The organism is Sporosarcina contaminans, from assembly GCF_042679045.1.
GTDB classification, from domain to species: domain Bacteria; phylum Bacillota; class Bacilli; order Bacillales_A; family Planococcaceae; genus Sporosarcina; species Sporosarcina contaminans.
The window spans coordinates 1-50,498 of the sequence record NZ_JBHTLT010000038.1 but is presented as its reverse complement, the minus strand read 5'-3'; the positions used below and the strand labels follow the sequence as shown (position 1 = coordinate 50,498).

The following is a 50,498-nucleotide window of genomic DNA, read 5'->3' as shown; positions in this document are numbered from 1 at the left end:
GAACGGAAAGCGACGGTTGTCAGGGGTTCCCCATTTATTCTCCAACCAGAAAGGGACTATCACAGAAAATCAGTTTTCACTGACTTTCTGGACAGCCCCTTTTTAGGCATCAGTAAAAATGTTCACAACCTTCTATTGCATAATAACTAATAAACATGTATTATTATGCGATAATATGAATCTATATTGGAAGGGATGAGTTTATGGAACATATGGGCTTCTTGTCGTTAATTCCCCCGCTTATTGCGGTTATTTTAGCGATTGTTACAAAGAACGTCATTATATCGTTATTTTCGGGAGTTTTCGTTGGTGTAATTATTCTAGTCGGTGGTAATCCGCTAACCGCTACGACAGATGTAATAGGGGATTATTTATTTCCGCAGCTGACAGATGATTATAATGCGGCCGTGCTCGTTCTCTTATTTTTCATCGGTGGATTTGTCGCACTCATGGAGAAGTCGGGCGGTGGGGCGGCGCTTGCGGCTGCTTCGATTAAATACATAAAAACAAGAGCAAGTGCTCAAGTATCAGCGTGGTTTGGGGGTATTCTCATTTTCTTCTCCGACCTTGGGACCCCGCTTATTGTTGGACCCGTTTTTGAAAAGATTTTTGATAAGGTAAAAGTATCCCGTGAAAAGCTCGCCTGGATTATTGACTCTACCGCTTCACCGGTAGCTGTTCTTGTTCCGTTTATCGGGTGGGGCGTTTATATTATGGGGCTCATACGTGCAGAGTTCGATAAGTTGGGGATTACGGACTCCGAATTTAGTACGTTAATTCAAGTCATTCCTTTTCAGTTTTACGCGATTCTCACAGTGTTGCTCGTGCCGTTGATTGCTTTTGCAAAAGTTGATTTTGGTCCGATGGCAAAAGCAGAAAATCGTGTTCGCAAAACAGGTCAGCTTTACTGGCCTGAGTCGAAACCGTTGCGCAAGGCGGAGGAGATGAAGGAATATACGACGGGCAGTCGCACGATTCTCATTTGGCTACCGCTTCTTGTTTTATTTGTTACGTTATTCGGTCTGCTTTTCTCTAAAGGATTTCCTGTCACTCCAGTTGCAGGCGGCGATTTTCGTGTAGCGCTTAGCACGGCGTATTTGTTTGCAGCCATTACGATTATCATCTTGATGATTATTTATAAAGTAAAGAAATTTAATGAGATTTTCGATATTTATACAACCGGTATGCAAAAGATGGTTTACGTGGCGGTGACACTTGTCCTTGCGTGGTCGCTTGGAAAAGTGATAGGGGAAATGGGAACAGCGGCATTTATTGTGGAAGTGACAAAAGGAAACGTACCAGCCTTCATCATTCCTGCCATTCTTTTTGTCGTTGGTGCAGTCATGGCCCTCGCTTCAGGTACTTCTTGGGGGACGTTCGCCATCATGTTGCCGATTGCGATTCCAATGGCCGTTTCACTTGACGCCCATGTACTCGTATGCATCGGGGCAGTATTGTCCGGCGGCATTTTTGGAGATCATTGTTCGCCGATTTCGGACACGACGATTCTTTCATCGACGGGTGCGGGTGCAGATCATCTTGATCACGTTAAAACGCAATTTCCATATGCAGCATTGAACGCATCTATTGCACTCATCGGTTTTGTCGTTGCAGGATTGACAGGAAGTGTATATACACTTATTTTCGTCATCGCTCTTCTGATCGCCGCAACTGTCGTATTATCTAAACGAAAAAAAGAAAAAGAGGGTGCAGTGAGTGCATCATAATTGCTCCCTTTCAGTGTGCCTTACGTATCGGCACAATTGAAAACGAAAAAATCGGAAGAGGGATAAGCTCTTTCTCCCGATTTTTCGATTCTTTTACTCTACAATCTGCGCAACCCAATGCCCTTCCGATACTTCTACCAATTGTGCACCATTCAAATTGTAACGTTCCTTTCCGCTGTCTTCATACGGGGTATGTCGCTGCTTGTTCGCCTCTACCCTTGGATCGGGGATCGGAATAGCTGAGAGCAAGGATTTTGTGTAAGGGTGCAATGGGTTATTGTATAACTCTTCGCTTTCGGCGAGTTCGACGATTTTGCCGGCGTACATGACGGCGACCCTGTCGCTTATATGTTTTACCATTGACAAGTCATGGGCGATAAATAAATAAGTAAGCCCTAGCCGGTGTTGGAGATCTTCCAAAAGGTCGACGATTTGGGTTTGAATGGAAACGTCGAGTGCTGATAAAGGTTCATCACAGACGATGAAGTCTGGTTCAACAGCTAATGCACGCGCGATACCGATTCGTTGGCGCTGGCCGCCTGAAAATTCATGGGGATATCGCATGGCGTGCTCCGGTTTCAGTCCGACCATTTCGAGCAGTTCTTCCACTCTTTTTTTCCGTTCTTCTTTCGATTTGCTCAGCTTATGAATATCGAGCGCCTGCCCGATAATGTCAAGCACTTTGAAACGCGGATTCAAAGACGAATACGGGTCTTGAAAGATCATTTGCATATGGCGGCGCATCGTTTTCATTTCATTTTTGGATAACCGATTGACCGCAATTCCTTGGTAAAGGATATCTCCATCAGTTGGTTCATTGAGCCGCAAGATGGCACGGCCTGTCGTTGATTTGCCGGATCCTGATTCGCCAACGAGTCCCAATGTTTCACCTGGGCGAATATAGAAGCTTATATCATCGACTGCTTTCATCACCTCTCCTTTTCCGCTATCAAAATGTTGTTTTAACGAATTAACTTGAAGAAGCGGAATGGACGTATCAACGCTTTTTTTAATATGCGGAGGACGTTTCGACTTCTTCTTTTGATCAAGCCGTGGCAAGGCATTCAATAGTCTTTTTGTATATGGGTGTTGCGGATTTTCGAATAGATCGATCGTTTTACCCGATTCAACTATTTCTCCTTCTTTCATGACAGCGACCCGGTCGCACATGCCCGCAACGACACCTAAGTCATGTGTAATTAAAATGATAGAAGTGCCAAAACGTTGTTGCATCTTCTTCATTAGGTCCAATATTTGAGCTTGAATTGTTACGTCAAGTGCGGTAGTCGGTTCATCCGCAATTAAGAGAGATGGCCTGCACGCCAAGGCGATGGCGATCATGACACGTTGGCGCATCCCGCCCGAAAATTCATGGGGGTACTGGTTATAGCGCTGTTCGCTATTTTTTATGCCAACAAGCTTCAGTAGCTCGACCGCTTCTTTTTTTGCCTCACTCTTCGATACACCTCGGTGCTTCAACAAACTTTCCGCTATTTGTTTTCCAATTCGAATTGTCGGGTTCAGAGAAGTCATCGGGTCTTGAAAAATCATGCCGATTTCTTTTCCGCGAATGGCTTCCATTTCTTTTTCCGTCTTTAGTGAAAGATCTTCTCCTTGAAACTCGATTTTGCCATCTTTCATATAGGAAGGAGGCGAGGGGAGGAGTCGCATGATGGATCGTGCTGTTACGCTTTTTCCGCTGCCTGATTCTCCTACAATGCCAAGTGTCTCTCCTTTTTTCACTTCAAAACTTACCCCACGCACTGCGTTAAAATCTTCTTCTCTTGTTGCAAATGATACATGTAAATCTGTTACACGCAATATAATGTCAGACATAGTAAGTCCTCCTTCCGTTTGAGCCCATAAGTTCTATTAAAAAATTGTAAATTGACAACAATATCATGTTTGAATATAGTATAGTATACCGATAGGGATTATACAATATAAAAAAAGGAGGGATAAAAGATGAAAGTTGGCGACAGTGCCAAGCTTCAAAGAACGTTTCAAGATACGCAAGGCCGCACAATGTATCGGTTGCTCATCTATTTGGCGGGACTGCCTCTACATCTATTACTCTACCTCTTTTATTTTATGCAGCGAAAAGACGATACATACAAAGCGATGAAGGCAGAAGTCAAGCGGGAAATTGCTCGTGAAGGACGCAAGGAAGTTTATGTTGCAGAGTATGAGGATCAATTGCTGAGAAAGGCAGCCTTTTTCAAAGAGGAGAAAAGCCGTGAAGAGATTCAGAGGCAGGCAGAACGATTGGCAGATGAAAAAGTGCAGCAAGAGATTGCGCGGCGAACGGATGAAAGATTCGTTCAGGAAGGGGTTCGCAAAAGAACGTATGCTGATTATTTTCAATCGCTTCTTGGCCGACCGGCATTTATCGTTGCATCGCTTGTACCGGGGTTCCTCATGTATATCTTGCTGTTTTTAATCAGCAATCCATTTTTGAAATATATTATGGAACGTCTCGTCCAAAGTGTGTTTGTCATTATCGGAGTGGGAGTTCTCGTTTTTTCCATCCTTTATATTTCACCTTTTGACCCTGCATCCAATATTCTTGGCGAGTCCGCGACAGAGGAGCAAATTGCTACTTTCAACCGAATACACGGATTGGATTTGCCATATTGGCAGCAATTGTGGAATGCAATGAAAGGTATTGCGACGTTTGACCTCGGTTCATCGTTCGCTGGAAATGAAGATGTTGCATCAAGCATTGCAAATAAATTTCCGATTACGTTTACAATAGCGATTTTCTCAGTATTAATGGCGATTGTAATCGCAATCCCAGTTGGCATTTTGTCAGCAACACGGCCGAATTCATTTTTGGATAACACGTTCATGTTCATCGCATTGATCGGTTTGTCGATTCCGAATTTTTGGCAAGGGCTCATTTTCATCTTGAATTTCTCGATTAAATACAATTGGCTTCCTGCCACCTATAGTCCTGGGGATGCCTTGTCGATGATCATGCCAGTTGTCGTTTTAGGAACTGGGCTTACGGCTTCGATCGCGAGAATGATGAGATCCTCTTTACTGGAAATTGTCCACGAAGACTATATGATTACAGCTCGTGCGAAGGGACTGACGAAAACCCAAATGCTATGGAAGCATGCGGTTGGAAATGCGATGATTCCTGTCATTACAGTTATCGGTCTGTTGTTTGGCGGAATGTTAGGCGGGGCAGCAGTGACAGAGAAGGTGTTCAATATTAAAGGAATCGGCAGTTACATCGTAGATAAGCAATTCATACCAGACATTCCTGCCATTATGGGAGGCGTTGTCTATATTGCGATTACGATTTCGCTCGTCAACTTGTTGATCGATATTTTATATGCTTTTTTAGATCCGCGTATCCGTTCGAAGATGAAACAATCGTAAAGCAGGTGTAAAGATGGAAGAGAAGCTGAATAATCGACATGCATTGGTTTTATCAAAAGAATACCCGCAAGCGAATTTCACATGGATCATTTCGTTGATCGTTACATTAATTTTCTTAGCGAACAGTTTCTCGTGGAAAACCGGTGAATTAAAAACATTTGTATTTGCCTTGTTTATCGTATATTTCGCAACGACGCTTTTCCAAATGTTCATAGTGTGGCGTATGAGAAAGGATTTGCTCGGATATGGAGAAATCCGAAAAGGAACTCGTCGTTTAGGATATGTGCAGTTCGTCAGTCTATCGGTTGGCAATATTTTTGCGGCTGCATTTGCATTTAATTTAATCAATAAACGAAAAACGCCTGAATATACTTTTGCTGTTTATATGTTTTTGACACAACTATTTGTAATTGCAATTTCGGCTATGAATATTTTTAAACCGTACGTGACCGACACGTTCGTCGTTGCAATGGCAATTTTGCTCGTGATTGCTATTTTCTATTTGGCAGTTTTAATCATCGTGGCGAAGTCGGTTTCGGAACAATCTGCTCCGAAATCGATCGGAATCATTGCGGCAATCGTCCTCATTTCAGCGCTATCAGGCAATGTTTTCGCTCTGTTATTAGGATGGAGCTTATTGTTGAAATCAAGAAGCAATGACCGCTCACGCATTATGAAATGGAATAGTATGTGGGAAAAAATCACACGTAATTCGATGGCGATTTTAGGGATGTTTTTCATCATCCTTATGCTGGCCATTTCTGTGATGAGCCGATTCACATTCGATTATGATTTTGCTGTTGAAAATGACTACGGCAATATTTTGCAGACGCCAAGCTTGGCTTATCCGTTCGGCACAGACAATTTCGGGCGTGATGTGTTTTCGCGAATCGTCTTTGGAGCGAGAATTTCATTGCTCGTTGGTTTTGCTTCGACAATCATTCCGGCGATTATCGGTGGATTTCTTGGTGGGATTGCAGGCTATTACAGCAATCGGACAGATAATTTGATCATGCGACTGTTAGATGTGCTCTATGCGATTCCAGGAATTTTGCTTGCAATTGCGATTATCGCTGCGTTCGGAGCAAATACAGTGAACTTAATTATTGCGCTTAGCGTTGGGTCGATTCCGACGTACGCGCGGACAATGCGGGCGAATGTGTTAATGGTATCGAATTATGATTTCGTTGATTCGGCACGAGCGTTGGGCACATCGGATTTATCAATTATTTTTAAGCAAGTAGTACCGAACTCGTTAGCTCCCATGATTGTCAAGTCGACATTGACGATTGGCGGTGCAGTCATCGCGACGAGCAGCCTTAGTTATTTAGGGCTTGGTGTGGAGCCACATATTCCTGAATGGGGGAATATACTGCGGGTAGGAAGTACGTATTTAGAATCGCATTCGTATTTGGCAATATTCCCGGGCCTCGCGATTATTTTGTTAGTCCTTTCCTTCAACTTCTTAGGAGATGGGCTGAGAGACGCGTTGGATCCACGACTTGATTAAGAGTACTTGCAGATTTCATCCATTGGAGGGTGAATCGAAAAATGCATCTTAGATGATGGAAAAGGAGAATGGAACATGGCAAAAAGATTATTGACAATTTTGCTTGCGCTATTTGTTGTATTGGCGGGTTGCGTAAAGACAAAATCGGATGTATCCGGTGAAGCGGATAGTGGAGATAAAAAGGGTGGCGGCAGCGGTAAAGTTGTAATTGAGCTATTGGGAATGAGCTCTGGTGAGGAAGATATGAATATCGTCCGTGATCAACTCATTAAAAACGGCTTTGATGTAAAATTAAATATTCAGCCTGATTATGGAAGCTTTAAATCTCAGCGGGATGCCGGCAATTTTGACATTGCTTTGTCCAGCTGGACGACTGTGACAGGGAACCCGGATTATGCGGTCCGTTCTTTATTCAAATCGGACGGTGACAACAGCGACATTAACGATCCGGAAGTAGATGCATTAATTGAGGAAGCAAGTACGGAAACACCTGATGAATATAAAGAAACGTATAAGCAGCTTGAACAGCGAATTGTAGGAGAGAAAGCGTATATTGCGCCGCTCTATATTTCATTTAAAGCGCAAGGGGTCAATAAAGACGTATTGAACCCGGATACGGTCCGCCTCGCAAAATCACGTGCGATTGCATGGGAAACGATTGATTTTCATGATGCATCGAAGCGCGATACAGATGCATTGATTACTCAACAGGCGATCGGCTCATTGACTTCACTTGACCCGATAAAAGGGAATGATGGCTCGATCAATACATTGAATACGAATATGTACGTGCGCCTCGTTAACCTGACGGATGACGATCAAGTCGTTTCGGACGGTTCACTTTCGTACAACTATGCAATTGGTGATGGAAATTCGGATTATTATTTCATTCTTCGTGATGATATTAACTTTGCGAAAGTGGAAGGTGGAAAAGCAGTTGATACTGGTGAACGTGTCGGGGCGGATGATGTTGTCTTTTCATTGAACCGCGCGAAAGATAAAGATTCTGTGCCGGATCACCGGACTTACAGTTTGCATGAAAGCATGAAGGACATTGAAATTGTTACGGATTTAGCAGAATTGGATACGAAGCAATCAGGCGGTGAAGGAACAATCCGAGAAGCTCTTGAGTTAGGGCTTGAAACTGAAATCACGGAATTGGTAGCAGATAAAACTGCCGCTGACAGCAATGCAGGGAAATACCAAGTCATTAAAGTAACGACAAATGAACCATTCCCGCAAGTGCTGAATTATTTGGCACACCAATCTGCGGGCATCGTATCGAAAAAGCAGGTTGAAAGCATTAACACATATGACGTGGCAAATTTCAATGTCGATCAAGACATTCCTTACGGAGACCAACGGACGGTGACGGAAGGTGCTACGTATGACAATCATCTCTATGCAAGCGGTCCGTACATTCTTGTGAAGAAAAATGATTATCAAGCAGACTTCGTGAAAAATCCGGCATATCGCGCAGGCAGCGAATTCGAGCCGAAAATTATGAGGGTAACTGTTCGTTTCATTGAAGATGCCGACAGCTCACTATCGGCTTTGCGCAACGGCGAAATTCATCTTTTCAACGGTGTTCCAGAAACAAAATATGATTTAGTGGAAAACGATGATAAGTTAGTCCTGCAAAAGAACGATAGCAATGCCGTCACATATTTGCTATTTAACGCATCTGACCGCGAAGTAGCGAAAAGTGAAAATCTGCGCAAAGCAGTGCTTTACTCCATCAATCAAGATGAGTTTTTGAACTTCTACCAAGGAAACAAAAAGAAAGCTTATTCTACGGTAAGCCCTTTGGTTGATACAGGAAACGAATTGATTGCGGATTCGGAAAAAGTGAAAGAGTTTTTAGCGGAATATCAAGCAGAATAAAATCAAGAACTGCATCCCGTTCGTTTGTGAAACGATGGGGTGCAGTTTTTTTAGGCACCAAACTTTCAAAAATACTTGATCTCCATTCGTGACCACTAAAAATACATATCTATTTGTTTCAAACTATTATGATAGAATTAGTTCAGCATAAAATCGAATAATCGAAAGGTTATCGTAGGGGAGTGTCAGTTGAGAAATAAGCATAAACAATACATATTCGCATGTATAGCGGCTTTATATATACTAACGGTCATGACGGGCTTACGGATCTCGGCAGAGAAGGTTGATGAGTTAGGGGGATTTGATTTCAGTGAGCAACTGCATTCGAAAGTCTTCTATACTGATTTAGACGGAGAGTGGTATTTCTTTGAAAAGGAATTGTTATCACCTGGTCAGGTAAAAAAGAAAATGAATGAAGGAAAGGGAAAGATTGTTTCGCTGCCGGATTCGTTCCAAGCCCAAACCGGGAATGTTAATTCGTTTGGAACGTATAGCGCAACGATCAAGATTCCTAAGGATTTAATCGGCAAAGCATTAGCGATTCATGTGCCATATCAATATAGTGCCTACACTCTATTTGTAGATCAGAGTGAGATCGCTAAGAATGGAAAGGTTGGCCAGAATTCTTTATCGCATGATGCTGAAATGTCGCCGGAAATCGGTACCTTTTTTCCACAATCAGATGAATTGCTGCTGACGATGCAATTGTCTAGTTTTGATCATATTCGGGGGGGATTTGAGAACTCGATTTATTTAGGCGAGTCGTCGGCAGTTTCGCGCAAGTTCAATAAGGATATCATCGTAACTCTCTTTATAAATGGGTGTATTTTTATCATTGGCCTATTTATGGTGCTTTTTGCTTTGTTTCGTCGGAGAGAGCATGTGTTTCTCGTTTTCGGGATATTTAGTATGCTCATCTCTGTACGGGCTCTTTTTACAGTTCCCTTTTACTATAAGCTGATTTTTTTAGAGATGTCTTGGCTTTGGGGGACGAGGCTGGAATATATTTTGACAGAAGCAAGTTCAATGTTTTATATCATCCTATTATGGTACTGGCATAAAGAGGAGTTTTCCAAGAAAGTAGTGTCTGTGCTAGTCGCTATCCATCTTTCGCTCATTGTCACTACATTGTTTACGCAACCAGTATTTTTCCAAGCACTATTTTTCAAAGTTTTTTATTTGGCGGTGCCGACATTCTTCTATTTAATTTTCGTCATTTACAAAAGCATTCGGAACCATAATCGAGATGCAAAAGTGAATTTGATTGGGATAGGGATCATATTTTTAGCTTTTTTTAATGACTTTGCTGTTGGGAAAAATTTTTACCAGTCAATAAATTTAATGTTGCCAGCTGTTGCTGTGTATGTTTTCATGCATGTCATCCTAATGAGCAAGGACTTTGCTGAGAGAACCCAAAAAACCGAGCAGCAAAACAAGCAATTACTATCTTTGAATGTCGCAAATGAAAAACTTGCTATTCAACTTCAAAAAGAGATGAAGCAAAAGGACGATTTTTTAGCGAATACATCCCATGAGCTTCGTAATCCATTACATGGCATTATCAATATTACGCAGTCCATCTTACAAAATCGTTCCGATCGGTTGGATGAAAAAACAAAGGATGATTTGGCTCTTCAACTGACAATTGGTAGACATATGTCCCAAACCTTGGGAGATTTATTAGATATTACTCGTTTGAAGGAACACCGTATACAACTCCGATTGGAAAGCGTGGATGTACAGGCTGTTTCTGGTGCAGTAGTCGATATGCTCAAAGTTTTAGTTGAAAATAAAAGTATTCGAATGGTAGTGAATATCCCGCCTAACATTCCACATGTTTCGGCGGATAAAAACAGACTCATCCAAATACTATTTAATCTCCTTCACAATGCTGTGAAATTTACCTATGAAGGCATCATTACAGTCTCCGCAGAAATGAAAAACGGAATGGTCTATATCCAAATTGCTGATACAGGCATTGGAATGGATGACACAACACTCCTTACTATATTCGAACCATATGAGCAAGGAGATTCCAGCATTACGGCAGTTGGAGGCGGCTTCGGTCTTGGGCTGAGCATTTGTAAGCAATTAGTAGAATTGCATGGTGGAACATTGCAAGCACGTTCAATCTTAGGAGAAGGTTCGGTATTTACATTTACATTGCCAATCGATGAAGGAGCATCTGAAAAACAAATAGCACCTGTAACAACGCAAACAATTGATAGGAGTGAGTTTCCTCTTCATATAAATAGCAGTACGGTCCATACATTGGTTGAATCAATTGATAGAAATACGCTGCCAAAAAAACGACCAAAAATTTTAGCAGTCGACGATGATCCTGTAAATTTAAGAGTGCTTAAAAATATTCTTTCTGATGCACAGTACGAGGTTGAAACGGTTACGAACGGAAAAGATGCATTGGAACAACTTAAAATGAAGAAATGGGATTTAATTATTTCAGATGTTATGATGCCCAACATGTCTGGGTATGAATTAACCCGTTCAATAAGGGATAAGTTTTCTATCTCTGATTTACCGATTTTGCTGTTAACAGCGCGCGGCCATACGGAAGATATTTATACAGGTTTTTTAGCTGGAGCAAATGATTACGTTGTAAAATCAGTTGATGCTTTGGAATTAAATGTGCGGGTACATGCATTAACGAATCTTCAAGCATCTATTAATGAACGATTAGGAATGGAAGCTGCGTGGCTTCAAGCACAAATTCGACCTCACTTTTTATTAAACACGTTGAATGCAATTGTATCATTAAGCGAAACCGATACACCAAGGATGGCTCGGCTGATTGAAAAGTTTGCGCATTATTTGCAGAGCAGTTTCTACCTAAAAAACTTGGATCAGCTTATTCCGATTACACATGAAATTGAGTTGCTTGAATCGTATTTGTATATTGAAAAAGAGCGATTCGGGGATAGATTGCATGTAAACTGGGAAGTAGATGATGACATCGATGGAATGATCCCACCACTATCCATACAAGTTTTAGTAGAAAATGCCGTTAATCATGGCGTGTTGAAGCGAATTGAAGGAGGAGTAATTACAATCCGAATTCGTAATAAGGAAGATTCTATTGAAGTGTCTGTACTAGACAATGGTGTCGGTATGGATGAGGAAAAGGTAAAACAATTGTTCACGATTCAACCGGATCGAACCCAAAGAATTGGTCTAATCAATACTGAACAGCGTTTACAGCGTTTGTATAGTAAGGGACTCAGTATTCACAGCACGGAAGGGGTGGGAACGTCAATTACTTTTACGGTACCAAATACTATTTCTTCTGTGTGAATCTGTTCGGTGCTTGCGCATAAAAAAACGAGGGAGCTGTTTACATCATGTGATCAGCTCCCGTTGCAGTTGTAAGGTATCAAAACGAATTGAAAATCTGCACTCCTTAATTTAATGCGATACGACAGACATTCGGAAAGCGGAACGCCTGCAAATAAACCTACTATTCATAATCCATCATGCCGCATGGGAAAATGCCAACAATACTTGCAATCTTGCCGTACAAAGTTGGCTAATTTCATCCATTGTATAATAGCGCAAAGATTGGATAATGACATGATTAGGCTCGTCCGGACTACACCATCTATCAAGCGTTCGATGGTTTTCTTTTCGTTAATGGTCATTCAAAATAAGAAATTTCAACGAAAATGACCGGCAATCCGATCTCATGTACTTTATATTTATTAAGCGCTTCTTGAAGCAAACGAACATAAGTGACAACTAATGTGCCGATTAGGACAGTATCATTTTGATCGCAAAGCTCTATATGATCGAATTCTTGGATATGGGTGTCTTCTTTATCTTCGTACACATAAATCGCCACAGGAGTATAGTGAAGGATGACTGGATATGTATCTTCTTCCTCATAATGAGTTTGTTGATGTACATTTTCATATGGATTTTTATTTTTATTGAAAAACATAATATGCCTTCCTTTCTCCGATTGTTTGAATATATGTACGAAAAATTAAGAGAAAAAGATTCAATTTAATGGGCTCTCGTTCTATTAATTGATTTGCGTGTAGGTTTTGTGTATAATCTCTGTTAATTGCATACGATGAATGTTTTCTAGGGTTCCGTAACATTGATGTTAGTCTGGTCCGAGAGAAAACTCACAGCTTTTGCTGTGCCACGGAAGGATAAAAGCCTGGGAGAAACTGTTTTATATACAGTTTACTCCCGGGCTTTTTTTATTTTGATAAAAATGAGGAGGTCGTTAAAATGAATGCAACATGGATTCAAGTAATTGTTGCCGCAGTATTTGAAGTGTTTTGGGTCATTGGCCTAAAGCATGCTGAAGGCTTTTGGGAGTGGAGTGGAACGGTTCTTGCGATCATCATTAGTTTCACCTTAATGATTATGGCAGGGAAAAAGCTGCCAGTAGGTACCGTCTATGCAGTGTTTGTCGGATTAGGCACCGTCGGGACTGTCTTTTCAGGTATTGCCTTTTTTAATGAGCCATTGCAAATGGCAAAAGTCATTTTGATCGTAATTTTATTGGCAGGCGTCATCGGATTGAAGCTGTCTCATCGGGAAAGCAATGAAAAGGGGGATGAATCGTAATGGCATGGGTTTCTCTCATGATAGCAGGGTTGTTCGAAATGTTTGGTGTGTTAATGATTAATAAGTTGCATAAAGATAAAAATTGGCAGTCCGTCGCGCTAATGATCATCGGGTTCGGAGCTAGCTTTCTATTTTTGTCTTACGCCATGAAACAATTACCGATGGGAACAGCATATGCAATTTGGACGGGTATTGGCGCGTCGGGAGGTGCGATTTTAGGCATCCTTTTTTATGATGAACCGAAGGATTGGAAGAGAATCTTTTTTATAGGCATGATATTGGGAGCAGCTGTTGGATTAAAGTTAATTTCTTAGAAACGATACTTGTGCACCACTCTATTCAGACAATAGAATTGCATACTCTATATAGAGAAGCTGATCAGGCCAATACTGATCAGCTTCTTGACGTATTAGGACTACTGGGTCAATGGAAGACCCTTACTAATAAAGATAGAGAAAGTTTTCAATCTAATGAGTCGTCTTTCTTTCAAGACAAGCCTTATTTTATTCATAAACAAAATATCTGTCGGATTGTTAAGAGATTTGTAAGAGGTTGTTAAGTGTTATGTAAGTGCATTTTACTATGATGGTGGATGTTCGGGGGGAGGGTAGATGAGAAAAATAATAGGAATTCTGTTGCTGTTGACAGGATTTTTGCTTCTTTTTTATCCGCAATTCGAAAGAAAGAAATTTGATGCGGATCAACAGGAGTTGATGAATGCCTTTGTACAATTAGGTGAGTGGGAAGAGCGGGAAATTGCAGAGTCAGAAAAACTGCAGGAAGAAGAGGATGTTATAGCCCCTCTCCAATTAGCGGATGGTGTAAAAGGTATTTTGGAAATCGATAAAATTGATTTGCAAATTGCTCTATTTGACCAGGCAACCGAAGAAAACCTCTTAAAAGGTGTTGGCATCATTGAACCAGAAAAGGAGATTGGTAAACAAAATATTGGCATAGCTGGACATCGCTCAACAACGAAGGGTAAGCAATTTAACCGTCTTGGCGAGTTAAAGGAGGGTGACCGTATCCAAATTAAGACATACGATGACACTTACACCTTTAATGTGACAAAAACTTATGTTGTACACCAATCCGAAATATCCGTCCTAAAAGACCAAACAGACCCCATGATTACACTTGTCACTTGTACCCCATTAGGCTCCCGCAATCCCCCAGACCGACTTATTGTGCAAGCGCAACTTATTGAGGGGGAAGAAGTAAAGTGACTTCCACCCTAATAGCTTCTAACCTTAATTTGAATTTTAGAAAGCGGGTATGGTATGAAAAAGATAACAGTTTTTGCGTTATTTCTGTTGCTCATCGGCCAAACGATATTAGGTCCACTTGCGACGGTTAGTGCAAGTGGAATAGGCAGTTCTCCAATAGTATTGAAGGAAAGTTTGGCAACGGATGAAAACGGCAGTTCATTTGGTGAAGAAAATCCATTGCAATTAGAATCTATCGTTATTCTTTCGTATGAATGGAACATTTCAGAAGAGGTTGAACAAGGCCAAACATATTCAATTCCTCTGCCAAATGGGTTAACCGGAATCGATACAATTGGTTTATTAGTTTCTGACAATAAAGCCATTGGTTCCTACAAGCTTGTTGGGAATAGAATTGTAGTTACAATCGATGAACAAATAGAAGTCTCGGTTTCAGGAACGCTTAAAGTCGAAGCAAAAGTGGCTGATGTAAATAGCTTCACTTTTGGGAATGTAACATACACCATAGCGGAAGAATCTTCAAACCAAGGTGAAGAAGAGACACCAACATCTGAACCGGCTCAAGAAAATGGAAATGAGATTGATCGTATAACAGACGAGTCAGAACAAGATGAGGAAATTGATAGCAAAATTCCTGAGGAAGATTTAGAAAGTAACTTTCCAGAAGATGGTTTGACCGATGAAGAGAAAGAAAATGAAGAAAACGGATTTTCGAAAGAAGTAGATCCGCTTGTTGATGATGGAATATCACAAGTGATCAAAGAAAACATTTTAACTGATTATGATGTAGAAGTTGATGATGATATGATCATTGGCATCACTTACGACTGGGCATTGCAAAATGGGCATGGCTATAAAGCAGGAGCGACCTATTCCTTTACTATCCCGCCTCAGTTAAAAGTATACAATACGGTTGATCGTGAGGAAATGCTGTTCAATGACAAAGTTATAGGCTACTTCTCCGTCTCCATAGATGGAACAGCAACGATTGAATTCACGGATGTCATTGAAAATTATTCAAACATAAGCGGCCATATCGAAGTATTAACTGAAATAAGAGAGGACGCAATCATTGTAGATGGCCGTATTACCATTACACCGATAGAAGGTAAGGAATCCTATACTATTCCAGTCAACTTCCAACCGGGGGGGCCAGCTATTGAGAAAAAAGGTATTCCAAATCGAACTTACAATGGGGATGTAATCACTTGGACCGTTGACTTCAACAAAACCATTGAGTCACTATCCAATGCAAAGTTAGAAGATGTCATACCTGAAGGTCAGCTTTTAAAAGAAGATTCCATGAAGCTCTACAAATTGAATGTGAAATGGAATGGGGATGTTGAGCTTGGAGAAGAAGTTGACTTCAATAAAGTTGGAGACTATGATTTCGCTTTGGAACTAGGTGATATCAACTCTGCCTACCGATTAGTGTATGAAACAGAAATTACTGATGCTGATAAAACAACATTTACCAACACTGCGATATTACAAGCGGATAATAAATCTGATGTGGACGCTACTGCTTCCGTTTCTATTCAACGCGGTAAACCATTAGAAAAGACAGCGAATCAATACAATAAGGCTGAGCAGTCAATTGAATGGGAAATTCGATATAACTACAATGAGAAGGCGATTAGTAAGGAGGATGCGATACTAAAAGATTTCTTTACAAACAGTCATGAGCTGATTGAGAATTCGGTGAAGGTTCATGAGATTACAATCAATTCTGAAACAGGCAAAGAATCCAGTTCAGAAGAATTTACTAATTTCATCCTTACAGAAGCGTCGAAAGAAGGAAAGAATGGATTCGTACTTTCGTTCAATCAAGATATCGAGAAAGCTTACAAGATCACGTACAAAACAAAAGCAAAAGAACGTGTTTACGAGAATACAGAAATCAAAAATGAAGTAGCGTCCGGCATTTATGAAACGGGTGAAGTCGGTCGGGAAATAGGCCCGCAAATTTTGTTTAAGAGCCACGGAACACCAAACTATAGGGATAAAGAAATCGAGTGGACGATTAGGGCGAACAGCGATCAGCATACAATGACGGATATCGTCATGGAAGATGTGTTTACAAACGCTGGACTGAGATTATTGCCAGATTCAATCCAAGTGACAGAAGGTCAAGTTCCGTTATCTTCAGGTACCCATTACATGATCACAGAAAACGCCGATGGGTTTACACTGACATTCAATAAAACGGTTGAATCGGAAGTTATCATTACTTACAAAACAAAGTTTGATTATGAGGCAAGAACGAATAAGGAGTTAAATTACTTAGAAAATAAAATAGGTATGACATGGAAAGATGCATCGGGCAATGAAAAAAATATAGAGGCCAAAGCGGCATTCACTCCGGATACTTATACACAGTCCAATGGTTTCAAAAATGGTTCTTATAATGCTGTTGATAAGGAAATCACTTGGAATGTAGGCATCAATTACAATTTACAAACGCTTGAGAATGCGTTTGTAGAGGATGTATTTGACGGCAACCAGAAACTAATAGAAGACTCCATTACGGTCTATAAAATGTCTTTAACTGGCGGGACAGATGGAGTTGAAATCGGAGAAGCGATTGAAGGGGAAGATTACAAAATTGACTACTTGGAAGAAAATAAATTCCGCGTAGTATTTATAAATAGAATTAGTGAACCGTATAAAATCGAATACAAGACATCGGTTGATGAAGTCTCTCTTGTAGCAAAACAATACAGTAATACCGCAACGCTAAATAGCAATGACATTGTGCATACTACCTTACATGCTACAGTTACGACACCGTTTGGCGGTAAATATATCGACAAATCAGGTAAGCAAAATGGTAAGGTCATTGATTGGCAGATCGACATTAATTTTGGAGAATCTAAAATTGAAAAAGCAAAAATCACTGATATTGTCGATGAACATCAATTGCTAATACCTGATTCTCTCAAATTGTATGAAGCAAGAGTAGTCTCCAACGGCAATGTGGAGCAAGGGGCACAATTAATTGAAGGGGAAGATTATACAGTAAGTTTTACAGATGAGTTAGACTCCTTTACCTTAAGTTTTACTGACACAATTAATAAGCCGTATATTTTACAATACCAAACGAGAATAATTGCAGCACCTGATACGGTTACTAAAAACAGTGCATTATTCCGTGGAGATGGAAGTCAAGAATTCCCTGCAACATCGGAAACTATTACGATTAAGAGAACAAGCGGGTCGGGAAGCGGCACTGGTGAGCTTGGCGGGTTGACTGTAATTAAAAAAGATGCAACGACTAACGAAGTCCTGAAAGGCGCTGCATTTGCACTTGTCGATCCTGAAAGTGGAGTAACCATTGCATCATCTATTACAGATGATAATGGCAAGATTGTTTTTGACAAGCTACTTTATGGAGTATATATATTAAAGGAAGTAGAAGCTCCTGAAGGATATATTGGAGTAGAGGATCGAGAAGTTACGATTGATACACCTTTTGAAAAAGAAAACGAAGAAAAGGCTGGAAATATAGAAACGGTATTGAATGAGAAGATCATCCATGCAGTGGAACTTACTAAGGTTGATGAAGAGAATAATGTTTTAAAAGATGCTGTATTCTCGTTGGAGAGAGAAACGGCAGATGGCTTTGAAACATTCACAACCAATTTGAGAACTGGCGAAGATGGATTAATCAAAGTAGACCAACTAAGTCCGGGAAAATACCGCTTTATTGAAACGAAAGCGCCAATCGGGTATCAGCTTGATACAACACCAATTGAATTTACAATTGGTGAAAAAGACACTAAAGTCAAGACCGTCCGCATGGTAAACTTGAAAACCGGTTCCGTCTTGCTCATCAAGCATGAAAAGGATAATCCAGATGTCCTTTTAAAAGAAGCAGAATTCAAGCTTCTTGACAGTGATGGAAAGGTGGTACAGTCGGATCTATCTACAGATTTGAATGGGGAACTTATCATCAACAACTTACAACCGGGAATGTATCAAATTGTTGAAACAAAAGCTCCATTTGGATACGAATTAGATCCGACACCGAGGGAATTCACACTGGAGGCCGGTAAATCAGATACCATCCGTATTTTAATTCCGAATGAGCTGAAGTTAGGCGGAGTCCAGTTAACAAAATATGATTTCTTAGACATGACTAAAGTGCTTGAAAACGTAAAATTTTCACTTCGCGATTCGAACGGAAATGAGTTAAGGCAACTTACTACAGACGAAAATGGGCAAATCAAAGTTGACGGTTTACGACCAGGTAAATACGAATTCATAGAAATCGAAGCCTTAGCGGGCTATGAATTAGACGAGACACCTATCGAATTTACGATTGAAACAGGTCAAACTGAAATATTGAATCTGTCTATGAAAAACAAGGCGTTAGGTCATGTTGTTGTTACAAAAGTGGACGATAAAACGAATCGAACGCTATCTGGGGCCGAGTTTACACTTATCAATGCAAATGGCGATCTCCTTCTCGAAAAACTCGTATCGGATAATGATGGGAAATTTGAAATTGATAGCCTATCTGCTGGCGATTATAAGCTTATTGAAACGAAAGCACCAATTGGCTATAAGAGACTGAGCAAGCCTTTTGAATTTACCGTTGAAGTTGGGCAAGAAGAAGGTTTAAATATTGTAATTAAAAATACCAAAAATCCAAGTGGCGGAGGAGGTGGTACTCCACCACCTGTAGACCCTCCTACGGATCCGAAAGAGCCAGGCGAACCGGGAGAACCAGGCAAACCAGGTGAACCAGGCGAACCAGGCGAACCAGGAAAACCGGGTGAACCGGGCAAACCGGGAGAACCAGGCGAACCGGGCAAACCAGGTGAACCAGGCAAACCAGGTGAACCAGGCGAACCAGGTAAACCGGGAGAACCAGGCGAACCAGGTGAACCAGGCAAACCAGGTGAACCAGGCAAACCAGGTGAACCAGGCGAACCAGGCAAACCAGGCGAACCGGGTAAACCAGGCGAACCAGGTGAACCAAGCAAACCAGGTGAACCAAGCGAACCAGGTGAATCAGGTGAGTCAGGCAGTACAGATAAGCCGGGAGCTTTAGGTGAATCTAACAATTCAAATAATCAAAGCAAACTGACAAAGCCTAACAAGCCAATAGGCAAGACGAATACTTCACCTTCATCTATCGTTAAGGAAGGAAAACTTCCGCAAACTGGAGAAGCATATCCAATTGGCACCATTACATCGGGAGTGGCTCTCATTCTATTAGGTGGTTGGATGTTATTGCGTAGAAGAAAAGTAGAACATAAAAGTTAAAAAACAGTATCTTATTCGTAAAAAGTCCCGATTTCAATTCAATAAGGCAGTTGGAATGTTACAATTCCAGCTGCCTTATTATTAATTTCTCGAATTAATGATACAATTAGTAATATACTTAACTATCCATCGGATAAAAATATCTCTAAAATTTCTCACTGATTGAAGAAGAATCGGCAACATCTCTTTGTGAGTATCCCCTATAGCAGCTAAACCACTAGTGAGGTGAGCATAATGTCAGATAGTTTGATAGATGAAAAAACCAATCTCGAAGCTCTTTTCAAAGTGTTAGATAAAACTTTTATGACTGTCCGCTTATCATGTGATGGAAAAATAATCGATGCAAATTTAAGTTTTTTAGATTTGTTTCAGTACAAATTAGATGAATTGTATAAAGAAAGCTACTGGCGATTGGTAAATAGTTCCTACGCTGACATACAAGAAATTTGGACGACCGTTATAGGTGGAGAACAATGGATAGGTGAAAGCTGTCTCATTACAAAAAACGGAGATATGAAATGGCTGGAATCAACGTTCATTCCCGTCTTACAGAAAGACGGAGAAATCTTACACATACTATCCCTTCATCTTGATAAAACTGACCAAAAATATGCGGAAAAATGGAAACGGCTTGCATGTCGCAACGAATTGACAAAGTTGCCGAACCGAAGAGCATTGATTTCCTCGATCGATACATTAATTTGTCAAACGGATCAAAATGATATGGAGTTTGCAGTTCTTTTTATGGATATTAATCAGTTTAAGTCGGTGAATGATAACTATGGTCATCATATTGGGGACTTGCTTTTAATCGAAGTGGGAAAACGAATGTTGCAGTTGCTGTTTTTAGACGGAAGGCTGTTTCATATAGGTGGGGATGAATTTATTATATTACTCGACCATAATAGTAATTTGGAAAATGCACTAAAATCCATTTTCGCTTTATTTGACGATGGCTTCAAATTGGATACACATTTTCTTCAAGTAAGTGTCAGCATAGGGATAAGTCAATATCCGAATCATAGTACGAATGCACAGCAATTGGTCAATTTAGCGGATCAAGCAATGTACGAAGCGAAGGCAACATCGAGGAACGAGTATCGTCTTTATGGGACAACTACTGTATTGGAAAATTGATAGATCCTTGCAGCGCATCTGCACAATCTGAGCGCAAGATAGATGCTTTCTTCACGCAGTTTATCAAGTGTTACACACCTTTCAATTTGCTGCTACCAAAACGCATCCTGTCTACAACCCATTTTTGAAGTTCTTATTTTCGGCTTTTGGTTGAATTAAAGGGCATTATTATTGAGATGGACAAGACTCCAACTAATTGATTTAACCCATAATTTACAACGTGCCCAATATGCGCGAACGTGAAGTGAACATGAAAATCCGGGGAGGTTCGCGCAAATTTCTCTTGAAATTATGAACTTTATATTCCTAATATGGGAAATAATGAATAAAAAATAGTCGCTTTTTGTATAAATACCTATTTTATGGTAAAAGAAAGAGGGAAAACCCTACTTTTTCGCTGTCGCACTCTATATGAGTGCGTGGATTGAAATCCAAGTTAGAATTTGAATGTTATCTGATGTGTATCGTCGCACTCTATATGAGTGCGTGGATTGAAATGATAGATTTGTAGATCGTTGGTGGAAAAATCATGGTCGCACTCTATATGAGTGCGTGGATTGAAATTTTTATTTGTCCACTATCATCTAAGTAACCCAATGGTCGCACTCTATATGAGTGCGTGGATTGAAATTGCGACAAACTTGCGCGCGGACGCATAATGACGCTGTCGCACTCTATATGAGTGCGTGGATTGAAATGATATTCCACGGCTCTGGCGTAACCAAGTCGTCGCGTCGCACTCTATATGAGTGCGTGGATTGAAATGTCACGTCCATTGTCTTAACTTGCAATTCCCGCCCGTCGCACTCTATATGAGTGCGTGGATTGAAATCAACACCTTGACCGGAACGGACACTCACTTTTGGTTGTCGCACTCTATATGAGTGCGTGGATTGAAATGTCTTATCGATGCCAATTTGCATAGCTTCCAGTTTCGTCGCACTCTATATGAGTGCGTGGATTGAAATTATGAGCGGTTAAATGTGACGTGAGGAGGCGATTGTCGCACTCTATATGAGTGCGTGGATTGAAATTACAAATGAGACGTACTTCTGATACTTGTCCGAGTCGCACTCTATATGAGTGCGTGGATTGAAATGGCTTGTCCTCCACATCCTCAACAGTGTGGATGTCGTCGCACTCTATATGAGTGCGTGGATTGAAATATCCCCGCCAGTCAGTTTTACGCGCGTCCGAACATCGTCGCACTCTATATGAGTGCGTGGATTGAAATCGCGCTCTCTTAATATATTGCGCAAACCTTGATGTCGCACTCTATATGAGTGCGTGGATTGAAATAGAATCTGAACATTGAGGGGGGATTGACGTTGAAGTCGCACTCTATATGAGTGCGTGGATTGAAATTTGTAATCCGTATACTTCCATCCGGATTGTTAATGGTCGCACTCTATATGAGTGCGTGGATTGAAATATTTCGTTTACATCCGCAGCTTTTATAATGGTCGTCGCACTCTATATGAGTGCGTGGATTGAAATGCCCGGTTTAGTCGGCGCGCCATACTTGTCCGTCAGGTCGCACTCTATATGAGTGCGTGGATTGAAATCACCGACTGCCTGCCGAGCTTATACGCTTCTGCCGTCGCACTCTATATGAGTGCGTGGATTGAAATGTCTTGCGTGCGCGGCCCGTAATATTCTGTTGCCGTCGCACTCTATATGAGTGCGTGGATTGAAATTTTTTCGGCTTCGGCTCTTCCGGCGCTTCGTACTCGTCGCACTCTATATGAGTGCGTGGATTGAAATTGCGTCACCGCGAGCAAGTCCGCTTGTGTGTCGGGTCGCACTCTATATGAGTGCGTGGATTGAAATTAAAGTTTTTGGCAAGGACTGGCGCAAGGTATACGGTCGCACTCTATATGAGTGCGTGGATTGAAATACCGGATTGGTCAGGACCAAAAAGTACTGATTATCGTCGCACTCTATATGAGTTCGTGGATTGAAATTGCTGCCGACCGATTATTGAATGCTAGAAAAGTTCACCTGTCATGGTAAAAGCTTTGAAAGACTGTCTAACCAGTCTTCCAAAGCTTTTTTCTGTGAAAACAAAGGCTATCAATGTGTCGTTTTATGAGTTTATGCATGTTCAAAGCAAATGTTCATGTATGAATTGGAAGTAGTAACTCATGAATGTTTTATCTTTAATACTTCTCCCAATTTTTGGCGATGCCATTTTTTATGAATTTTATTTCAGATATCGAATTAAATACCTATCTATTTAACTATCAATTTGTTATAGTCAGATTATTGAAGTTTGGCAGCTTCAATAATTAAAAGTGGAGGAGATGGATCGATGAAGCGTTTATTAGTAGGTTTTTTAGCATTGTTTATGGCGCTCGCCATGACAGTACCGTTTTCTGCTCAAGCGGAGCAGTCTATCGAAACCGTCAAAGCTGCAGAAGCGACCGAGTTGAATGTAAGCCGTTCAGTTTTATCGTTAACTGAAATTCGAGATGTAACCATTGAGGCTGATTTTGGTCGGAAAGTTGATTTGAAAAACTTGCAGATCAATTTTGGCGGTAAGGCTTTGGCTGAATGGAAACAGTGGGATTCTGAAGTTAAATCTTATTCCGGAGATCCATTTATCCTTGTTAAAAAAGAACCTCATTATGTGGATGGTACGACAAAAATTGTAGCTGAATTGGAGTTTGGTTTGCCATTTGGCACCGCAGATTTATCGCCGAGAACGGTCCGTGTAATCTATAAGGAATTGCTTGGCGATTATGAGCTTTCTATAGTAGATTCGGATAGTGATATGAAGGCATCCACTACAGTAAAGTTGAATGTGTATGATGAATTCCTCGAATGGGATGAGATCAAGCCTTCCATCGACAAGATTTTTGAAGAGGCTAATGTACAGAATGAACGCTATTTACATTATGAAAGTCCTGGAAAAAGTGTAGAAGGCAAGGATATGCATCTTGTTGTACTTGCAAAGGATGAAGATGCTGTAACTAACTACTTAGAGAATGTATTGCCAATAGCGCTGGAAAATCCCGCAGAATTATTAGCAAAACTAAAAGATGGAACGATGGGTGAGTTTCAAGTCCCTGTCTGGTTTAACAATATTCACCCAGACGAAGTGGAAGGGATTGATTTTCAAAGTGAATTGCTAAAACGGTTTGCATTGGATACAGAAGTCTCTTTTACCACTACTGATGAAAATGGAGTAGATGAAGAAATTGTATTGAATGTTGATGAAGTATTAGATCATCTAATTTTCATTTTTAATTTTTCTCATAACCCGGATGGCCGTGTCCATAATACACGGGCAAATGCGAATGGGTTTGATTTGAATCGGGATAATGCATATCAGACACAAGTTGAAACGATTCAACTGAATCCGGTTATCGCAAAATGGACGCCTCTTGCAATGATGGAAGGACATGGGTATGTGAAAGGCTTCCTTATCGAACCCGCGACACCTCCTCATAATCCGAACTTTGAATATGATTTATTAATGGAAGGAATGATTCCGCAAGCGCATGCAATGGGACAGGCAGGAATCGGAAATTCCAATTTGACTTCCTATTTCTTAGCTTCTGAAGGATACAATGATGGATGGGATGATATGGGACCTTCCTATACACCTATTTTTTCAATGTTGCACGGTACGCTTGGACATACAGTAGAAGTGCCATCACTTAGCCAAGATGCGTACGATGCGATGGTTGGAGCAGGATTAGGAATGACCAATTATGTATTTGAAAACAAAGATGAGCTATATACTCGGCAACTCGAAATTTTTAAGCGCGGCATTGACGGCGAAGATAATCGAGCAGTGGATCCATTATTGACGAATGCAGCAGGTGAATCGATTGGTCGTGTACGTGGAGAACATGAAAATTTCTTTCCAGATTATTATGTGATTCCGACTGATAAGAGGAATCAGAAAAACGTGTCTGAAGTGTATAACATGGTAGACTACTTACTACGCAACGGTGTTAAGGTTGAGCAAACGACTGAAGATGTCAAAATTGGACCGACAACGTATCCGAAAGGTGCATATGTTGTGCCGATGAAACAAGCAAAAAGAGGGTTGGCAAACGCAATGCTATATGTCGGAGATGATGTATCTGATTGGGATGCAATGTACGATCCGGTTGTGGCTAACTTCCCAGCACTTAGAGGGTTTGATATTGTAGATGTGCGCATGGGCGATAAAGATGTTCTTGAGGATTTAACAGTGGCAGTGTCTGAAGTCACTGTGCCTGCAAGCGAGTTGGATGAAAGCAAAGCGAGACAAGTATTGAAGAATGTAAACAATGACACAATTAAAATGGTAAATGAGCTTTTGAAGGAAGGAAAACATGTAGGAATCATTCAAGAAGAGAAATTTGGATTCCAAAAAGGTGATTTCATTGTACGAACAGAAGACGTCACATCCTATGTAGATAAGTATTTATTCGAAGCAGTTGCATTGCCATCTTATCGTTATATTGAAACAAAATGGATTGCTCAACCGAAAGTAGCAAGTAATGGTTCAGATCAATTAATTTTCTCGTTGAATGAATTAGGTTTTGATTTGACCGATGAAGAGCAAGCAAGTGTTGTTGTTTCAGATTCCAATTTACCTAAGAATTTAGCTGGCAAGACATTTGTCGGGATTGGCAATAGTGTTTTGAAAGCTGTCCATGAAGCAAATTTACTTGAAGGATTTGACTATAAAACGACAAAAGGAGGACACGAGGGACTCATTAAAACAATAGTGAATGCCGAGCATCCGTTAATGGCTGGCTACCGACAAGAGGAGGTTTTCTATACAACTAGAGGATCATGGATTACGTCAGTTCCTGACAAAGCAGAAGTTTTGGCAACAGTAAAAGACGCTTCTGATTTTTTCATTGCCGGCTGGTGGCCTGGTCACGATGGTGCAAAAGGTCAAACTCTAGCCTTTACGCAACAATTGGACGATGCAACAATCACATTGTTTGCAAATGACTTAGCATTCCGTGCACATACAAAATATTATTATCGCATGCTTGCCAATAGCATCTATTCATCTGCTGATGAAGTAGAATCCCCTGAGAGGGAAGCCGATCAGTATGAATGATTGAGCAACCAATTGCATAATGGAAAAAGTAGCGATCTATTCATAACCACTAAAATAGTTCGCTACTTTTTATAGATTTAAATAATGTTCACTCTATAATTATTCAGTGTAGAGTGTATGAAACGACGTGCGATACTCATTCAAATTCGTGTTGGATAAGTATTTTGACAAAGAATCTAATTTGAGAACGTATATTTTTTCCATACCTTTCTATAATCAATTCGACCATGATGATTTAATTTTATGTTGACGTAAGGGCTATCCGTAAGTTCATATACACTGTGAGAGCGATGAGTTAAAAAGAAAATGGCCCGTTCGGATTTTAAAAACTCTTCCATTTCATAATACGTTTGCCAACGAAAAGTTTCCTCTTGAGAACGTCTTATCTCTATCATTTTCCGAGTTATAAAATCCTTCATTTTCTCATCTAAACAAGGATAAATTGTCAAGTGAGGGGATTGCAATGCATTCACCGCTGATAGTAATAAATCACTACCGAGTGCAATTCCACCGACAAAAAGATCAAATGTTGACAAATTACTGTTGCTCATTATTTCTCGGGAATTAATTAAAGAAACTTGTGATGGGATTCCTATATTTTTTAGCTGTTCTGCAAGATCTTCAGCGGCCTTTGCATGATTAGCTCCAGTTCTTATTTGCTGGGCAGCAATTCGGAGAATTGGACCATCGTATTGTAAAGGTTTACTCCTACCAATTTGTTTTTTTTGAGTTGTTAAAGAAAGTTGTGATAACAAACTAATTGATACGAATTCATTTTCTGACCGTTCATTACAAATATTTTCAGGATTAAGCATTTCACAAATTTTGTTTCGAAATTCTTTATTTCTCATAGGCCCATCTTTGTTGCAATTGAAAGTGATATAGGTTGCCCCTTCTTCAATAACTTTAACTTGCCTCCACTTCTCATTGGGTTGATTCAATAAAAAAGGGTGATCTGTTTTATGCTCCCATTCCTCAGGGGCTTTTATTATATCAATTCGATCCAACCAAGGTCTTGTAGCAAAGTAGTACCGATTTACTTCAAGCCGCACCATATTTTCATTATGCTGTGTTAAACGATAAGGACCACTTCCGACTGGAAAATTTGAAAACTTCTCTCCATCTGCTAATAGCAGTTCAAATGGTATAATGGATGCCTTCATAGAGGATAGGCTCCGAGGAAATAAATAATCCACTTCTTCCAATTCAAATATGATGACCCGATCATTGAGAGTAGTAATTTTTTTAATATTAATTAAAAAAGTTTTTTTCTTAATAAGGCGATCGAATGTTTTCTGGACATCTCTGCTTGTTAACTCTCGCCCGTGATGGAATAGAATACCTTTATTGAGATAGAATGTCCAATGTTTCCCATCATTTGATTCCCAATGGTGTGCAATACTTGGCAGCAGCTGCTCTGTTTTCGTGTCATACTCAACCAGCCTATCGAAAACTTGTTGTACCATATGAGCATCATGACGGGAAGTAATATACAGTGGATCCATTGTTAAGTCAGTCTCATAGAAGGGATAACGAAGAATATCTAATGATTGGTTATCCTCATTTTTATGTAATAATCCTAAGCTTGAAGAGAACCATTTTCGAAACTTTTCCTTGCCAGGAAGGCTCATTCTATGCATTAATACAAATGCATCTTGATACTGCTCAGCTTTAATTCTCTTCTTTGTTTCATTTAAAAGCACTTCATCTTCATTCAAGTGTAGTGTCAGCTTTGGCTTTTTACCTCTCCCTCTTTGCGTCTCCCAACTAATAACTTGATGATTATGTAGGTATTGAACAATAGTTTTCACATGTCTTTCAGAACAACACAGCAGATCAGATAATGCAGCAACTGATGTTTCTGTTGGTATCCCTTCAATAAAATGTTTTGTCAATATAAGCAGATGTTCTACATATTTCATGTACATTTCCCCCTTGGATAAAGGTGAACAATCTCATTGCATACGAACACTTTTTCTTCATCTTTTATTATTCTATACTTTCGGTATGAGTACAAGGGAGGGGGAAAAGAAATGAAAACAGCTATCGGTAAACCTTCATTATGGAATAACAAAAATTTTCTACTAATATGGAGTGGTACTTCGCTATCAAGTTTTGGTATGCAAATGTACAGTATTGCGATTCCGTTGCTCATTTATGATTTAAGTAGATCGGCATTATCAATGAGTATAATGCGTGCGATAGAGTTTTTTCCAAATATCATACTTGGACTGATTGCGGGGGTTTTAGTCGATCTATGAATCGAAAGAGAATGATGGTTTGGACATCTTTCATCCAAGCACTTTCTATGTTTGTTGTTATTCTATTGATGAATACAAACCAAATCGAAATATGGCATTTATATATGGTGGGTTTTGTTTTGTCTTCAGCAGGATACACATTTGGAAATGCAAATCATTCGGTAATCCCGCAAATCGTTTCAAAAGATCAACTTACTTCAGCAAATGCGAAGATGTCTTTAGTTGATACATTAATTAGGATGGTTGGACCTGGTATAGCAGGAATGCTCATTGCCGTATTTTCTTATGGATCTACATTCATCATTTATTTTTTCTGTTTAATCCTTTTATTGATTTGTATACAGTTTATTAAGGTGCCTTCTTTAAATAAGAATAAGGGCTCTGCCTCTATTTGGGCAGATTTAAAAGAAGGAATAGATGAGCTGTTTCGAAATAAAATATTATTGACGCCGACGATTACTATTCTCTTCATTAATTTTGCTTCGAGTCTTGTTATTGGGGTTCTTGTCTTCTTTGCAGCTGATGAGTTAGGTGCAACTTCTCAGCAGATCGGCTTTATGTTTACAATATCTGCAATAGGAGGCGTCATTGGAGCCGCTGTCATTGGGAAAATAAGAAAGAGGTTTGGTAGAGGAGTAATTTATACATATTCATTGTTGTTTGATGTAATGGCAATGTTGATGCTTATTTTTGCTCAGACATGGTGGACTATCGGGATATCACTTTCGATAAGGACATTTTCAACGACACTATCAAATATCGTCTATTTTACAATTAGACAAGAATTTACTCCGAACCATTTGTTAGGGCGAGTTGCGGGGACGTCATCAATGCTAATGAAATTAACATTACCACTTGGACTCTTCCTTTCGGGGCTATGGGCGGAATGGCTACCAATACGAATTTTGTTTCTCATTTCAATGTGTATATTTAGCCTTTTATTTATTCGACTGCTTTTTCACCCATTTCGAAATCTCGTTTAAGGTTCATTTGAAAACAATAGATCCAAAAGTGGGGTAGCGTTAAACTCACATCAAAAGAAATACCTCCCAAATAGGGAGGCATTCCTTCGGTGTGATTCAATTTATGTGATTAACTGAGATGGAGTAAGTGTTGTAGACCTTAGGGAACTGATCGTCATTTGCCGATGCAGTTGGACTTTGTATAGCCATCCCCAAGACAACAACCAGTAATAGAATTGATACAATCTTTTTCATTATAAATCCTCCCATTTCTCTACTTTTCTATAAATATAGCCGTATCTATTCGCTTCACGATAATAAATAGATGACAGCTTATATTTCCTGTTTTGGTAATACCATTCTGCCAATGCGATACAATATTTATGGATATATCGGAAGTCTTGTAATTTTTTAAAATGCTGTATAGCTGTTTCCGCTATTTCAACAGATAGACCTTGCTCGCTATGAAGTGATTTATAAATTGTAAAGTGATGATAATAAGATAAATGATTCTCATCCTTTACCTTTTTTAATAAATTAATACCTACGTCGGCCCAATATCTTACAAGTTTTTTCTTGTTGAGTTTGGAGTATTCCGTGATTAGACAAAAGATCGAAATCAGTTTGTCGCTATCTATAATTTTATGATCAATGCTTTTTTTATAATAATGGATAGCCTGATCGCTGTTTCCCATCGTGCTATTTAATGACCCGATATTGTGATAAATGATTCCTTTTTCACTATGTAAATTCAAGTCTTCGCATATTTGCATTGCTTTAGAATACGCCTCTAACGAATCTTGAAATTGTTCACTACGTTTATGAGTAATTCCTATAAGAATATAACAATCTAAAACCCTATTCATCATTAGATTTTCTCTGAAAAATTCAAGAGCATCTCTAATGTAATTTGTGGAAGCAAAAAGATGCCCGTCAGCAGCGTAAACTACTGCTATTATATAGTTAAACTCCGCTTTTTCCCACTCTTTCATTGCAATCGAATCAAGTTTATCTAAAATTGTCTCAAAATAGAATATAGCTTTTTTACGATTTCCTGTATTGTAATAAAATAATGCCTTATTTAATTCAAACAGGTAAAGCTGATACGCATCAAACTGGTCCACCGAATGCTGCAATGCCTCGATTTCATTTTTGAGAACCTCGATATCTTCTCTAAGGATTAGCCTAAATCTCAACCTGATCAATAAATACGTATAATGTAAGGAATCATTTTCGAATAACGGACTATTTTGCTCCAAGTATGATAGTTTGTCCTTCGTAAGTTCGTCATTTCGTGAGGTGATGACGGTTTTATACGTATCCATGAGTAGCTTTTTGAACTCTAATTCGGTTTGTTCGTCGTTTTTTTGCAATTTGCTTGGATCTATGGCTAATCGGTTCATGAGGAGCAATGCAATTTCATCACTTGGCTCGATTAGGTTGCGTTCAATTTTGGACAAGTAGGAAGGCGTGCAAATGCCCTTGGCCAAAACGATCTGTTTCATTTCTTGCCGTACACGTTCTGCACGTATCAAATGACCTATTTTCATTCGCCAATCCCTCTCTCTATTAGCATAGTACATCTTTAGTATAAATCATATTCAATCAAAGTGAGAAATTTTTATTTGAAAACAGTGAAAAACGGCTGTTTTCGAAAAAAATGTCTCAACATGAATCTATTCAATTGTATAGTGCGAACATGTTACGTTATTTACACTAGGGAAAGGAAATCTCAAACAATCAAGGAGAGTGAAGGAATGAAGACTACACGAACTAACAATAGCTGCACAGATAAATTCCTGGACATCGAAATTGTGAAAATGAAGATGGAACTCTTGCAATTTGTAGAGAAGATGCAATCAGAAGGCTATTTAAAAACTGTCGATTATGAACAACTTACAAGTAGATTGACTTCCAAAGAGGAAGAATGGAATTTGTAAAAGCTGAACCCGAAAGATCTTTCTTGGTTCATTTTTTTATTTTAAGGGGCGGTATCGGACGATAATATGCCAATACCTATTCGTTATTATTTCTGTTTCCGAAGTAAATCACTGCCTATCTAACTGTCAATTTTATATAGTCGGATTATTGCAGTCTATTTGACAGCGACAAAATAGGGGGAGGAGGCTTACGAGAGAAGCGGGAGAACATTAAGAAATAAGGGGTGGAATGGATGAAGAAGCGAATGAAATGGGTATTTGTTGTGCCGATCGCTCTGTTGCTATTCGTTAGCACGCAGCCGGGAGCGATACATGCGAAAGAGATTGACATGGATTATGGAAATTATCGGCAAGTGGCAACTGGATTAGATGGAATGGTGACGACAGCTCATCCTTTGGCATCACAAATCGGCGCGGATGTGCTCCTAAATGGAGGAAACGCCATTGATGCAGCGGTTGCGATCCAGTTTGCTTTGAATGTTACGGAACCTATGATGTCGGGAATAGGCGGTGGCGGATTCTTAATGTACTATGATGCAGAGGCAGATGAGACAATTATTTTGAATAGTAGGGAGCGTGCGCCTGCTGGGGCTACGCCTGATATGTTCTTAAATGAACAAGGCGAGCCGGTTCCATTTGCAGAAAGAGCAACTGGTGGAAAAGCGGTAGGTGTACCTGGAACGTTAAAAGGTTTGGAGGAAGCGTTAAATAAGTGGGGCACGCTTTCTATGGAGGAATTGATAGAGCCTGCCATCCAATTGGCGCGAGATGGATTCCCGATCGATTCAGTATTGGGAAATGCGATCGAAGAAAATAAAGCGATGCTATCGAAGACTGCAGCAAGAGATGTGTTCATTCCAAATGGACAACCTTTACGTGAAGGGGAACTTCTAATTCAAAAAGATTTGGCAAAGACCTTTGAGTTAATTAAAACTGAAGGAACGGATGCCTTCTATAACGGTGAAATTGGGGAAGCGATCGCAAATGTTGTCCAACAGTACGGAGGATCAATGACGACGGAAGATTTGTCTTCCTATGCAGTTACTATAGACAAGCCGATTTGGGGCGATTATAAAGATTATCAGATTGCAAGTATGCCGCCGCCAAGCTCTGGAGGAGTATTTTTGCTGCAAATGTTAGGGATCTTGGATGGCTTTGATTTATCGCAGTATGATGTGAAATCTTGGGAGAAATATCATTTGTTAGCTGAATCAATGCATTTGGCATATGCTGATCGGGCTGCTTACGCGGGTGATCCGGAATTTGTCGATGTTCCGTTGGAAGGGTTGCTGCACCCAGATTATATACAGAAGCGCAGAGAGTTGATTGATTTGAAATCTGTTATCGCAACACCGACAGCAGGAAAGCCATGGGAGTTTGAAAATAAAGCGGTGGAGACAGTACTTGTTGAACAACCGAATGATGGACAGCCAGGTGAAACAACCCATTTCTCTGTTACAGATCAATGGGGGAATGTTGTCTCTTACACAACAACAATTGAACAACTTTTCGGGACAGGAATTATGGTTCCGGGATATGGCATTATGCTGAACAACGAATTGACGGACTTCGACGCTGTACCGGGTGGAGCCAATCAGGTCGAGCCAAATAAGCGGCCGCTTAGCAGTATGACGCCTACTATTGTATTCAAGGATGGCAAACCGGTCATGACTGTTGGATCGCCTGGTGGACCGACAATCATTACATCAGTCCTTCAAACGATCATCCATTCCATCGAATATGATATGGAATTAAAAACGGCAGTGGAAGAGCCAAGGATATATACAAATAATACGTCATCTTACCGATTTGAAGAAGGGATTCCAGAAGAAACGATGGAGCAATTGCGGAAAATGGGCCATCAATTCGGTGAGAAGCCTACTGTGATTGGGAATGTCCAAAGCATCTTGATTGATCAAAAAGAAGGAATTTACAAAGGAGTCGCCGATTCCAGCCGAAACGGAGCGGCAATTGGGATTCATTTTTAATAGAGCAGGAGTACAAAACCAGCCAATTCCTTATCGATGGCTGGTTTTTTTGTTGAGTTTGTAATACAGATGAATTAATGGGTGTGAGAAATAGACAATTGGTGCATAGCCTCTCGACAATGGTGCAAAACTCATCGAAAATAGTGTATAAGTTTTGGGCTTTGGTGCATTTCAAAGAGTAGTATTGGTGCATTCCTAATTCGATTTGTTAACAAATCCGTTCTCGGGAATAGTTGAGGTAAAGGGAGGTGATTCTGATGGATATTCAAATGATTGAGAGAGGGCTTCATCAGTCAGCGGTAGCATTACAGACAGCTACCTTCGGGATGGGGTGCTTTTGGGGACCGGATGCACGTTTCGGAAGTTTGCTCGGCGTTATCCGCACACGCGTCGGCTATGCAGGGGGAACGACCATTTCACCAACTTACCGGAATTTGGGTGATCACACGGAAACGGTAGAAATTGATTTTGACCCAGATATTTTATCCTATGAGGATGTGCTGCGCCATTTTTGGAGGAATCATTATCCGAATCGTGATGAATATAAAGACCGACAATATTTATCGTTGCTACGTTATCGCAGCGCTGACCAACTCAAGGCGATCGAGCATGTGAAGAAAGAAATGGAATATGAAATCGGTGAAAGTATAGAAACGGACATTGCGCCGTTCAGTAATTTTACGTTGGCAGAGGAGCGTCATCAAAAATATTATGTAAAGCGTTATCCGAAAGCTTTGGAACAGTTGTAGCCACTTTTTCCGAATCCATCGATGCTTGTCAACTCTACATTTGCAGCACGTTTAAATGGTTTCGTTAAAGGGTTTCGATCAAAAAAAGTATACTAACAGAAATTGAAGAGTGGAAAATCGACGTGGCCGGGAAACAAGCCTTGATGGAATTATTTAGGAAGATGAAATGGTAGCCAATAAAAAGTGCATCGGATTAAAAAATATTTCTTTCAATTTACTTTCAGCCTAAGTAGTGAATTATTTTATACTCTATGAAAATTGGCTCTTTCTCAACACCTTTCTGAATACGAAAGGTGTTTTTCTATTGTAGAGAAATTAAACAAAATAATTTTAGTAGATTGACAAGTCACAAAACTAAAAGTAATATAAAACAAAATTAAATATATTTAAGAAAGTTATATATATTAAAAAAGAGGTGTTGGCGTGGAGGATATTCATCAAAAAATTCATAAGCTACGGAAAGAGAGGAACTTAACATTAAAAGAGTTAAGTGAAATGACTAACCTTTCTGCAGGGTTTCTGTCTTTGATCGAACGTGGTTCTACTTCTTTGGCAATTACGTCACTGAAGAAAATTGCTGATGCATTTGGGGTCGATATAACGTATTTTTTCGAGAGTCCCAAAATGGATCGGAAATTTCATATAACGAAAAACGAGCAAAAAAAGTTTTGGATACATTCGGTTGATAACGGTTTTATTAAACTAAGTGGACATTTCCAAAGTCGTTCTTTGGAGTCGCTTATTGTTACATTGCGGCCGAATCAGCAAAAGGAATATGATGATTCTCACCCTGGGGAAGAGTTTTACTATGTGTTGAATGGCACAGTCCGTTTTACAGTCGACAATGAAATTTATGATGTTGCTCAAGGGGAATCCATTCATTTCCCTTCCAAGCTGCCGCATGACTATGAAAATCCAACAGATGAAGAAGCCGTCTTGCTTTGTGTCATGACGCCGCTGCTTTTTTAAATGAGGGGAGGCAAAAGAAATGAGAGTTGCTACAGATATCGGTGGAACATTTACGGACTTGGTGTATGTCGATGAAAAGGGGAACGTTCAAGTTGAAAAAAGCTCTACAACACCCCCTCATTTTGAAAAAGGGGTACTTGAAGTGATTCGGAAGAGTGGGTTAAACACATCGGAAATTGAAGAGTTCATCCATGGAAGTACGGTAGTTATTAACGCGATTACTGAACGAAAAGGTGTGAAAACTGCCTTGATTACGACGAAGGGTTTCCGGGATGTATTGGAAATCGCACGGGGAAATCGTCCGGATCTATTTAATATACGGTATGAAAAACCGGTCCCTTTCGTTGAACGATATTTGCGCAAGGAAGTCGAGGAGCGTCTCAACGCAAAGGGCGAAGTATTGGTTCCATTAAATACGGATGAGCTGCTGCAAGTTATAGAGGAATTAAAAGAGGAACGGGTTGAGGCGATTGCTGTTGTTTATCTTCATTCCTATTTGAATCCTCAACATGAACTTCAGACAAAAGAATTTATTGAAAAACATTGGCCTGGCGTGTTTGTAAGCGTTTCCCATGAGGTGACTAGAGAGTGGCGTGAGTATGAAAGAACGAGCAGCACGGTTTTGAATGCTTATGTGAAACCGATTGCTTCAACGTATATTAATAAATTGAACGAGGAGCTGCAACAGCTTGCGCAAAGCCGGAATTACATCATGCAGTCAAATGGAGGTACTACGACATTTGAACATGCGAAGGAATTGCCGCTCTATATGTTGGAATCCGGTCCGGTAGCAGGTGTATATGGATCGGCAGTCATTGGAAAGGAAATAGGCGAGCAAAACATCATCGCCTTTGATATTGGTGGCACGACGGCAAAGTGTTCGTTAATTGAAGAGGGTGAAATGAAGGTTTCGACAGATTATTATATCGAAAAGGATAGTAAGCGCGCGGGATATCCAGTGAAAGTGCCGGTAGTTGATATTGTGGAAATTGGAAACGGCGGGGGATCGATCGCTTGGATTGACGAAGTCGGTTCGTTGAAAGTTGGACCTCATTCCGCTGGCTCGCTACCTGGACCGATTGCCTATGGACAAGGCGGGACAGAGCCGACGACGACCGACGCCAACCTGTTGACAGGGAGACTGTCACCAAAGAATTTTGACTACCCAGTTAATTTGGCTGAGATTGAAAGGGCGATTCAGGAGAGGATCGGCAATCCGTTCTCCTTGTCAGCAGTTGAAGCTGCCCTCGGTATTATTCGGATTGCCAATGCGAATATGCTCACTGCATTAAAATTGATATCCATTCGTAAGGGGCATGATCCACGGCGTTTTGCAATGGTCGCTTTTGGAGGTGGCGGTTCTATGCACGCTGCGGCTTTAGCTAAAGAATTAGGTGTGAAAAAAGTGATTATTCCATTTGCATCTCCTGTGTTTTCAGCATGGGGCATGCTCATGACCGATTTACGTCAGGATTCTGTCGTCACTTATAAAAGCATGCTATCTGAACTGGATTTTGAAGCGATTTCGCAAGAATGGACAGTGATTGAAGACCGGTTGCTTGCAAACTTTAAAAGAGATGGAGTTGAGGAAACGGTACTGTTCTTACGGTTTGTCGATATGCGATACGTCGGGCAGGAGCATACCGTAAAAGTTGCCGTTCCCGAAGGGGCATGGGATGAGCAGACAGTAGAAGAAGTGAAGGAACGTTTCCATCAGCTGCATGAAAAGAACTACACGTTTCGATTGGAAGATACCGAATGCGAAATTGTCGGTTTGCATGTAACTGCTTTAGGGCAAGTGAAGAAACCGAAAATTGCTAGAGTCGAAAAACAAGGGGAAGTTTCTGGAGCGCTGAAAGAAGTGCGTTCCGTCTATTTTGAACAGGACGGTTGGATTGAGACACCGATATACGACCGCGAATTGTTGCCGACTGGTCAAGTGATTGAAGGACCGCTAATCGTGGAAGAAAAGGCTGCGGTTACTATTATTGAGAAAGGTCAATCGTTATATGCGGATGTCTACGGAAACTTGATTATCGATACGGGGGTGCAATCAAATGCATGATTGTAAACAACAAGATCCGTTTACACTTGAGATTGTAAAAGATACATTGCTATCGATTGGAGATGAAATGTTCCACACGTTAGCGCGTACTTCCATGAGTCCGATCATTTATGAAGTTTTGGATTTTGCTTGCGGATTGACGGATCACAAAGGACAGCTTCTGACGCAGGGGAACGGGGTAGCCGGGTTCATCGGAACGCTCAGCTATATGGTGAAGGATGTTCTTTCAAGATACTCGGCAAAGGGAAATATAAACCAAGGGGACATTTTTATCATAAATGATCCTTATGGAGGCGGAGGAACGCATCTTTCAGATGTTGGTCTCGTCATGCCAATCTTTCATGAGGGCGAACTGATCGGATTTTCAGCAAACAAGGCGCACTGGACAGAAGTTGGCGGAAAAGATGTCGGCTCATTTACTAATGACTCAACTGACATTTACCAGGAAGGCTTACAGTTCCCGTGCATTAAAATCGTCGATAGTGGAAAAGTGAATGAACCGCTTGTTGAAATGATTAAATCAAACGTCCGCTTCCCGGATTTATCGATTGGTGATATGTGGGCACAAATTGCCGCTCTGAAAATTGGAGAAAAACGTTTCAACGAACTGTACGATAAATATTCAAAAGAAACGGTTGCTGCTACGGTTGAGCTGCTTTTGGACCAAGGGGAAAAGATGGCGAGAAAGTCGATTATGAACCTTCCGAATGGCGTTTATACAGCCAGCAACTATATTGATGGGGATGGACTCGGGAACGGGCCGTTTCCAATCCAAGTGAAAGTAACCATTACGGATGATCAATTCATCTGTGATTTCCGGGGGAGCCACCCACAAGTACCCGGTCCTGTGAATGGCTCTTATACGACATTAGTAACTGATGTCAGAACAGTGTTTTTGGCGATTACGAATCCGTCACAGGATGTGAATGACGGGGTGTTTCGTCCGTTGGAAGTGATTACAGACAAAGGCTCAATCTTTTCTGCTGAAAGGCCAGCTCCCGTATCAAATTACTGGGAAAGCGGATCATCTGGTGGAGATTTAGTCTGGCAAGCGCTCGCTCCCATTTTGCCGACTCGATTGACTGCTGGACACTTTTTGTCGGTATGTTCTGTTACATTGGCAGGAAAACATCCTGATACGGAAGACGACTTCCTTATCGTAGAGCCATCTGTTGGTGGATGGGGAGCAGGAATTGGACAGGACGGAGCAAGGGGGCAATTTTGCATTGGGGATGGTGAGACCTACAATATCCCGGTTGAAGTGGCGGAAGCACGTTATGGCGTGATGGTTGATTCCTACCGATTGCGTTGTGATGGGAAAGGCGCTGGTGAATATATAGGAGGATCGGGGGTCATTCGATCCTATCGGGCGATGACGGATGGGCAGATGGCAACCGTCACGTACGGACGGCATCTTTATGCACCGTGGGGAGTTGACGGAGGTGAAGAAGGCTCGTCGAATGAGTTTGCTGTCATTAAAAACAATGGTGAAGTGGACGGCCCGTATGGAGTCTATGCACGATATCCTTTGAATAAAGGAGATGTTCTCGAACTGAGGACTGGAACTGGCGGAGGGTATGGTAATCCATTCAAAAGGGATGTATCGAAAGTGCAGCAGGATGTAAAAAACGGCTACTTTTCCATTATAGATGCAAAGGAAAAATTCGGTGTGCTACTGAACCCGGAGACATTGGAACTGGTAGGTGAAACGAAAGAGAGATTGCGAGTTAGGGAGGCTGGGGAGCAATGAATACTAAAGAAAAGAAGACAAGTCATTCGCAGTCTGATGAAGCGTTAGTAGCGGTCCCTTTGCAAGAAAGGCAGCATTGGATCTTCCCTGCCATGATTTTCGGGGGATTGGAGTTTTCCATCCCGGTCTTATTGACGGGTGCTGTACTTGCTGTGAACTTTGGAATTTCAAAGGTGTTTTGGATTTTATTCATTTCCCTATTTGTCATCCAATGGATCGGAAATGCTGTAACTGGCTATATGGGAGCGAAAACGGGGATCGCTTCGTCAGTTTTAGCGCGCAGTAGCTTCGGTCACGTGCAAGCACGTTGGATTATCGGGTTAATTACGTTTTTCGTCGGACTCGGCTGGTGGGCATTACAAACGGCAGTGACAGGTGAGGCGATTGCTGCAATGTTCGGCATTGATTACAAAAATAATTTTGGAATGCTTGCGCTCATTACAATCATCTGCGGATTATTGTTTGCGCTGCCGTCGATACTTGGCTATTCTTCAATGAAATGGACAGACATCGTTGCGGTTCCTGCAGGCTTATTGCTTGTTGCGACGGGCATTTATTTAGTAATGAAAAATGAAGGCTGGTCGTCCATAACTTCGTGGCAACCCGAGCAGACGATCACTTTCATGGCGGGTATCAGTTTAGTATTAGGGATGAATGTGTCTCAGTGGGTAGGTGTGCAAGATTACACTCGTTACGCGAAGCCGAAGGTGAAGGACAATGTCATCATTCCGCTCGGTATTATTGGTGTAGGATTTCCATTATTTTTTGTTGGGGCCATCATGTCTGTTGGTACTGGTGAAGCGGATATTGTACAGATTATGATGAATCTCAATTTTCCAGTATGGGGATTCCTGATCCTTTGGTTATCAACCTGGACGAGCCAGATCGTCAACAGTTACAGTATGGGGCTATCCATGGCAAACACATTCAATATTAATTCTGGTAAAGGCCGAGCTATTCTTACGCTCATTGGGACGATCATTGGAATCGGACTGGCACTCGGCGGCGTCTTGCAGTATTTTGAAGACTTTTTATACGTTTCAGGAATTATTTACGGTCCAATAGCGGGCGTAATGATTGCTGACTTCTTCTTTATCCGAAAGCAAACTTATAAAGACAATCCAGGATGGAACTGGGTTGCTACGTTTGCCATGGGTGTAGGTATTGCGATCGCGTATTGGTCTCAATATGTCCATGAATGGGGGATTCCAGCAGTTCAATCTTTAATCATTTCAATGGTTTTATACTTAGTGGCGATGAATATAAAACGAAAAATGAAACCAGATCAATTTACGGATGGACAGTGAAAGAATACATTTCTATAGCATGATAGCAGTAACCGAATAGAGGTAAAGGTGGTAGTCATTAGTGAGAGACATTAGTTTGCAAGAAGCGGAAGATATTCTGTATGGCGCCTGCATATTGGGAGCAGGGGGAGGAGGAAGCTTAGAAGAAGGTTTACAGCTCGTCCGGAATATTTACGAGCGTGGACAATCGATCCGTCTCGTTTCAGTCGATGAAATCGAAGATGATTGGCTTGTCGTTTCCCCATATTATGTTGGTTCCGTTGCTCCACCAAGCGAAGAGATAGTGGAGAAACTAAAGGGACTAAAAGAGGTGCCCGGTAATCCTTCCGTCTTTGCAACGAAAGCATTACAAGACCATCTTGGCAAAAATGTAAATGCTATTTGTGCGACGGAACTGGGAGGTAATACAGCCTGGGCAATGGATGTCGCTGCTGCGATGCAACTTCCGTTAGTGGATGGAGATCCCGCAGGCAGAGCTGTACCGGATTTGGCGCACACAACATTTAATGTGCATGGTGCTTCGATCACTCCTTTTGCACTTGCTAGCCGATACGGTGATCATGTAATCGTGGAAGCCGTCGTAAATCATGATCGTGCTGACCAAATTGCACGTTCCTTTGCAATGATTTCAGGAAACTTTTCAGGAATTTGTGATCATCCATTAGACGGAAAAAGGTTTAAAGAATATATTATCCCTAATACGTTATCCCGGGCAGGAAGCATTGGACACGCAAGACGAACAGGCTTAGCCTATGATCCAGTTGCGGCCATCGTTCGGAAGACGGATGCTCGGCTGCTCACGATGGGAGCAATTGTCGAATCTGAATGGCAGGATGCAAATGGATTCATTGAGGGGATTATCGTAGTTGAAGACAATGACACGAAAGATACTTGGAACATTTGGTTCCGCAATGAAAATATGTTCGTGAAAAATGGGAACGAGCTCATTTCAGTCATCCCTACCATTATCTCAATTTTAAATAGAGAAACAGGGGAACCGATCCTCAATCCACAATGCCGAAAAGGGATGGAGGTTGCTGTTGTCACGTTCCCATCTCCAGATATATGGACGACGAAAGAAGGCTTAGAAGTCTTCGGACCGAAGTATATTGGAATGGAAAATAAAGATTTTGAAAGTACAGTGAAAAAATAAGAAATAAAAGCCGCTCTCACAATGGAGGGCGGCTATACGTATTGAGATGCTCATGAAGTGGATAAATCTTAAGGATTTGTCGACCAAAGGCCAGCTGATTTCAACAGGACGCGTGGGTGAAGCTTCAACTGTGCAACCATCATTTCCGCAAGGTCTTCCGGTTGCAACACTTTGTCCGGATTGCCATCTGTAAGATTTTCTGCGTATGCCAAGTCAGTTGCTACTGTGCTCGGTGTCAAAGCAGTTACACGGATGTTATGTTTTCTTACTTCGAGCATTAGAGATTCTGTCAACCCTAACACACCAAATTTGGATGCGCTATATGCGCTTGTGACAGGAGCGCCTTTTTGTCCGGCAGTTGAAGAAATATTAATGATGTCACCAGTTTGCCTTTCAATCATTTCAGGCAATACTGCACGCGTTACATAGTACATGCCCATTAGATTGACATCAATAATGTTCTTGAATTCCTCCGGTGATAGTTCAAGGAATTTGCCGAATTTACCAACGCCAGCATTATTAATGAGAATGTCGATTGGTCCTAATTCGGATTTGACACGTTCAACAGCTTTGACGACGGATTCATTATCCGCTACATTAGCTGTAGCAATTGACACTTTGACTCCGAATTCACGAAGCTCTTCTGCAACCTTTTCAAGATTTGCCTCAGTTCTTCCGATCAGCCCTACGTTAATGCCTTCTTTTGCAAAAGCAATTGCAGTTGCACGGCCAATTCCACGTCCAGCTCCAGTAATGATTGCATTTTTACCTGATATATTTTGCATTATACAAACTCCTTTCCGTTCCATAGACACGAGTAGTATAACAAACAGCAGTGCTTTCTCCTATGGAAATGAATTATCATGAAAAGGAGTTCAATTTTTATTTGTTTTAATTGTGTTCACGCTTTTTTATTGAATGACAGGTTCCACTGCCACTTCAACATTCCCTTTAAGCGCTCTGCTGATCATACATGAAGCTTCTGCCTTCACGACTAATTTCTGTACAATCCTCAACTTGTTTTCCGGCATATTTTTGGGCAAAGTGATTACCGGTTTATGTATTATTTTTTTATAGGTAATGATGCCGTCCGTATAATCAACAATGCCGACTGACTCCATCGTCAAACTTTCCTTCTCGATCTTACTTCTTTCCATCATTGCCGCAAGTGTGATGATATAGCATGTTGCTGCAGCTCCTAACAACATTTCGTCAGGGTTCGTTCCAATTCCAGGACCATCCATTTCGATTGGAATCGAAACTGCAGTTTTTAAATTTACCGTTTCAATTGTACCGACGTCATTACGTAATCCGGGCCAGTCTGCCTTTAAATGAAAATGATGTTCCGCCATTTACATAGCTCCCTTATCGTTTTGTATAGTATATAACAGTTTTGATGTTGAGTGGCAAGATGGGAGATTGTAGCTTGGAAGACTGAAAACAAGGCATTAAAATTTCCATATAAAAAGCATTGCAATTTTAAATAGATTTCCATAGAGGTTTGACGAAGGGGAATTTTGGAGAAGAATAGGAAAGCGAATCCAAATATTGATCAGGACGAGGGATCTTTGTGAAAGTACTCTTTGAATTAATGCGTATTGCTATTTTATTTATTGTTTTTGGTGGAATTGTTCGTGTTTTTCTTTACTATGCATATTCAATTTTAGGGATTGACGTTGACCGCTATGGCTGGTTTGGAAGTATAGGGATTTTATCGTTATTTTTTGTACTGTATCGAAATAAGCTCCAGTTTAGCGGTTGGTATTGGAGTAAGAGTGTCAAGAAACTCCCCCAAAAAGTTTCAAAAACACTAATAGTAGGATCGATTTTTTTATTGATTTTGCCATCCCTCATTCGTTCGTTTTTGAACTAACGATTCAAAAAGACCGCCAATGCTCAATTAGCGGTCTACTAGTTGTCGTCACTCTGGATCCCGATAACGCAGCATATGCTCATAGGAGGCTATTCGATGATCCGTCTGGAATGAATATTGATTCCAAACACTCGAATCCTCAGACGTTTCCTCTGTTTCCAATAAGCGCAATTCATTTGGTTCTAAGCGCATGATTTTAGAGTCGATCACTTTCATTTCCTCGTTGCTGCTATTCAAAGCCCGTATTTTCACTTGTACTTCTTGTGTTTTTCCTAAGTTGTTTTTAATAAAAAATTGGTTGCTATATTCCATATCACGACAGCTTGAAGTATTTCGCAAGCATTCTTTCTCAGAGCTCACTAAGACAATGGAAAACTCCTCATCTACGACGTTCTGTGTGGAGGCCATCGCTTGATTTATAGATGCAGCAAAGCCGATTTTTTTACCGGTAGGCGCTGCAATAAATAGTGTAATGAATAAAAAAATAGAGAGGCATAATGTAAAAACATTTACCGTTTTTGGATCGTGCACTGACTTTGGCAAGTTTTTTCCCGCGGTTTTTGTAATCAATAAATTGATGATCAAAATAAGGATTGCAATAATACCGACGACTGACATACCAACTACTGTTTCCAAATTCGTTTGGAAGAGTGGGAAACTATATTTTTTCAATAAAAATATCTGAATGACGATACTGCCCATCGTCAACAGAATGAGCATAATAACAGGTATTTTCCAAGATAGCTTTTCCCTTTTCCCTAATTTGAAATCAATTGCTGTCCAAAGAAACCAAATCCCCGGAACTGAAAATATAAGGAGTGTAATCATGACGAACAGCATTGTTGCCACCTCCGTGCATTTACTTTTTAGTGAATACATTTACGAAGGTTTATAGGAAAGGTTTCAATTTTCCTTTTTGAATATAAAACTAAAAAGCCCTTTCAAAGCGTCATGACAGACATTCGAAAGGGCTTTACAACGATTAAAACTCCCGATTCCAAACAGGCGCAAACCATTTGACACCTCTGCGGTTCATAGGCAAAAGCTTCATGTCTGCAAGTAAATGGCTGATGTAGCCTGCAATTCCTGCAGCCACCATCCCGTTAACTGGCCATTGCTCATTTAGTTTAACTAAAATAAATGCGTAAAAAGCCAGACCGATTATGGAATGTGTGTAAGAACGGTGGGGGAGGAATGAAGCGATGACGATATAGCTGCCGGAAAGGATTATGCCTATTGATTGTTGCCAGGAGATGCCTAATAGGATGACCATTGCACCTGTCAATGTGAGCATTCTCCGTTGTGTAATCTTTTTTGAAAGGATGAGCAATATTAGGGCTATACCGCCGTATATACAATCGTTCAATGCAAAACCATCTGTTGCTGCTTGGTAAGCAATTGCGAACAATATGCAGACGCCAACAATTTGCATAAGTGTTTTACTAATTTGTTTCGATACTGTAATTCGGTTGCTTGCAACGCCATTCGTATCTAAATCAGGCACAAGTCCGGATACGCCGCCAATCCCTGCACATATTGCTGTCGTCAGTAGACTTTAGTTTGCCTGAAGTCCTACAGCAGCCCCAGCGACAACGCCAATTACAAAATGTGAACTTCCTTTCATATGGTGCAACCTTCTTTCGGTGTCGATTTCACATAAGATGACTGTCTCATTTTCCCTTATTTATAGGAGAGGTTCAAGTATTGGCTATTGGTATTTAATCCACTGTCCGTTCAAATGATCTGCGGTTAGATGTAAGTTTTCCGACAGTAATATCGATGTTACGGAGAGAATCTTCCTTTAAATCAACTTTTCCATCTGTCTGCAGGCGTTTCCAATCTTTTAATTTTTTTCGATACAATTGCTCTGATAATCGATAAATGTCAGCATCTTTTTTTAAAGCTTCCTGATAGGTTGTGCGTATTTGTTTTTCCATTTCTTTTTTTATTGCTTTTTCCATTTCTTTAGGTGTTATCGAATCGGTAATAATGTCTACAATTCCGTCAGTGTAAATATTAATATCGAACCTCGCCTCTCCGTTTACAATGACGGGAGTGATTTTAACATTAAAATTTTCCATGACAACAGAAATATAACTATCTTTGTCCGCTTTAAAAGTTATATCCGATCTTTCTGTATCATTCGACATCCAACGAATCCCTCTCGCGGCATCGCCAGTGATAAATCCTTTGAATTCATTCGGCGATACGATTCCGACCCCATCAAGGATAGGGGCTTTTATTTTTTCCTTTAAAGACGCCCAATTTTCTTCGATTGTCACAAGGGGAATGAATGTTTCGTGATTTGGCTCATTCAATCCGATCAATGTTTCTCTAATGTTGGCGGGCTTAATGAATGATTCTTGCTTAAAGGAGTTTTCTGGATCTCCTAATTTTGATAAGACGATGGCTTTATTGACAACTGGTCTTATTAAAAGCACTTCTTCTACTGGATCTTTTGTCGCGTATAACCAGATTTGATATCGAGTCTCTCTATATCGGATAAAAATGTCTAAGACTTGATTTAATTTTAATTCCTTTAAAGCTTCTTCAGACAATACAAGATAGGATAAATGTCCCCAAAAAACCTTTTGGTCTACGGAATGATATAGCTGGAAAACAGCTTCATCTAATGACCTTCCAGTTGCTTTACCGACTTCGGCTTGAATTGCTTCTTCATTTGTAGGCTGATCGGACTTTGCCGTATTGGAAAAGTTGATAATTTGTGCATACACTTCGTATTGACCATTTTTAAAATCAATACCGACCCCATTTAGATACAACATCCTTTGAGGTTCATTTTTATCCCAACATCCAGACAAGGTTAGCGTTGCGAGCAAAATGATCAAGAAACTTGCCATTTTCCTATTCATTTTCATCCACCTTCTTGCTACGAGTAGCGTCTGTCGGGTCCATCATATTTGGTCGTTTTGTGTAAAAATTATGTGGTAGACGAAAGACGGATTGCATAAAGGTTCTAAAGCTTAAATCAGTAGAAATATTCATATAAGGAACCCCGAAAGTTCTAATGTTTGATAAGTAAACAAGCGTAAAAAAGACGGACATGTGGAGGCCGAATAAGCCTAAAAATGCGGTAAGTAATATAAAACAAACACGCAAAACACTCACTGCCGTTATGACTGATTGGTTGACCAATGTAAATGTCGCGATTGTTGAAATTGCAATGACAACAACCATCGCGGGACTTGTAATGCCAGCCCGAATAGCAGCATCACCGATGATTAGGCCACCAACAACTCCAATTGTTCCGCCCAATGCAGTAGGCAGGCGCAAACCGGCTTCCCGAAAAAGTTCAAACATGAGCAACATGAGTAGCATTTCAATGGATGAAGGAAGCGGGAGTCCTGTATTTGCTTGAACGATTGTCGCTAATAATTGGAGAGGTAACTGGTCTTGGTGATACGTCGTCAAAGCAAGCCAAAATGCTGGCAATGTTAACCCAATGGAAAAACCTAAAATACGCATCAACCTCTCTAAAGACCCGTAAATGACAGGCGTATCATTATCTTCTCCTGTCTTGACAAGTAAAAATAAGTTAACTGGCAGGATGACGCCATATGAAGTTCCGTCAACAAAAATCAGGAATCTTCCTCTAACAAGTGACTGGATTGCACTGTCAGGGCGTCCCGTATAATCTATTCTCGGGAAAAGCATAGCGCTTTTATTTACATTTTCCATTAGCAAAGTCGGACTAAACACAATATCGGTGTCCACTTTTTTTAGCTGACTTCTTATGCCATTTAAAATTTCTTTGCTGGCAATGTCATCAAAATACAGAAGGGCAACTGTTGTCTTTGACCGTTTTCCTAATTCAAATTTCTCGACGCATAAAGAGTTTGTTGGCAACCTTTTCCGAATTAATGCGACATTAACAGATACATCCTCAATGAAATTGTCTCGAGGACCTTTTACAGGTACTTCTAATCTCGTTTCTTCTGGATTACGATTTGGTTTATTGGCAATATTGCTCATGTACAGGAGGTCGGAGTCTTCAAATAGCAATAAGACATGCCCTGTATAGAGAGAGGATATAGATTGTTCTAAATCACCGACATATTTCAAATCAGGGATATGCAAATGAGCTTCGATTATTGTTTTTGATAGCCCATTTTCCAATGAGCCGATGAACTGTTGAACGCGTGGCACAACGACTTCGTTTAACAATTGTTGGTCAACCATTGCTTCACATGTAACAAATAGAACTTTATAGCCGTTAAATGTATATCCTTGAAATTGAATGTCCGCCGACTTCTGGAACAATTGTCTTAAGGTTGAAACATTAATATGAGATTGCATTGCACTCCACCATTTTCTGTTTATGTTTTGGAATTCTCATGTTGTTCTTTTTTAATGAACGCCATAATCAATAGGAAGCATGTTAGAAGAACCATAAAGAAAAATGTAACGATCAAAAAATAATCACCTTTTATTTTAAGAAACATTTGGTCGTCAATTAAAAATAGAGCGGAGGATAAAAAGAAAAATGCAGGGCCGAGTATTTTCCAAATACGTTTACGATTGCCCTTCATTTGCAATAAATCCGTAACAATATATAAAATGAATGCGACTCGGACGAAGGTCCCTGTCAACCATTGGTAAATAGATAAAAAATCAAGATGCTCAATAAATCTTCCGATAGAAACAAGTCCCCATTCTTCGTATGCAGGATATCTTTGTTTCATTGCTTCATGCGGCCCAAATTCCGTAATCGCCCCAACGAGCGGTCCCATCGTTAAACTATGCAATATAAAGAGCATAATCGCATAATGATACCAATGAAATTTCCCCTTTACGTTTTGTTGGATAAAAAGAAAGAGCAGCAGCTCAATGAACCCTGATGCTGGGAACACCATAGAGACGAAAACAGGTTCTAACCCATGTTCAAAGAAAGGAATTAATAATGCATAATTTTTTACTTGGATATTCGTAAAAGCAACAAAGAACCCTAAAATCACTACCCAAAATAGGACGACAACATTTACCATAACGATTGTTTGCAAATTCGTAGAGGCAAGGAAGATGCACAGAATGGAATAAATCAAGATCATCAGCACTAAAGGAGAATCAGGTAAAAACGTTGCTTTAATCCAGTGCAGCGTTTCACCCATTGTAAATACCGCCATTAAAAGTAGGAAAAAAGCAGTCACATATCGGAAAATGACAGTTGGGACATTGCCGATCTCTGTATTTAGCCAATTGGTTATGGACAGCTGCTTTGAGCTTCGATGAATATATACAATTAAGAAAAGCCAAGGAATCATAACGAGTGCCGCTAAAAATACTGATATCCAACCATCTCGACCTGCGCTTTTCAATAGAGATGGAATAATGGTCACATGATTTTTCAGTCCAATTACTGTCATAGACAATAAGATGACGTGAAGAATACTGATGGAACCGACTTTTTGCATACTAAAAACTCCCTGTTTCAAGATTTAGTTTAGTCTTGACATGAATTGGAGGAATTATAAGTGGCTGGTTTTCATCTGCAAAGGAGTGAGCTAACAGGTTTTTATTTAGACAAAAAAAGAGCTTCTGACAGATAGAAGCTCAAGATGAATCAATGTTATTCTAATTCAAGATCTAATTCCTGCATGTACCTATATACAGGTACAACATTGTTCACATTCATCGGAATAAAACCGAACATTACGTAGCTATCAATCGATTCAGGTTCTAATGATAAAGCGACAAGGTTTGCGGTTGGTTGTGCCATGCTGATGACATAACTGCCTGCCGGGAAAAAGACTTCTTTTTTCGAAATCTCTGTTGTCACGTGATTCAATAAATGCCCTTCGTAATAGTTTGTATCCACTTTTTTATCTATGACCACATAACTTTCCACTTCTAATACTTGTGCATCTGTCGTTTTATTTACAGTCGCCCCTTGCAATTCCAACTTTTCTACAATGTGATGATAGCCTGGAGGAAGAATGTAAGCTGTAGGTCGGACCCTTTCTAAAGTTGCCACTTCATTAGTAGAGCTATTATACATAACAGGGATCGCCTTAATTGTACCGCTTGCAATGTCGACAAGCTCCAACTGTTGGTTGCTTAAAGCTGTTCGCTCACTTTGCAAAATGATTTTTTCATTTTCAGATACCGTTTTACCTTTTTCAATAATATCGTTTCGGGCGGCTTCAATCATCGATTTCACTTTATCAGCATTGTCAGCAGCCGTTTTCAAAATGCTCGTATGTGTTTCGACTTGGGAGGCAACACGACGTACGAAGTTTTCTTTTCCAATACCAATTCCACGGCTTTCTACTAAAAATGAAAAGCTTGGCTGGAGCCCGTTCGCATTGCGTCCGATTCTTGCTTCGGCTCCGCCTTCCGTCAATGTTACGACCCCGTCCTTGTAACTATCCGTAAAATATTCTCTTGCTGAAAATCCTTTGGCTTGCAAAGCATCGAATGCATTTTTACTAAACAGTTCATCGGATTGCTTACGGATTTCATTAGGGATATTTAAGTTTTTCCCTGATAGAAGCAATATGTCATGATATTTCAAGGAGCCTTCATCGCCGATTTCCTTGTATGTCAAATCGCCGACGCCATATTCATGTGCATCCACAATAATTTCCGGCTTGTATTCGTTCATCGCTTTGTGTAGTGCACGAATTTCAGGAGAATCCAATTTTATATGATCGCGGTTTGCATCTAAGCGCAAAGCGTTTTGCCTTTGGAAATAATGTGCTCCATCAGGATTGATTCGCGGTACAATTACGATATTGACCTTTTGTAACACTTCTTTTCCAAGGTCGCCATTTGCCAATTCATCGGCAAGTACAAGAAGAGATTCTCCGCCAGCAGGTTCATTTCCATGTACATGTCCTTGCAGCCAAACAGTAGGCTTTTTCGCAAAATCTTCAGCTTCTTCACTTTCGCTCGTTGTAAATACAAGCAATGGCAGATCATTTCCTTCTGTTGATTGGCCAATGATTTTCATTGTGACAAACGAGCTGTTTTTCTCGATATCCTGTAAGTAGGTCATCATATCGGCATTCGTTGTCATCCACTTGCCATTTTTCAAACCTGGTGTAATGAGATTGAGCTCCGGCTCTTTATAGATTTCAAGAACCTTGTCAGACTGCTCGTAAAATTGGTTGAAATAAGGAGTATGAGAAGAGTTCATTTGTCCCGCAGCAGGAGGTGCAACATCCCCATTTGTTGCAGCAAAAGATAAGGCAGGAACACTTACAACGGTTGCGAACACGATTGGAATTACAAACTTTCTTTTTAACATTCTACATCCTCCTTTAATAGTTTAGTAAGTGCTTACGAATAAATCATATACTATTTAGAATTGTTGAACAAGAAAGATTACCTACTTCAATGGTATTCGATTCAAATGGTATGGACTGAGAGTTTCAGTTTGATAAAAAAGTTAGAGAGCAAAGAAACCGTAAAGAAAAGACTAAGTAATTTCTATGAAAAAAGAATCTGATTTCTGTATTTATTTGTTATATGGAAAGGAGTGAGTATTGAAATTTGATCGGTATACTGTTGTAGAAGAGGAGAAGCGGCAATGAAACGATGAACGAAAAAGATGGGGCTGTCCAGAAAGTCAGTGAAAACTGATTTTCTGTGATAGTCCCTTTCTGGTTGGAGAATAAATGGGGAACCCCTGACAACCGTCGCTTTCCGTTCCAGG

Annotated in this window: 34 protein-coding genes, 1 pseudogene, 1 CRISPR repeat array and 1 riboswitch; of the genes and pseudogenes, 22 read left to right on the top strand and 13 right to left on the bottom strand. The window is 40.4% G+C overall.

What is annotated here, in order from left to right; translation table 11 throughout:
• Positions 1-203: 203 nt before the first annotated feature.
• Complete coding sequence (locus ACFQ38_RS08060) at positions 204-1,727, top strand: Na+/H+ antiporter NhaC family protein (protein WP_381480327.1); 1,524 nt, start codon at positions 204-206, stop codon at positions 1,725-1,727.
• A gap of 93 nt (positions 1,728-1,820) precedes the next feature.
• Here ACFQ38_RS08060 and ACFQ38_RS08055 read toward each other — a convergent pair whose 3' ends face one another.
• Positions 1,821-3,563, bottom strand: coding sequence for an ABC transporter ATP-binding protein (locus ACFQ38_RS08055; RefSeq protein ID WP_381480326.1), 1,743 nt, complete (start codon positions 3,561-3,563; stop codon positions 1,821-1,823).
• A 129-nt stretch (positions 3,564-3,692) separates the two neighbouring features.
• Here ACFQ38_RS08055 and ACFQ38_RS08050 point away from each other — a divergent pair, with 129 nt between their 5' ends.
• The 4 genes from ACFQ38_RS08050 (at position 3,693) to ACFQ38_RS08035 (ending at position 11,817) form a co-directional block, all read left to right on the top strand.
• Positions 3,693-5,114: an ABC transporter permease subunit gene (locus ACFQ38_RS08050; RefSeq protein ID WP_381480325.1), complete on the top strand. Its 1,422-nt coding sequence runs from the start codon at positions 3,693-3,695 to the stop codon at positions 5,112-5,114.
• Between the two features lie 13 nt (positions 5,115-5,127).
• On the top strand, positions 5,128-6,624 hold the full coding sequence (locus ACFQ38_RS08045) for an ABC transporter permease (RefSeq protein ID WP_336824177.1): 1,497 nt from the start codon (positions 5,128-5,130) through the stop codon (positions 6,622-6,624).
• Positions 6,625-6,699: 75 nt separating this feature from the next.
• On the top strand, positions 6,700-8,508 hold the full coding sequence (locus ACFQ38_RS08040; protein WP_336824176.1) for an ABC transporter substrate-binding protein: 1,809 nt from the start codon (positions 6,700-6,702) through the stop codon (positions 8,506-8,508).
• A gap of 189 nt (positions 8,509-8,697) precedes the next feature.
• Positions 8,698-11,817, top strand: a complete 3,120-nt coding sequence (locus tag ACFQ38_RS08035; protein ID WP_336824175.1) for a hybrid sensor histidine kinase/response regulator — start codon at positions 8,698-8,700, stop codon at positions 11,815-11,817.
• Positions 11,818-12,157: 340 nt separating this feature from the next.
• On the opposite strand, the gene ACFQ38_RS08030 is transcribed toward ACFQ38_RS08035, so the two are convergent.
• Entirely contained in the window at positions 12,158-12,460 is a 303-nt protein-coding gene (locus tag ACFQ38_RS08030; RefSeq protein ID WP_336824174.1) for a hypothetical protein, read from the bottom strand.
• Positions 12,461-12,595: 135 nt separating this feature from the next.
• A riboswitch (guanidine-I (ykkC/yxkD leader) is annotated at positions 12,596-12,694 on the top strand.
• 65 nt (positions 12,695-12,759) lie between these two features.
• Here ACFQ38_RS08030 and ACFQ38_RS08025 point away from each other — a divergent pair.
• From ACFQ38_RS08025 to ACFQ38_RS08000, 6 genes are all read left to right on the top strand, one after another.
• Positions 12,760-13,101 (top strand): DMT family transporter, encoded by a 342-nt coding sequence (locus tag ACFQ38_RS08025; protein ID WP_336824173.1) that lies wholly within the window; start codon positions 12,760-12,762, stop codon positions 13,099-13,101.
• Positions 13,101-13,415: a DMT family transporter gene (locus tag ACFQ38_RS08020; RefSeq protein WP_336824172.1), complete on the top strand. Its 315-nt coding sequence runs from the start codon at positions 13,101-13,103 to the stop codon at positions 13,413-13,415. Before ACFQ38_RS08025 ends, ACFQ38_RS08020 begins: the two co-directional genes overlap by 1 nt.
• Positions 13,416-13,712: 297 nt before the next feature.
• A complete protein-coding gene (locus tag ACFQ38_RS08015) occupies positions 13,713-14,327 on the top strand; it encodes a class D sortase (protein WP_336824171.1) in 615 nt (204 codons plus the stop codon).
• A gap of 54 nt (positions 14,328-14,381) precedes the next feature.
• Positions 14,382-19,598 carry a SpaA isopeptide-forming pilin-related protein gene (locus ACFQ38_RS08010; RefSeq protein WP_336824170.1) on the top strand — a complete coding sequence of 1,739 codons (5,217 nt, stop codon included), beginning with the start codon at positions 14,382-14,384 and terminating at the stop codon, positions 19,596-19,598.
• 234 nt (positions 19,599-19,832) lie between these two features.
• Positions 19,833-20,735: a sensor domain-containing diguanylate cyclase gene (locus ACFQ38_RS08005; RefSeq protein WP_336824169.1), complete on the top strand. Its 903-nt coding sequence runs from the start codon at positions 19,833-19,835 to the stop codon at positions 20,733-20,735.
• Between the two features lie 399 nt (positions 20,736-21,134).
• Positions 21,135-22,699: direct repeats of the CRISPR family, unit length 32 nt; unit sequence GTCGCACTCTATATGAGTGCGTGGATTGAAAT.
• A gap of 347 nt (positions 22,700-23,046) precedes the next feature.
• Positions 23,047-25,806 (top strand): M14 family metallopeptidase, encoded by a 2,760-nt coding sequence (locus ACFQ38_RS08000; protein WP_381480323.1) that lies wholly within the window; start codon positions 23,047-23,049, stop codon positions 25,804-25,806.
• A 176-nt stretch (positions 25,807-25,982) separates the two neighbouring features.
• Here the strand turns inward: ACFQ38_RS08000 and ACFQ38_RS07995 are convergent, their stop codons facing one another.
• Positions 25,983-27,728 carry an ABC transporter substrate-binding protein gene (locus ACFQ38_RS07995; RefSeq protein ID WP_381480321.1) on the bottom strand — a complete coding sequence of 582 codons (1,746 nt, stop codon included), beginning with the start codon at positions 27,726-27,728 and terminating at the stop codon, positions 25,983-25,985.
• Positions 27,729-27,839: 111 nt separating this feature from the next.
• Here ACFQ38_RS07995 and ACFQ38_RS07990 point away from each other — a divergent pair, with 111 nt between their 5' ends.
• Together ACFQ38_RS07990 and ACFQ38_RS07985 are read left to right on the top strand one after the other, a co-directional pair.
• Entirely contained in the window at positions 27,840-28,067 is a 228-nt protein-coding gene (locus tag ACFQ38_RS07990) for an MFS transporter (RefSeq protein ID WP_381480320.1), read from the top strand.
• Positions 28,064-29,050, top strand: coding sequence for an MFS transporter (locus ACFQ38_RS07985; protein ID WP_381480318.1), 987 nt, complete (start codon positions 28,064-28,066; stop codon positions 29,048-29,050). The genes ACFQ38_RS07990 and ACFQ38_RS07985 overlap by 4 nt, the downstream gene beginning before the upstream one ends.
• A 233-nt stretch (positions 29,051-29,283) precedes the next feature.
• Here ACFQ38_RS07985 and ACFQ38_RS07980 read toward each other — a convergent pair whose 3' ends face one another.
• Positions 29,284-30,579: a tetratricopeptide repeat protein gene (locus tag ACFQ38_RS07980; RefSeq protein ID WP_381480316.1), complete on the bottom strand. Its 1,296-nt coding sequence runs from the start codon at positions 30,577-30,579 to the stop codon at positions 29,284-29,286.
• 207 nt (positions 30,580-30,786) lie between these two features.
• Between ACFQ38_RS07980 and ACFQ38_RS07975 the strand changes: the two genes are divergently transcribed.
• The 8 genes and pseudogenes from ACFQ38_RS07975 (at position 30,787) to ACFQ38_RS07940 (ending at position 40,950) form a co-directional block, all read left to right on the top strand.
• Positions 30,787-30,969: a hypothetical protein gene (locus ACFQ38_RS07975; protein ID WP_336824162.1), complete on the top strand. Its 183-nt coding sequence runs from the start codon at positions 30,787-30,789 to the stop codon at positions 30,967-30,969.
• 233 nt (positions 30,970-31,202) lie between these two features.
• Complete coding sequence (gene ggt, locus ACFQ38_RS07970) at positions 31,203-32,957, top strand: gamma-glutamyltransferase (RefSeq protein ID WP_381480315.1); 1,755 nt, start codon at positions 31,203-31,205, stop codon at positions 32,955-32,957.
• Between the two features lie 257 nt (positions 32,958-33,214).
• A pseudogene (locus ACFQ38_RS07965) lies at positions 33,215-33,879 on the top strand (peptide-methionine (S)-S-oxide reductase MsrA).
• A gap of 250 nt (positions 33,880-34,129) precedes the next feature.
• Positions 34,130-34,675: a helix-turn-helix domain-containing protein gene (locus tag ACFQ38_RS07960; protein ID WP_336825216.1), complete on the top strand. Its 546-nt coding sequence runs from the start codon at positions 34,130-34,132 to the stop codon at positions 34,673-34,675.
• Positions 34,676-34,694: 19 nt separating this feature from the next.
• On the top strand, positions 34,695-36,740 hold the full coding sequence (locus ACFQ38_RS07955) for a hydantoinase/oxoprolinase family protein (protein ID WP_381480314.1): 2,046 nt from the start codon (positions 34,695-34,697) through the stop codon (positions 36,738-36,740).
• Positions 36,733-38,490: a hydantoinase B/oxoprolinase family protein gene (locus ACFQ38_RS07950; protein WP_381480312.1), complete on the top strand. Its 1,758-nt coding sequence runs from the start codon at positions 36,733-36,735 to the stop codon at positions 38,488-38,490. The genes ACFQ38_RS07955 and ACFQ38_RS07950 overlap by 8 nt, the downstream gene beginning before the upstream one ends.
• Positions 38,487-39,797, top strand: coding sequence for a purine-cytosine permease family protein (locus ACFQ38_RS07945; protein WP_336825222.1), 1,311 nt, complete (start codon positions 38,487-38,489; stop codon positions 39,795-39,797). The genes ACFQ38_RS07950 and ACFQ38_RS07945 overlap by 4 nt, the downstream gene beginning before the upstream one ends.
• 61 nt (positions 39,798-39,858) lie before the next feature.
• Complete coding sequence (locus tag ACFQ38_RS07940; RefSeq protein ID WP_381480310.1) at positions 39,859-40,950, top strand: DUF917 domain-containing protein; 1,092 nt, start codon at positions 39,859-39,861, stop codon at positions 40,948-40,950.
• 68 nt (positions 40,951-41,018) lie between these two features.
• Here ACFQ38_RS07940 and ACFQ38_RS07935 read toward each other — a convergent pair whose 3' ends face one another.
• Together ACFQ38_RS07935 and ACFQ38_RS07930 are read right to left on the bottom strand one after the other, a co-directional pair.
• Positions 41,019-41,735, bottom strand: coding sequence for a 3-ketoacyl-ACP reductase (locus ACFQ38_RS07935; RefSeq protein ID WP_336825226.1), 717 nt, complete (start codon positions 41,733-41,735; stop codon positions 41,019-41,021).
• 126 nt (positions 41,736-41,861) lie between these two features.
• Positions 41,862-42,302 carry an OsmC family protein gene (locus tag ACFQ38_RS07930; protein ID WP_381480308.1) on the bottom strand — a complete coding sequence of 147 codons (441 nt, stop codon included), beginning with the start codon at positions 42,300-42,302 and terminating at the stop codon, positions 41,862-41,864.
• Between the two features lie 218 nt (positions 42,303-42,520).
• On the opposite strand from ACFQ38_RS07930, the gene ACFQ38_RS07925 reads away from it, so the two are divergent.
• The gene (locus tag ACFQ38_RS07925; protein ID WP_381480307.1) at positions 42,521-42,823 is read left to right on the top strand and encodes a hypothetical protein; all 303 of its coding nucleotides are present in this window, start codon (positions 42,521-42,523) and stop codon (positions 42,821-42,823) included.
• A gap of 48 nt (positions 42,824-42,871) precedes the next feature.
• Here the strand turns inward: ACFQ38_RS07925 and ACFQ38_RS07920 are convergent, their stop codons facing one another.
• The 7 genes from ACFQ38_RS07920 to ACFQ38_RS07890 form a co-directional block, all read right to left on the bottom strand.
• Positions 42,872-43,663 (bottom strand): hypothetical protein, encoded by a 792-nt coding sequence (locus ACFQ38_RS07920; protein WP_381480305.1) that lies wholly within the window; start codon positions 43,661-43,663, stop codon positions 42,872-42,874.
• Between the two features lie 142 nt (positions 43,664-43,805).
• The gene (locus ACFQ38_RS07915) at positions 43,806-44,348 is read right to left on the bottom strand and encodes a metal-dependent hydrolase (protein WP_381480328.1); all 543 of its coding nucleotides are present in this window, start codon (positions 44,346-44,348) and stop codon (positions 43,806-43,808) included.
• Between the two features lie 193 nt (positions 44,349-44,541).
• Positions 44,542-45,696, bottom strand: coding sequence for a Ger(x)C family spore germination protein (locus ACFQ38_RS07910; protein ID WP_336825236.1), 1,155 nt, complete (start codon positions 45,694-45,696; stop codon positions 44,542-44,544).
• The gene (locus ACFQ38_RS07905) at positions 45,689-47,140 is read right to left on the bottom strand and encodes a spore germination protein (protein WP_381480303.1); all 1,452 of its coding nucleotides are present in this window, start codon (positions 47,138-47,140) and stop codon (positions 45,689-45,691) included. Before ACFQ38_RS07905 ends, ACFQ38_RS07910 begins: the two co-directional genes overlap by 8 nt.
• A gap of 20 nt (positions 47,141-47,160) precedes the next feature.
• Positions 47,161-48,255, bottom strand: coding sequence for an endospore germination permease (locus ACFQ38_RS07900; RefSeq protein WP_381480302.1), 1,095 nt, complete (start codon positions 48,253-48,255; stop codon positions 47,161-47,163).
• A gap of 155 nt (positions 48,256-48,410) precedes the next feature.
• Positions 48,411-50,090, bottom strand: a complete 1,680-nt coding sequence (locus ACFQ38_RS07895; protein ID WP_336825242.1) for a M14 family metallopeptidase — start codon at positions 50,088-50,090, stop codon at positions 48,411-48,413.
• A gap of 217 nt (positions 50,091-50,307) precedes the next feature.
• A partial coding sequence (locus tag ACFQ38_RS07890; protein WP_381480301.1) for a hypothetical protein occupies positions 50,308-50,498 on the bottom strand: 191 nt, incomplete at its 5' end.

What these genes read in the sequence shown, in the direction of transcription:
- ACFQ38_RS08030 (WP_336824174.1), bottom strand. Translation starts at nt 12,460, where the DNA reads ATGTTTTTCAATAAAAATAAAAATCCATATGAAAATGTACATCAACAA.
- ACFQ38_RS08055 (WP_381480326.1), bottom strand. Translation starts at nt 3,563, where the DNA reads ATGTCTGACATTATATTGCGTGTAACAGATTTACATGTATCATTTGCA.
- ACFQ38_RS07935 (WP_336825226.1), bottom strand. Translation starts at nt 41,735, where the DNA reads ATGCAAAATATATCAGGTAAAAATGCAATCATTACTGGAGCTGGACGT.
- ACFQ38_RS07895 (WP_336825242.1), bottom strand. Translation starts at nt 50,090, where the DNA reads ATGTTAAAAAGAAAGTTTGTAATTCCAATCGTGTTCGCAACCGTTGTA.
- ggt (WP_381480315.1), top strand. Translation starts at nt 31,203, where the DNA reads ATGAAGAAGCGAATGAAATGGGTATTTGTTGTGCCGATCGCTCTGTTG.
- ACFQ38_RS07950 (WP_381480312.1), top strand. Translation starts at nt 36,733, where the DNA reads ATGCATGATTGTAAACAACAAGATCCGTTTACACTTGAGATTGTAAAA.
- ACFQ38_RS08015 (WP_336824171.1), top strand. Translation starts at nt 13,713, where the DNA reads ATGAGAAAAATAATAGGAATTCTGTTGCTGTTGACAGGATTTTTGCTT.
- ACFQ38_RS07980 (WP_381480316.1), bottom strand. Translation starts at nt 30,579, where the DNA reads ATGAAAATAGGTCATTTGATACGTGCAGAACGTGTACGGCAAGAAATG.
- ACFQ38_RS08025 (WP_336824173.1), top strand. Translation starts at nt 12,760, where the DNA reads ATGAATGCAACATGGATTCAAGTAATTGTTGCCGCAGTATTTGAAGTG.
- ACFQ38_RS08040 (WP_336824176.1), top strand. Translation starts at nt 6,700, where the DNA reads ATGGCAAAAAGATTATTGACAATTTTGCTTGCGCTATTTGTTGTATTG.
- ACFQ38_RS08020 (WP_336824172.1), top strand. Translation starts at nt 13,101, where the DNA reads ATGGCATGGGTTTCTCTCATGATAGCAGGGTTGTTCGAAATGTTTGGT.
- ACFQ38_RS08005 (WP_336824169.1), top strand. Translation starts at nt 19,833, where the DNA reads ATGTCAGATAGTTTGATAGATGAAAAAACCAATCTCGAAGCTCTTTTC.
- ACFQ38_RS07975 (WP_336824162.1), top strand. Translation starts at nt 30,787, where the DNA reads ATGAAGACTACACGAACTAACAATAGCTGCACAGATAAATTCCTGGAC.
- ACFQ38_RS07930 (WP_381480308.1), bottom strand. Translation starts at nt 42,302, where the DNA reads ATGGCGGAACATCATTTTCATTTAAAGGCAGACTGGCCCGGATTACGT.
- ACFQ38_RS07920 (WP_381480305.1), bottom strand. Translation starts at nt 43,663, where the DNA reads ATGCTGTTCGTCATGATTACACTCCTTATATTTTCAGTTCCGGGGATT.
- ACFQ38_RS08050 (WP_381480325.1), top strand. Translation starts at nt 3,693, where the DNA reads ATGAAAGTTGGCGACAGTGCCAAGCTTCAAAGAACGTTTCAAGATACG.
- ACFQ38_RS07945 (WP_336825222.1), top strand. Translation starts at nt 38,487, where the DNA reads ATGAATACTAAAGAAAAGAAGACAAGTCATTCGCAGTCTGATGAAGCG.
- ACFQ38_RS08000 (WP_381480323.1), top strand. Translation starts at nt 23,047, where the DNA reads ATGAAGCGTTTATTAGTAGGTTTTTTAGCATTGTTTATGGCGCTCGCC.
- ACFQ38_RS07905 (WP_381480303.1), bottom strand. Translation starts at nt 47,140, where the DNA reads ATGCAATCTCATATTAATGTTTCAACCTTAAGACAATTGTTCCAGAAG.
- ACFQ38_RS08010 (WP_336824170.1), top strand. Translation starts at nt 14,382, where the DNA reads ATGAAAAAGATAACAGTTTTTGCGTTATTTCTGTTGCTCATCGGCCAA.
- ACFQ38_RS07985 (WP_381480318.1), top strand. Translation starts at nt 28,064, where the DNA reads ATGAATCGAAAGAGAATGATGGTTTGGACATCTTTCATCCAAGCACTT.
- ACFQ38_RS07955 (WP_381480314.1), top strand. Translation starts at nt 34,695, where the DNA reads ATGAGAGTTGCTACAGATATCGGTGGAACATTTACGGACTTGGTGTAT.
- ACFQ38_RS07900 (WP_381480302.1), bottom strand. Translation starts at nt 48,255, where the DNA reads ATGCAAAAAGTCGGTTCCATCAGTATTCTTCACGTCATCTTATTGTCT.
- ACFQ38_RS07995 (WP_381480321.1), bottom strand. Translation starts at nt 27,728, where the DNA reads ATGAAATATGTAGAACATCTGCTTATATTGACAAAACATTTTATTGAA.
- ACFQ38_RS07910 (WP_336825236.1), bottom strand. Translation starts at nt 45,696, where the DNA reads ATGAATAGGAAAATGGCAAGTTTCTTGATCATTTTGCTCGCAACGCTA.
- ACFQ38_RS07990 (WP_381480320.1), top strand. Translation starts at nt 27,840, where the DNA reads ATGAAAACAGCTATCGGTAAACCTTCATTATGGAATAACAAAAATTTT.
- ACFQ38_RS08060 (WP_381480327.1), top strand. Translation starts at nt 204, where the DNA reads ATGGAACATATGGGCTTCTTGTCGTTAATTCCCCCGCTTATTGCGGTT.
- ACFQ38_RS08045 (WP_336824177.1), top strand. Translation starts at nt 5,128, where the DNA reads ATGGAAGAGAAGCTGAATAATCGACATGCATTGGTTTTATCAAAAGAA.